Raw genomic sequence first — 55737 nt, 5'->3', positions numbered from 1 at the left:
TGCCGATGCCCAGCTTGACCGCCAGGTCGGTGAGGCGGATCTGGCCCGAGCGGCGCAGCCAGAGCAACAACCCGTAGGCGTTCGGCTCCAGGTTCGGGTGGACCTCGCGGGCGATCTCCCAGGACAGTGCACGACCCCGGCGCAGCAGCGCGGTCAACTCGTGTTCCACGGCGCGCAGCGTCTCGTCCACGGTCAGAGGATAGTCATGACTCGTCGCTGAGCTGCTGGCGCGCCACCGGCCGCAGCGTGCCGTCCTTGACGGTGCCCTCGATCACCACGGCGGCCGACCGGCCGCGGTGCGTCAGCGTCGCCACCGCGTTGCCGAAGTAGGGGCCGGCCAGCTTCCGCCACCGCACCAGCGGCCGACGCACCCCGGCCGAGCGGGCCAGCGCCCGGGTCGCCGTGGTCGGCCCGGGGTTCCAGCCCAGCGTCATCAGCGGGCGCATCCCGGCCGGCACCTGGTTGTGGATCGGCGAGCAGGTGAGCTGGTGCACCGGGGTCTTCACCGACCGGTCGGCGAACCGGGCCCGGGCCACGTACGAGTGGTGCACGTCGCCGGAGAGCACGCTGATCGAGGCCGGGCGCGGGTACGCCGGACCGGCGCCCACCCGGGCTCCGGTGCGCGCCGCGTCACCGCTGCCCAACCGGGCGAACAGCTCGCCCAGCGCCTCGAAGGACCGCCGGAACGCGGCCCAGTGCTCCAGGTCCCAGGCCCGGCGCATCCGCTCGGCCAGCGCGGCCACCCAGGGCCGGCCGGAGTCGGCCAGGCGCTCGTTCCACGACTCCACGTGGTGGATGCCCGGCGGCAGCAGCCACGGCAGCGAGGTGCCCACCACCAGGTGGTCGTACGCGCCGTGGGCCTGGTCGAGGAACCACGACCACTCGCCCGGCGGCAGCATCGCCCGACTGCCCGGCAGCAGCACCCGGCTGGACCGGTTGTCCAGCATGACCAGGCGGGTGCGCCCCAGGTCCAGCGCGTAGCTCCACTGGTACTGCACGGCCCGCCAGCGCTCGGTGTCGTGCGCCAGGTCGGCCTCGGTGTCCACCCGCTCGCCGAACTCGTGCAGCACGCCGGTGGCGTCCTCGGCGGCCACCACCTTCGCGTAGACCGGGTCGGCGGCGATCTCGTCCGGGCTGAGGTTGCCCAGGTGCTGGTAGACCCAGTAGGAGGCGAGGCCGCTGCGGATCCGCTCGGCCCACCACGGCTCCTCGCGCATGTCCGCCCGCCACGACTGCGAGGTGTTCCAGTCGTCGATCACCTCGTGGTCGTCGAAGATCATCACGCTCGGCACGGTGGAGAGCAGCCAGCGGATCTCCGGGTCCCGCCAGGACTCCAGGTAGAGCTTCGTGTACTCGTCGAAGCTGACCACCTGGGTCGACGGGGCGTCCTTCGGCCGCCGCCGGCGCCGCTTGAGCAGCTTGCGCACGGTCGGCGAGGTCTCGTCCGCGTAGACCTGGTCGCCGAGCAGCACCAGCAGGTCGGGCAGCGTGTTCTCCTCGGGCGCGGCCATCACCCGCCGGGCGTACGCGTCGAGCGCGTCCGGCGGCAGCTTGCGCGCGGTGGAGTGCTGGGTGGTCTCCCGGCAGGAGCCGAAGACCAGGCGCACCGGCTGGTCGCCGTCGTCGGCCGCGCGGGTGCGGATCACGCTCGGCGGGAACGCGTCGCCCGGCAGCGGCCAGGCCACCTCGTCGTCGATCAGCACCTCGTACTCGGTGGCGCTGTCCGGGGTGAGCCCGGTCACGACCACGAGCGCGTAGTGGTGGTCGTACGCGGAGAAGGTGGGCGAGCTGCCGGTGGCGCCGGCGGCCGTGCGGACGGTGACCACCGCGGGCGCGCTCGTCTCCACCCAGACGGTCGCCCGCGTGTCGACGACCCGGCGCAGCAATGGGCCGATGAGCAGGCGGGAACCGGGCACGACGACTACCTCCGACAAGATCGTTGGATCTTTCCTACCCGGCCGGCGGTTGCGGTACGCCTTCCAGCAGCGAGCGTACCCGCAGGTTGTTCGCGTGCCGAGGCCGTGAGTGGGACGCCGTCGCCGGCATCTGACAGGATTTCGGGCATGAAGGAATACCTCCTCGTCGCTCTCGCCCTGCTCGGCGTGCTCATCATCGGCGGCCTGAGCCTCGTGGTGCCCCGGCTGCGCCGGCGCCCGGAGCCCCCGTTGCCGCGCACGGAGGTCGACACCCGCACCGAGGAGGACCTGGCCGGCCCGCCGGTGGAGGCCCCGGAGGCGGAGCTGAGCACCGGCGTGGTGGTGGAGGCGCCACCGGTCGGCGTACCGCCGATCGAGGTGCCCGAGCCCACCGCCGGCCGCCTGGTCCGGCTGCGCTCCCGGCTCTCGCGCTCCCAGAACGCCTTCGGCAAGGGCCTGCTCGGCCTGCTCAGCCGGGACCGGCTGGACGAGGACACCTGGGAGGAGATCGAGGACAGCCTGATCACCGCCGACGTCGGCATCGACTCCACCCGGGAGATCGTCGACCGGCTGCGGGAGCGGACCCGGGTGCTCGGCACCCGCACCGGCGACGAGCTGCGGACGCTGCTCGCCACCGAGCTGGTCAACGCGCTCGATCCGAGCCTGGACCGGTCGCTGCGGACCGCGTCCACCGACGGCGTACCGGCGGTGGTGCTGGTGGTCGGCGTCAACGGCGCCGGCAAGACCACCACCTGCGGCAAGATCGCCCGGGTGCTGGTGGCGGACGGTCGCACCGTGCTGCTCGGCGCGGCCGACACGTTCCGGGCCGCCGCCGCCGACCAGTTGGAGACCTGGGGCGGCCGGGTGGGCGCGGAGACGGTCCGCGGGCCGGAGGCCGCCGACCCGGCCAGCGTCGCGTTCGACGCGGTGAAGCGCGGCATCGACGTCGGCGTCGACACCGTGCTCATCGACACCGCCGGCCGGCTGCAGAACAAGGTCGGCCTGATGGACGAGCTGGGCAAGGTCAAGCGGGTGGTGGAGAAGCACGGCCCGATCGACGAGACGCTGCTGGTGCTGGACGCCACCACCGGCCAGAACGGCCTGGAGCAGGCACGGGTGTTCACCGAGGCGGTCAACGTGACCGGTGTGGTGCTGACCAAGCTCGACGGCACGGCCAAGGGCGGCATCGTGATCGCCGTGCAGCGCAAGCTGGGCATCCCGGTCAAGCTGGTCGGCCTGGGCGAGGGCAAGGACGACCTGGCCCCGTTCGACCCGGCGCAGTTCGTCGACGCGCTGCTCGGCACCGAGCCGCTCGGCCGGGACGCGTAGCCTCTCCCGTGACGACTGACGATCGCGCCTACGCGGGGTGGCGCGACCCCAGCCACCCGTCGCCGCGCCTCGGGAGACCGTACGTGACTTCGCAGGAGATCCCGCTGCACGGCGGGAACGTGAGCACCGTGGTCCGGGTGGGCGACACGGTCCGGCGCAACGCCGGGCCGTGGACCCCCTCGGTGCACGCGTTGCTGCGCCACCTGGAATATGTCGGGTTCACCGGCGCTCCCCGCGCGCTCGGCATGGACGAGCGCAACCGGGAGGTCCTGTCTTACCTGGAGGGGGAGTGCGGGGAGTACCCGCTCGCCCCGCACTGGGTCACCGACGAGGCCCTGGTCACCGTGGCCACCATGCTGCGGATGTTCCACGACGCGCAGTACGGCTTCACCCCGCCGCCCGGCGCGGTCTGGCGCTCGTTCGGGCCGCCCCCGCCGGACACCGAGGTCATCTGCCACCACGACGCCGCCCCGCACAACGTCATCTGGCGTCCCGACGGCACGCTCGGGCTGATCGACTTCGACCTCGCCTCGCCGGGCGCCCGCATCTACGACGTGGCGTACGCGGCCTGGACCTGGGTGCCGATCTTCTCCGACCGGGACTCCGTCACGCTCGGCTGGAAGCGCCCCGACCGGCCCCGCCGGCTGCGCCTGTTCGCCGACGCGTACGGGCTGATCCCGCGCGACCGGCACCGGCTCATCCGCACCATCCGCAAGCGCATCGTCGACCACGTCGAGGGCATCCGGCGGATGGCCGCCGCGGGCGAGCCGGCGTTCGTCCGGATCGTGCACAAGGGCCACCTCCGCCGGCCGATGCGGGACCTGCGCCTGCTCGACTACGAGCGGCACCACCTGGAGTACGCGCTGCGCTGAGCAAGATCGGCGTTCTTCACACGCCGGAAACAACCCGTCACGTGTCGGAAATCGAGCGGTGTCGGTGCAGGAAACAGCGGCCGACCAAGCTTCCGCGCAACCGGCGTACGGGCGACGCTGCCCCGGAAGCCGCGAAGGAGGGAACTTCACCTTTAGGAGGCCAGCGTGCCTGAAGCACCGACGATCGACGGCGGCAACACCGTTTGGCTGCTGGTTTCGACCGCTCTCGTGCTGCTCATGACCCCCGGCCTGGCGCTGTTCTACGGCGGCCTCAACAGGTCCAAGGGCGTGCTCAACATGATGATGATGAGCTTCTCGGCCATCGGGCTCATCTCAGTTCTGTGGTGGTTCTACGGTTTCAGCGTCGCGTTCGGCAGCGACGTCAACGGGCTCTGGGGTGACCCGGGCGCCTACCTCGGCACCAAGACGTTCCTCGCCGAGACCGACCTCTGGGGCGCCACGGCGGAGAACCCCAGCGGCATCGGCATCCCGCTCTACGTGTTCATGGCGTTCCAGATGGTCTTCGCGGTGATCACCGTCGCGCTGATCAGCGGCGCCATCTCCGACCGGGCCAAGTTCTCCGGCTGGCTGCTGTTCGCCTTCGGCTGGGCCACCCTGGTCTACTTCCCGGTCGCGCACTGGGTGTGGGGCGGCGGCGTGATCGGCGCCAAGCTGCACGCGCTGGACTTTGCCGGCGGCACGGCGGTGCACATCAACGCCGGCGCGGCGGCGCTCGGCGTGGCGCTGGTGCTCGGCAAGCGGGTCGGCTGGCCACGCGAGGGCATGAAGCCGCACAACATCCCGCTGGTCGCGCTCGGCGCCGGTCTGCTCTGGTTCGGCTGGTTCGGCTTCAACGCCGGCTCCGAGCTGACCGTCGACTCGGTGGCCGGCCTGGCGTTCCTCAACACCCAGCTCGCCACCGCCGCGGCGGTGCTCGGCTGGCTGCTGGTCGAGCGGATCAAGGACGGCCGCCCGACCATGGTCGGCGCGTCCTCCGGCGCGGTCGCCGGTCTGGTCGCGATCACCCCGGCCTGCGGTTTCATCGCCCCCTGGGCGGCGGTCCTGCTCGGCGGCGTCGCCGGTGCGGTCTGCGCGCTCGCCATCAGCCTGAAGTACAAGCTCGGCTACGACGACTCGCTCGACGTGGTCGGCGTGCACTTCGTCGGCGGCTGGATCGGGTCGCTGTGGCTCGGCCTGTTCGCCACCAACTCCGTCAACGGCGCGATCGGCGACGTGGTCGGCGCCTCCGACGGCCTGCTCTACGGCGGTGGCCTGACCCAGCTCGGCCGGCAGGCGCTGGCCGGTCTGATCGTCACCGTCTGGTCGGGCGGCGTCGCCTGGCTGCTCGCCTTCGCGATCCAGAAGACGATCGGCTTCCGGGTGTCGGCCGAGGCCGAGGTCGACGGCATCGACGTCGCCGAGCACGCGGAGAGCGCCTACGACCTGTCGCCCACCACGGGCAGCAGCACGAGCGCGTTCGCCATGGCCGGGATCGGCGGCACCAGGCCGAGCCCGGAGCCCGCCGACGAGGCGGACGAGTCCGCGCCGGTCAGCGAGAAGGTCGCCGGTTAACGTTCCAGGGATGGAGGGGTTGGACATGAAGCTGGTGACCGCGGTCATCAAGCCGTACCAGTTGGACGCGGTGAAGGAGGCTCTGCACGCGCTCGGCGTGGCCGGGCTGACCGTCAGCGAGGTGCAGGGTTACGGCCGGCAGAAGGGGCACACCGAGGTCTACCGGGGTGCCGAGTACACGGTCGAGTTCCTGCCCAAGATCCGGGTCGAGGTGCTCACCGACGAGATCGACGTCGACAAGATCGTGGACGCGATCGTCGGCGCCGCCCGGACCGGCAAGATCGGCGACGGCAAGGTCTGGGTGACCGGCGTCGAGGAGGTCGTCCGGGTGCGTACCGGCGAGCGCGGGCTCGACGCCCTCTGACGACGGGACCCGCCGACGTGACCTCGTTGACCACGGCCACCGGCCCCACCGGGTCGGGCGTGCCCGTGGTCAACGAGGTCGTCGGCGCGCCGGGAGGCGTCGGCGAGGCGGCCCGGACCGCCCGCGCCGACGCGTTCGACGCCTGGCTGCGCCGGCTCCTCCCGGCCCGGCCCGGCGTCGCGCTGGTCGCGGTGGGCGGGCTCGGCCGCCGCCAGTGCGCCCCCTACGGCGACCTCGACCTGGTGCTGCTGCACGCCGGGGTGGCCGGCGTGGACGAACTGGCCGCCTCGCTCTGGTATCCGATCTGGGACGCCGGGCTGCGGCTCGACCACTCGGTGCGCACCGTCGCCGAGGCGCTCTCGGTGGCCCAGGACGACGTCAAGGTCGCCCTCGGGCTGCTCGACGCGCGCCACGTGGCCGGTGACCCGGCCCTGACCGACCAGCTCGCCCGCACCGCCACCGACCACTGGCGGCGCACCGCGATCCGCCAGCTCCCCGGCCTGCGCGAGATCACCGCCGCCCGCTGGGAGGCCCACGGCGAGCTGGCGTTCCTGCTGGAGGGCGACCTCAAGGAGGCCGCCGGCGGGCTGCGCGACGTCGGCATCCTGCGGGCCATCGCCACCGCCGGGGTCACCGACGCGCTCCGCCCGGCCGTGCACGCCGCGCACCGGCGCCTGCTGGACACCCGCGACGCCCTGCACCAGCAGGTCGGCCGCCGGGTCGACCGGCTGCTCGCGCAGGAACGCGACGGCGTGGCCGCGCAGCTCATGCTGGACGAGGGGGACGCGCTGCTGCGGCTGGTGGCCGGCGACGCGCGCACCGTCGGCCACGCCCTGGACGACGCCTGGCGGGCCGCCGACCGGCTCCGCTCCGGCCGGCACCGCGCCGCGCCCGGCCGGCCGCTGCGCCGCCCGGTCGCCAAGGACGTCGTCGAGCAGGACGGCGAGCTGGTGCTCGCCCGCACCGCGATCGGGGCCCGCCCCGACCCCAGCCTGTCGCTGCGGATCGCCGCCGCGGCGGCCACCACCCGGCTGCCCATCGCGCGGGCCACCTGCGAGTGGCTGGCCGCCTACTGCCCGCCGCTGCCGACGCCGTGGCCGCCGGCCGCCCGGGCCGCGCTGACCACCCTGCTCGGCGCCGGCCCCGGCCTGGTGCCGGCGTGGGAGACCTGCGACCGGTACGGGCTGATCGACGGCTGGCTGCCCGAGTGGACCCGGCTGCGCAGCCTGCCCCAGCACAACCCGGTGCACCGGTTCACCCTCGACCGCCACCTGGTGCAGACCGCGTACGAGGCGAGCCGGCACACCCGCGACGTGGACCGGCCGGACCTGCTGCTGCTCGGCGCGTTCCTGCACGACATCGGCAAGGGACTGCCCGGTGATCACTCCACGGTGGGCGCGCCGCTGGCCGAGGCGGTCGCCACCCGGATCGGGCTGCCCCCGGCCGAGGCGGCGCTGATCGGCACGCTGGTCCGGCTGCACCTGCTGCTGCCCGACGTGGCCACCCGACGGGACCTGTCCGACCCGAAGACGATCGCCGGGGTCGCCGAGCGGGTCGGCGACACCGCCACCCTGGAGCTGCTGCACGCCCTGGTGCGGGCCGACGCCGCCGCCACCGGCCCGGCCGCCTGGTCGAGCTGGAAGGGCCGGCTGATCGCCGACCTGGTCACCCGGGTGCGCACCACGCTGGACACCGGCGTGGTGCCCGCCCCGCCGGCCCCCGACCCGGCGCTGGTCGCCGGCCCGCTTCCGGTCGTACACCTGGGGGAGGACCGGGTGGCGGTGGCCGCCGCCGACCGGCGGGGGCTGCTCGCCACGGTGGCCGGCTGCCTGGCCCTGCACCGGCTGGAGGTGATCTCCGCGGACGCCGCCACGGTCGACGGCCGGGCCCTGGTCGAGTGCCGGGTGCAGCCGCGCTACGGGCTGGCCCCCGACCCGATCGCGCTCGGGGCCGACCTGCGGCGCGCGGTCGGCGGCGACGTCTCGGTGATCCAGCGGCTGCGGGGCCGGGCGCTGGCGGCGCGGAGCCAGGGCGCGGCCCCCCGGGTGGTCTGGCACCGGGAGGCGGCCACCGACGCGGTGCTGCTGGAGTTGCGGGCCGCCGACGCGGCCGGCCTGCTCTACCGGGTCACCTGCGCGCTGGACGAGGCCGGGGCGCAGGTGCGCGCCGCCCGGATCTCCACCCTCGGCGGTGACGTGGTCGACGCGTTCTACCTGGTCGGCGGCTGGCCTGCCGCCGAGCACCGTGCCCGCATCGAGGCCGCCGTCCTCGCGGCGGTGTAAGGAGGGGCCCCCGCTTAACGCATTCGGCAGAGCAGGGGCCCCCGCTTAACACCCGAGCTACGCCGGCTGACGTACGCGGGGAGCCGCTGACGGGCCGATGTGCGGGGCGGCCGGCGGCGGGACGCTCGACGGCATGAACCTGCCAGTGCAGACCGAAGGGCTCACCAAACGGTACGGCGGCCTGACCGCGGTACGGAATCTCGACCTGACCGTGCGGGCCGGCGAGGTGTACGGCTTCCTCGGCCCCAACGGCGCCGGCAAGACCACCACGCTGCGCATGCTGCTCGGCCTGATCCGCCCCAGCGCCGGGACGGTACGGCTGCTCGGCCGCACCCCCGGCGCCGGGCGGCTCACCGGCGTCGGCGCGCTGATCGAGGGGCCGGCGTTCTACCCCTACCTGTCCGGCCGGGACAACCTGCGGGTGATGGCCCGTTACGCCGGGGTCGGCGCGGACCGCGTCGCGGCGGTGCTCGACCTGGTCGACCTCGCCGACCGGGCGGGCGACCGGTACGCCGGCTACTCGTTGGGCATGAAGCAGCGCCTCGGGGTAGCCGCCGCGCTGCTGAAGGACCCGCGCCTGCTGATCCTGGACGAGCCCACCAACGGCCTCGACCCGGCCGGCATGGCGGACATGCGGACCCTGATCCGGCGGCTCGGCTCGGCCGGCTCGACCGTGCTGGTCTCCAGCCACCTGCTCGGCGAGGTCGAGCAGGTCTGCGACCGGGTCGGCGTGATCGCCCGCGGTGAGCTGGTGGCCGAGGGCAGCGTCGACGAGCTGCGCGGCGCGGCCGGGCTGCGGTTGCTGGCCGACCCGCTGGACGAGGCGGCGAGCCGGGCCCGGGAACTCGTCGGCGCGGACCGGGTTCGCGTCGTCGACGGTGGACTGGAACTGGCGGTCGAGCCGGAGCGGGCGGCCTGGCTGAACGCCGAACTGGTCGGCGCCGGGCTCGCCGTGCGCGAGCTGCGGCCCCGGGAGCGGGACCTGGAGCAGATCTTCTTCGACCTGGTGGAAAGAGGTACGGCCGATGTCGCGTAGTTTCCGCGCCGAACTGGTCAAGCTGGTCCGGCGGCCGGCCGTCTGGCTGCTGCTGGCCATCACCCTGGCACTGTCGCTGATCTTCACCTACCTCTTCCCGTACGCCGGGGTGGCCGGCGGCACGGACGGGCCGAACACCGACCGGGCGCTGCCCGCCATGCTCCCGGACCACCTGGTCGGCAACTCGCTCGGCGGCCTGCCGGTCTTCCTCGGCGCGATCCTGCTGATCCTCGGCGTGCTCACGGTCGGCGGCGAGTACGGCTGGGGCACCTGGAAGACCGTGCTCACCCAGGGGCCGACCCGCGTCGAGGTGTACGCCGGCAAGCTGTTCGCCCTCGCGCTGGCCGCGCTGGCCGTGGTGCTCGCCGTGTTCGCGGTCGGCGCGGTGGCCGCCGCGCTCATCGCGTCCGCCGAGGCCCAGCCGGTGCGCTGGCCGTCGGCCGGTGACCTGGTGGTCGGCGTCGGAGCGGGGTGGCTCATCGCGACGATGTGGGCCATGCTCGGTGCCGTGCTCGCGGTCGCGTTGCGCGCGGTGGCGCTGCCGGTCGGCCTGGGTCTGGTGTGGATGCTCGCGGTGCAGAACCTGCTCGCCGCCATCGCCGCCCCGCTCGTCGACTGGGTGGCGACCGCCCAGCAGGGGTTGCCGGGCCCGAACGCCGGCGCGCTGGCGGCGGCGCTGGGCGCGCCCGGGGACACCCCCGGCGTGGCGGCCACCGTCGGCGGTGGGCAGGCGGCCGTGGTGGTGTGCGCGTACCTGGTCGGTTTCGCGGTGGTCGGCGCGGCGCTGCTGCGCCGGCGGGACATCGGCTGAGTCGGGACGGGGGAGTGGACGTGGATCGCGGGCGCGGGGACCGGCGGCGCTGGCTGCTCGACGGCCTGCTCTGCGTCGCGCTGCTGGCGATCGGGCTGGCCGGCACCGCCCCGGCCGGGCTGAACCAGGGCGTGCACGCCGGTGCGGTCGCCTACCCGCCGGTGGTGGTGGCGGCGCTCGCGCCGGCGGTACGCCGACGCTGGCCGCTGCCCACCCTGGCGGTGGTGGTCGCGGCGACCACCGCGTACCTGATGCTCGGCCAGCCGTACGGCCCGATCCTGCTGTCGTTCTTCGTCGCGGTCTACACGGTGGCCGCGCACCGGCCGGTGCGGACCGCGGCGGTGGCCGGCGCGGTCGCGATGGCGGCGCTCGTCGGGTACGTCTTCGTCGGTGTGCGCCCGCCCGGCGCGGCCGGTCTGATGCCGATCGCCGCCTGGGTGGTGGTGCCGTTCGCGGTCGGGGTGTCGGTGCGGCTGAGCCGGGAGGCCGCCGCCCGGAGCCGGACCGACGTGGCGCGCCGGCTGGCCGACGCGGAGCGGCTGCGGGTGGCCCGGGAGGTGCACGACGTGGTGGGCCACGGGCTCGCCGCGATCCACCTCCAGGCCGAGGTCGCGCTGCACCTGCTGGCCCGCCGGCCCGAGCAGGCCGAGGCGGCGCTCACCGCGATCAGTCGGACCAGCAAGGAGGCGCTGGACGAGCTGCGGGTCACGCTCACCGTGGTGCGTCGCGAGGAGATGACCGACGAGCGCGCGCCGGTGCCGGGGCTGGCGCAGCTCGGGCACCTGCGGGAACGGCTGGCCGGCGCCGGGGTGCCGGTCACCGTCGGGACCGACGGCGAGCCGCGTCCGTTGCCGGTGGCGGTGGACCTGGCCGCCTACCGGGTGGCGCAGGAGGCGCTGACCAACGTGCTGCGTCACGCCGGCCCGGCCACCGCCGAGGTCCGCGTCGGCTACCCGCCGGGCGCGGTGACCGTCGAGGTCACCGACACCGGCCGGGGCCGGCCCGCCGCGGCGGACCGGTCCACCGGCTCCGGCCTGGCCGGCATGCGCGAGCGGGTCACCGCGCTCGGCGGTACGTTCGACGCCGGCCCGGCCGCGTCCGGCGGCTTCCGGGTGCACGCCACGCTGCCCACCGGGGAGGCCACATGATCCGGGTGCTGCTCGCCGACGACCAGGACCTGGTCCGGATCGGACTGCGGGCGCTGGTGGAGAGCGAGGACGACCTGACCGTCGTCGGGGAGGCCGCGGACGGGCTCGCGGCCGTCGAGGCGGCCCGCCGGAAACGCCCGGACGTGGTGCTGATGGACGTGCGGATGCCCGGTGTGGACGGCATCGAGGCGACCCGCCGGATCGTCGGCGACCCGGCGCTGGCCGGCACCCGGGTGGTGGTGCTGACGACGTTCGAGCTTGACGAGTACGTCTTCGACGCGCTCCGGCACGGCGCCAGCGGTTTCCTCACCAAGGACACCCGCCCGGTCGACCTGCTGCGGGCGATCCGCCTGGTCGCCGAGGGGGAGGCGTTGCTGTCCCCGTCGGTGACCCGCCGGGTGGTCCGGGAGTTCGCCACCCGGCCGGCCCGGGTGCCGCGCCCGCATCCCCGGCTGGACGCGCTGACCGACCGGGAGCGGGAGGTGGTGGGGCTGGTCGGCGAGGGGTTGAGCAACGCCGAGATCGCCGAGCGGCTGGTGGTCAGTCCGGCGACCGCGCGTACCCACGTCAGCCGGGCCATGGTGAAGCTCGGCGCCCGGGACCGGGCCCAACTGGTGGTCTTCGCGTACCAGTCGGGCCTGGTCGTCTCCTGAGGCTCCGGCCGGGTCGGAGCGGGGGTACGGGCGGCGGGCTACCCTAACGGTGGGCTGGACAGCCGGCCCGGCCGCTGTGCCCGCCGAAAACGACAAACGGGATGTTCGCGTGTTTGACACCTTGAGTGACCGCCTGTCCGGGATCTTCACCAAGCTCCGCGGCAAGGGTCGGCTCACCGACGCCGACATCGACGCCACCGCGCGCGAGATCCGGATGGCGCTGCTGGAGGCCGACGTCGCCCTGCCGGTGGTCAAGGGCTTCATCGCGAACGTCAAGGAGCGGGCCCGTGGGGCCGAGGTCTCCCAGGCGCTCAACCCGGCCCAGCAGATCGTCAAGATCGTCAACGAGGAGCTGATCAACATCCTCGGCGGCGAGGGGCGGCGGCTCCAGTTCGCCAAGAACCCGCCGACCGTGATCATGCTGGCCGGCCTCCAGGGCTCCGGCAAGACCACCCTCGCCGGCAAGCTGGCCCGCTGGCTCAAGGGCCAGGGGCACCAGCCGCTGCTGGTCGCCGCCGACCTCCAGCGCCCCAACGCCGTCGGGCAGCTCCAGGTGCTCGGTGGCCGCGCCGGCGTCGAGGTGTACGCCCCGGCGCCCGGCAACGGCGTCGGCGACCCGGTGCAGGTGGCGCGCGACTCGATCGAGCACGCCAAGCGGGCCGCCCGGGACATCGTCATCGTGGACACCGCCGGCCGCCTCGGCATCGACGCCGAGATGATGCAGCAGGCCGCGGACATCCGCGACGCGGTCCAGCCCGACGAGGTCGTCTTCGTCATCGACGCGATGGTCGGTCAGGACGCGGTCCGCACCGCCGAGGCGTTCCGCGACGGCGTCGGCATCACCGGCGTGGTCCTGTCCAAGCTCGACGGTGACGCGCGCGGTGGCGCCGCGCTGTCGGTCCGTGAGGTCACCGGCCAGCCGATCCTGTTCGCCTCCACCGGCGAGAAGCTGGAGGACTTCGACGTCTTCCACCCCGACCGGATGGCCAGCCGGATCCTCGGCATGGGCGACGTCCTCACCCTGATCGAGCAGGCCGAGGCGGCCTTCGACTCCGATCAGAAGGAGAAGATGACCGCCAAGCTGATGGGCGGGGAGACCTTCACGCTGGAGGACTTCCTCGATCAGCTCATCGCGGTCCGGCGGATGGGGCCGATCGCCAACGTGCTGGCCATGATGCCCGGCATGGGGCAGATGAAGGACCAGATCGCCGAGCTGGACGACAAGCACTTCGACCGGGTCACCGCGATCATCCGGTCGATGACGCCGGCCGAGCGCACCACCCCGAAGATCATCAACGGTTCCCGCCGGGCCCGCATCGCCAGCGGCTCCGGCGTCACCGTGATGGACGTCAACCAACTGCTCAACCGCTTCGCCGACGCGCAGAAGATGATGAAGCAGATGGGCGGCATGATGGGCCTGCCCGGCGGCGGCCGGCGCAAGGCGACCAAGTCGCCGAAGAACAAGCGCAAGGGCACCAAGGGTGGCAACCGGCCGCGCACCGGGGCCGGCGCGGCGGGCGGCTTCCCCGGCGGCATGCCGCAGCTCCCGCCGGGCCTGGACCCGGGCGACCTGGCCGGCGGTCAGGGCCTGCCGCCCGGCTTCAAGCTGCCGAAGATCGACTTCAACAAGCTCGGCAAGGGCGGCGACAAGGGCCCGCGCTGACGCGTGTCGGTGACGGTGGGCGACGTCGTTCTCTCGTAGGGTGACGTCGCCCATCGTGAGGGAGGCGTCGATGACCGCGGCCCCGATGCTGCCGGAGCGGCACGAGTGGACGGTCGACGACGTGGGCGACCTGCCCGAGGACCTTCCGTACGAACTGATCAACGGAAGGTTGATCGTGCCGTCGCCCGCGCTGCTGCACCAGGACCTGTGCGTTGAGCTGCTGCTCGCGCTTCGCGCGAACTGCCCCAAGGAGTTCCAGGTCGGGATCGACCTGTCGATGCGGGTCGACCATCGCAACGAGCCCCGGCCGGACGTCGTCGCGGTCGCGCGGGGCAACGCCGACCGGAGTCCGCTGCCGGGCGAGGACGCGGTGCTCGCCGTCGAGGTCGTCCCGCACGATTGGAACTTCGGCGACCTCTGGGACAAGGCCATTGTCTACGCGTGTGCCGGCGTCCAGACCTACTGGGTGGTGGATCCGACGCACGAGCGGATCACGCTCACCGAGTACGCGCTCGGCGCCCACCGCGTCTATGAAGAAACCAGCCACACCAGCGGCCTGTTCGTCACCGAGCGGCCGTGGAAGGTCTCGGTCGACCTGCCGGCCCTGACCGCGCGTCGCAACGACCTGCTGGCCGGCGAGGACGGGTGATCGGGTAGGACTGTGCACATGGCTCTGCATGTGCGCGGCGTGTTCCTCCCCGACGACGAGGTCCGGGACGTCTGGCTGGTCGGCGACCGGGTCACGTTCTCCCCGGTGCCGGGCGCCGAGACGGTGGCCGACGGCGGTTTCGTGCTGCCCGGCCTGACCGACGCGCACTGCCACCTCGGCATCGCCCGGGGCGGCGCCCCGATCACCTCGCTCGACCAGGCCCGGGAGCTGGCCCGGATCGACCGGGACGCCGGCGTGCTGGCGATCCGGGACGCCGGCTCGCCGTACCCGTACCCCGAGTTGGAGGACGAGCCGGACCTGCCGCGACTGGCCCGCGCGGGCCGGCACGTCGCGCCGCCCAAGCGCTACCTGCGCGACATCGGCGTGGAGGTCGGCGCGGCGGAGGTGGCCGCGACCGTGGCCGCGCAGGCCGCCGCCGGCAACGGCTGGGTCAAGCTGGTCGGCGACTGGATCGACCGGGGCGTGGGTGACCTGGCGCCGGCCTGGGACGCCGACACCATGACCGCGGCGGTCGCCGCCGCGCACGCCGCCGGGGTGCGCGCCGCGGTGCACACGTTCTCCGAGTCGGCCGTGGAGATCATGGTGCGGGCCGGGGTGGACTCGGTCGAGCACGGCACCGGGCTGAGCCTCGACCTGATCGACCTGATGGCCCGGCAGGGCACCGCGCTGGTCCCCACCATGATCAACATCCGGACCTTCGGCCACATCGCCGAGCAGGCCCGGGCGAAGTTCCCCGGGTACGCCGACCACATGCTCGCCCTGCGCGACCGCTTCCCCGAGGTGGTCCGGGCCGCCCACGAGGCGGGCGTGCCGATCTACGTCGGCACCGACGCGGGCGGCGGCATCGACCACGGGCTCGCGGCCGAGGAGATGCTGCTGCTGCACGAGCAGGCCGGGATGGCCGCCGAGGACGTGCTCGCCGCCGCCTCCTGGCGGGCCCGGGAGTGGCTCGGCTTCCCCGGCCTGGTCGAGGGCGGCCTCGCCGACCTGGTGGTCTATCCCGAGGACCCGCGCCGCGACCTGCGGGTGGTGCGGTCGCCCAGCCGGATCGTGCTGCGCGGCCGAGTGGTCCGCTGACCCATCCGCCGGGCCGCGCCCGGCGGCCCGCTCAGCGTGGCGCGGCGGCGGCCAGGAAGAGGTGCACGGCCAGGTCGGCCAGCCGGTCGGCGGTCTCGTCCACCGGCGCCTGGGGCAGCACGATGTGGCTCACCACCAGCCGGACGATGCTGTCCGCCGCGAACGCCAGCGCCGTCGGGTCGGCGGCGGGCAGGTGCCGCCCCGCCCACTCCCGCAGCGCCGCCGTCGACTCGGCGAGCACCAGGTCGGCGCGGGTGGTCAGGTAGGGCAGCAGCTCGTCCGAGCCGCCCCGGGCGCTGGTCAGGATCGCCTTGACCAGCGGATTGTCGGCGGCTGAGGCGAGCGTGCGGCGGATCGCCGCGTACGCGGCCGCGCGCACGTCGGGGCCGTGCTCGTCCAGCGCGGCCCGGACCTCGCCGACGAACCGGTCCACCTCGTGCCGGGCGAGCGCCTCGGCCAGGCCCGCCTTGGTGCCGAACTCGTTGTAGACCGTCTGCCGGCTCACCCGGGCGGCGGCGGCCACCACACCCATCCGGACGCCGTCCCAGCCGCCGGCCACCGCCTGCGCCCGGGCGGCCTCGACGATCGCGTTCCGTGCCTCACCCATCGCCGTCGAAGTCTACGGCCCGGCGGGGCGACACGGCGCGGCCCGACTCCCCGGCGCAGCGGCGGCCCGCGCGGCGCATAGGATGTGCGGTCATGGCACGCGTGCTCACTCCCCGTGCGGAGGACTTTCCCCGCTGGTACCAGGACCTGATCGCCAAGGCGAAGCTGGCCGACAACGGCCCGGTTCGGGGCACCATGGTCATCCGACCGGCCGGCTACGCCATCTGGGAGCGGATGCAGGCCGAGATGGACGCCCGGATCAAGGCGGCCGGCGCGGAGAACGCGTACTTCCCGCTGTTCATCCCGGAGAGCTACCTCAAGCGCGAGGCCGAGCACGTCGAGGGCTTCTCGCCGGAGCTGGCCGTGGTCACCCACGGCGGTGGCAAGCAACTCGCCGAGCCGGTGGTGGTCCGCCCCACCAGCGAGACGGTGATCGGCGAGTTCATGGCCAAGTGGATCGACTCCTACCGGGACCTGCCGCTGCTGCTCAACCAGTGGGCCAACGTGGTCCGCTGGGAGCTGCGCCCGCGGATCTTCCTGCGCACCAGCGAGTTCCTCTGGCAGGAGGGGCACACCGCGCACGCCACCCGCGACGACGCCCGCGCCTACGCCCGGCGGATCCTGCACGAGGCGTACGAGGACCTGATGGTCAACGTGCTGGGCATCCCGGTGGTGGTCGGCCTGAAGACCGCCCGGGAGCGCTTCGCCGGCGCCACCGCCACCTACACGTGCGAGGGCATGATGGGTGACGGCAAGGCGCTGCAGATGGGCACCAGCCACGAGCTGGGCCAGAACTTCGCCAAGGCGTTCGACATCAGCTACTCCTCGGCCGAGGGCGGCCGGGAGCACGCGTGGACCACCTCCTGGGGCACCTCCACCCGGATGCTCGGCGGTCTGATCATGTGCCACGGCGACGACAACGGGCTGCGGGTGCCGCCGAAGCTGGCGCCGGTCCAGGCGTACGTGATGGTCGTCAAGGACGGCGAGGGCACTGGCGGCCCTGCTGAGGCGGCCCGAAAACTTTGCGACGCGCTGCGCGACGCGGGCGTCCGGGTCGGGCTGGACGACCGGACCGACACCGCGTTCGGCCGCCGCGCCGTCGACGCCGAGCTGCGCGGCTACCCGGTCCGGGTCGAGGTCGGCCCGCGCGACCTGGCCGCCGGCAACGCGGTGGTGGTCCGGCGTACGGACGGCTCGAAGGCTCCGACGCCGGTCGCCGACGTGGTCGACGCGGTGCTGGCCGCGCTGGACGCCGACCAGCGGGCGCTGCACGACCAGGCGCTGGAGTTCCGCCGGTCCCGCACCGTCGAGGTGTCGACGCTGGCCGAGGCGATCGAGGCGTCCGCGACCGGCTGGGCGATGGTGCCGTGGTCGGCGGTCGGCGTCAAGGGTGAGGGCGAGGCGAACGCGCAGGGCGTGACCGTGCGCTGCCTGCTGCGCGCCGACGGCTCGGTGCCGGACACCGAGGACGAGCCCGACCTGGTGGCCATCCTCGCCCGCGCCTACTGAGGTGTAAGGAAGGGCCCCCGGTTAACGCCTCCGGTAGAGGAGGGGGCCCCTTTTAACCACTCGGGGAGGGTGAGCGTGCGGTTCGCACCAGGGCGGCCGGTCCTGCACCGCAACGTGCGGCACGGGCGGATCGGGTGGGTCCGGTCGGCCCGCGTCGTCTCCGACGACGAGCGTGGGCTGCTGCTCTGGGTGGCGCGGGGCGCGCCGGCGGCGCACGAGGTGACCGTGGCCGGGCTGGGCATGCGCGCGGTGCCGTTCGCCGAGTGGATCGTCTCCTCGTACGCCCTGGCGGTCGGCACCTGGAACGGGCCGCCGGTGCTCAAGTTCCTGCCCGTCGGCGCCGCCCACTCGGTGTGGTGGTTCTCCGACGAGCGGGGCCGGTTCAAGAACTGGTACGTGAACCTGGAGGAGCCCGGCGTCCGCTGGGACGACGGCGCGGTGGCCGGGGTCGACATCATCGACCAGGACCTCGACGTGGTGGTCCACCCGGACCTGACCTGGGAGTGGAAGGACGAGGACGAGTTCGCCGAGCGGCTCGCCTTCCCGGAGCACTACTGGGTGGCCGACGAGAAGGCGGTCCGCGCCGAGGGGGAGCGGGTGATCCGGCTCGCCGAGGCGGGCGCGTTCCCGTTCGACGGGACGTGGCGAGACTTCACCCCACCGGCGGAATGGGACGTACCGGACGCGCTGCCGCCGGGGTGGGACCGGCCGCCGGCACGCTGAACGGGTGTCGTCCGTCACGTACCGGGCCGCCTCCGGTGCGTGGTGCGGGTCCGGTGTGAGAGTTCCGGGCCGGATCTGGCAGAATGGACCGCTGGTATCCGGCGCGCGTCCGGCGCCCTCTAACCCGGGCGCGTCGCCAGTTCACCGAGCAGTCTCCGGCCCAAACCCCACTGTGCCGGTCGGCGCTCACCCGCCACACCGCCCGCCTGGGCCGGTGAGATCGCAACAGGAGCGAAACAACTGTGGCCGTAAAGATCCGGCTCCTGCGGATGGGCAAGATCCGCAACCCGCAGTACCGCATCGTCGTCGCCGACTCGCGCACCAAGCGTGACGGTCGCGCGATCGAGTTCGTCGGCGTGTACCAGCCGAAGGAAGACCCTTCGGTGATCGAGGTCAAGTCGGAGCGGGTCCAGTACTGGCTGTCCGTCGGCGCTCAGCCGAGCGAGGCCGTGCAGCGCCTGCTGGAGCTGACCGGTGACTGGCAGAAGTTCAAGGGCCTGCCGGCCCCGCCGCCGCTGAAGGTCGCCCCGGAGCGGGCCGACCGCAAGGCGGCGTACGAGGCCGAGGCGAAGGCCGCCGCCGGCGTGGCGGACACCCCCGCCAAGCCGGCCAAGAAGGCCGCCAAGTCGGAGGCCCCGAAGGCGGAGGCCGCCGAGGCGCCGAAGGCGGAGGAGCCCAAGGCCGAGGCGCAGACCGGCGCCGAGTCCGGTGAGCAGGCCTGACATGCCGCTGCGTCCCGCCCTGGAGCACCTGGTCAAGGGAATCGTCGACCACCCGGACGACGTCCGGGTGCGGATGGTCGATTCCCGTCGGGGCAAGCGGCTCGAGGTCCGCGTGCACCCGGAGGATCTCGGCACGGTGATCGGGCGGTCCGGCCGGACCGCCAAGGCGCTGCGCCAGGTGATCGGCTCCATCGGCGGACGTGGGGTACGCGTCGACATCGTCGACTCGTACTGATGCTTCTCGTCGTCGGCCGGATCGGCAAGCCGCACGGCATCCGCGGTGAGGTCACCGTGGAGGTGCGGACCGATGAGCCCGAAGCACGCTTCGCCCCCGGCTCGGTGCTGGTCACCGAGCCGGGGGTGGTGCCGGCCGAGCCGGGTGCCTGGCGGGTGCCGCCGACGCTGACCGTCGAGTCGGCGCGCTGGCACCAGGGCCGCCTGTTGGTCGTGTTCGCCGGCGTCCCGGGTCGCGACGTCGCCGAGGCGCTGCGCAACACGCTGGTCGGCGTGGACAGCGCGGACGTCGCCGAGCCGGACGACCCGGAGGAGTTCCACGACCACCAGTTGGTCGGGCTCGCCGTGGTCACCCGGGACGGGGATCGGCTCGGCGAGGTGGACCGCATCGACCACGCCCCCGCCTCCGACCTGCTGGTGGTGCGGCGTCCGGCGGGGAGTCCCGTGCTCGTTCCGTTCGTCAAGGCGATCGTGCCCGAGGTGGATCTCGCCGGCGGTCGCGTCGTCGTCGACCTGCCCGGCGGTTTGCTCGACCTCTAGCTGGAGCCACCGCATGCGCGTCGACATCGTGTCGATCTTCCCGGAGTACTTCGCCCCGCTGGACCTGTCGCTGATCGGCAAGGCCCGCGCGAACGGGCTGCTGCGGCTGGCCGTACACGATCTGCGGACCTGGACCCACGACGTGCACCGCACGGTCGACGACACGCCCTACGGCGGCGGCCCGGGCATGGTCATGCGGCCGGAGCCGTGGGGTGAGGCGCTGGACGCCCTCGCCCCCGACGAGCTGAGCCCGGACGGGCACACGCTGCCCCGGCTGGTCGTGCCGTCGCCGGCCGGCGTCCCGTTCACCCAGGCCATGGCGTACGAGCTGGCCGCCGAGTCGCACCTGCTCTTCGCCTGCGGCCGGTACGAGGGCATCGACCAGCGGGTGCTCGACCACGCGGCGACGCGGATGCCGGTGACCGAGGTCTCCCTCGGTGACTACGTGCTCTTCGGCGGCGAGGTGGCGGTGCTGGTCATCCTGGAGGCGGTCACCCGGCTGCTGCCCGGGGTGCTCGGCAACGCCGGCTCGCTGGACGAGGAGTCGCACGCGCACGGCCTGCTGGAGGCCCCGCTCTACACCAAGCCGGCGACCTGGCGCGGGCTGGAGGTGCCCGAGGTGCTCCGCTCCGGTGACCACGCCCGGATCGCCCGCTGGCGGCGTGACGAGTCGCTGCGGCGGACCGCGTCGTGCCGCCCCGACCTGGTCGGCGCGCTGCCCCCGGAGAGCCTGGACGCGCGGGATCGGGCGGCGCTGGACCGGGGCGGATTTTCCCCGCCGCCGGGGCATGTGGCAAAGTAGAGGGGTTGCCGCGTCCGCCCACGCCGTGGGGGGCCGCGAGGACCCTCGACCGGGGTCGGCGTCGCCGGCCACCACCCGGGGGTCAGAATCACCCGTTCGCGCACCGACTGACGGTGCGCCGTGAGCCTCACGAGGACACCGCGATGAACATCCTGGACGCCCTTGACGCCCAGTCGAAGCGCTCCGACCTGCCCGACTTCCGTGCCGGTGACACCGTCAAGGTGCACGCCCGGGTCGTCGAGGGCAGCCGGTCCCGGGTCCAGATCTTCCAGGGCGTCGTGATCCGCCGCCAGGGTGACGGCCTGCGCGAGACCTTCTCCGTCCGCAAGATCAGCTTCGGTGTCGGCGTGGAGCGGACCTACCCGCTGAACAGCCCGGGCATCGACCGGATCGAGATCGTGACCCGCGGTGACGTGCGGCGCGCCAAGCTCTACTACCTGCGCGAGCTGCGCGGCAAGAAGGCCAAGATCAAGGAGCTGCGGGAGAAGCAGCCGGCGAACTGACCTTCCGTTCGCCACACCGCCCGGCCTGCGCGGATGTCGTATCGACCGGATCGCATTACCCTGGTTGGTACGGGCGCAGCCGGACGGTGCGAAGCGGTCCACTGCCGCCCGTGGGGTCTCCGCGAGGAGACTCCCGGGCGGTAGTGTCGTTTCCGCGGACCGGAGAGTGGCATGGTGCAGATGCTTGACGAGGACGGCACCGCCGATCCCTGGCGCCGACGCGCTCGGCGCTCCCGCCGGCAGATGCCGCTCTGGCAGGAGTTGCCGCTGCTGCTCGTGGTGGCGTTCTGCCTGGCGGTGCTGATCCGCACGTTCCTGCTCCAGGCCTTCTTCATCCCCTCCGGGTCGATGGAGAACACGCTGCTCGTCGGCGACCGCGTGCTGGTCAACAAGGTCGTCTACGACATGCGCGACCCGATCCGCGGCGAGGTCGTGGTGTTCCGGGGCACCGACCGCTGGGTCGCCCAGGAGGCGCCGGCCCCGCCGACCAACCTGACCGGCAAGATCGGTCGCACGTTCGGCGACCTGGTCGGCGTCAGCCGCCCCGGCGAGAAGGACTTCATCAAGCGCGTCATCGGGGTGCCCGGCGACAAGGTCTGGTGCTGCGACAAGGGTCGGGTCGTGGTCAACGGCACGCCGCTGGAGGAGCAGGCGTACGTCTCCGAGGACTCGCCGGTCGACCTGCCGCCCAATCCGAAGGAGTGCCGGTCCCGGCAGTTCACCGAGGTGGTGGTGCCACCCGGGCAGATCTTCGTGATGGGTGACCACCGGCTGGTGTCGCAGGACGCCCGCTGTCAGGGGCCGGTGCCGATCGACAACGTGATCGGCCGCGCCTTCATGATCGTCTGGCCGTCCCAGCGGTGGACGAGTCTGCCCGTACCGAAGACCTTCACGGACCTGCCCCGCCCGGACGCCGCACCGGCGCGACCGGCCCCGGTCGACCCGGATCCGGTGGGAGGGGTCGTCCTGATTATCCCGGTCGCGTCGACGCTGACCGTTCTCGCGGGTTCGGGGCGACTGCGTCGCACCCGGGGACGTAGGCTCCTCCCGTGATTGACGAGCAGACCGAAAAGCCGCGCAGTTCCTTCTGGAAGGAACTGCCCATCCTCCTGGGTGTGGCGATCCTGGTCGCAGTGCTGGTTCGTGCCTTCGTGCTGCAGACCTTCTTCATCCCGTCGCCGTCCATGGAGAACACCCTCAAGATCGACGATCGGGTGCTGGTCAACAAGCTGGTCTACGACTTCCGCTCGCCGCACCGCGGCGAGGTGATCGTCTTCAAGGCGCCGACCGAGTGGAGCGGCAACCCCGACGGCGAGGACTTCATCAAGCGGGTGATCGGCGTCGGCGGCGACCACGTGGTCTGCTGCGACCGGACCGGCGGGCAGGAACGTCTGGTCATCAACGGCAAGCCGATCGACGAGCCGTTCATCTTCCCCGGCAACAAGCCGGCCGACCAGGACTTCGACATCACCGTGCCGGACGGCCGGCTGTGGGTGATGGGCGACCACCGGGAGGCCTCCGGCGACTCGTTGGAGCACTGGCAGCAGTCCGGCGAGGACATCAACGAGGCGACCATCCCGGAGGGCGAGGTCGTCGGCCGGGCCTTCACCATCTTCTGGCCGTTCGGCCGGGCCACCTGGCTCACCGTGCCCAAGCAGTTCGACGGCATCCCGAACCCCTGAACCGCCGGGACGGCGTGGTCGTCCGTCGGTGGCGTCTGGCAGGCTGGTGCGGTGACCGTCTACACCCCTCGACGCGCGGCCCGGGTGCTGCTGGTCGACGCGGCCGACCGGGTGCTGCTGTTCCACGGCAGTGATCCGGCCCGGCCGGGGCACCGCTACTGGTTCACCCCGGGCGGCGGGCTCGACCCGGGGGAGACCCCGGCCCAGGGCGCCGCGCGCGAGCTGGCCGAGGAGACCGGCCTGCGGCTGGCCCCGGCCGAGCTGGGCGCGCCGGTCTGGTCCGAGACGGTGGAGTTCCCGTTCGACGGCGTCTGGTACCGCCAGGAGCAGGAGTTCTTCCTCGCCCGGGTGCCCGGGTGGGAGGTCGACACCGCAGGCTTCGACGCGGTCGAGCGGGCCAGCGTGCACGGCCACCGCTGGTGGGCGGTGGCCGACCTGGCCGCCACCACCGAGCGCTACTACCCGCCGGACCTGCCCGCCCGGCTCGGCCGGGTGCTGACCGGGAGCGACACGTGCTGACCCCGCCCCGCACCGTGGTGCGCCGCGACGGCGGCCTCTACGCGCTGGAGCGGGCCCTGCAGCGCCGGGGCTTCCGGCAGGTGGCGGGCGCGGACGAGGCCGGCCGCGGCGCGTGCGCGGGGCCGCTGGTGGCCGCCGCCGCGATCCTGCCCGAGGGGCGGCGCGGCGAGATCGAGGAGCTGGCCGACTCCAAGCTGCTCACCCCGGCGGCCCGGGAGCGGGTCTACCGGGAGGTGGTGGCGCGCGCCCTGGCCTACGCCGTGGTGGTCGTCCCGGCCGAGGAGGTCGACGCGCGCGGTCTGCACGTCTGCAACCTGGCCGCGATGCGCCGGGCGCTCGCCTCGCTCGCCACGCGTCCCGACTACGTGCTGACCGACGGCTTCGGCGTGGACGGGCTCGACGTGCCCGGTCTGGCGGTCTGGAAGGGCGACCGGGTGGCCGCCTGTGTCGCCGCCGCGAGCGTGCTCGCCAAGGTCACCCGGGACCGGATCATGGTGGACCTGGACGGGCGCTATCCCGGTTACGGCTTCGCCGAGCACAAGGGCTACATCACCGCCGAGCACAGCGCCGCGCTGCGCGAGCGGGGCCCGTGCCGGGAGCACCGTTTCTCGTACGTGAACGTGGCCGCCGTCTCCGGGCGGGACGGGCGGCCGCCCCGCGCCCGCCGGCCGGTGGGGCGGGAGGCGGAGGCGGCGCTCTTCGGGCGTCCGGACGAGCCGATGGAGCACTCCGGCGCGCCAGGGGGTACCGTCGGCGTGGCGTTGGGCGAGCAGCCGCGACCTCCGGCGTCGGTGGGGGAAGATGTGGTCATGGAAGGCGGAGTGCGATGAGCGCGGAAGATCTCGAGAAGTACGAGACCGAGATGGAGCTGCAGCTCTACCGGGAGTACCGCGACATTGTCCGCCAGTTCTCCTACGTGGTGGAGACCGAGCGCCGTTTCTACCTGGCCAACCAGGTGGACCTGCACGTTCGCAACTCGGACGGCGAGGTCTACTTCGAGGTCGAGATGCACGACGCCTGGGTGTGGGACATGTACCGTCCCGCCCGTTTCGTGAAGAACGTCCGAGTGATGACGTTCAAGGACGTCAATGTGGAAGAGCTCGAAAAGCCCGACATCTCGCTTCCCGCAGATTCCGGCTTCGGCGGCTGAGCGCGGCGGGTCCGCACCGCCCGCCGCCGCGACGGCGGATCACTCCGCCGGCACCACCACCGCCACCCGCTGCACCAGGTTGTTCGCGAACCCGCCCCGGTTCCACGGCTGCTCGACCGGCTGGGTCCGCCCCGAGGCGTCCGTCGCCCGGGCCCCCAGCACGTACCGCCCCGGCTCCGCCGTCCACGCCATCGACCACCGGCGCCACCCCCACCCGTCGCCGGTGGGCTCGTCCAGGCCCGCCGGCGCCCACGTGCCGCCGCCGTCGACGGTCACCTCGACCAACGTCACCGGCCCGTAGCCGGACCACGCCCGACCGTCCACCGTGCACGGACCGGGCCGCAGCACCCGCGTCCGGGACATGAAGTCCGGGAAACCGGGCGGACGCACCAGGGCGCGCGGCTCGATCCGGGTCACCGGCACCCCGGGGTCGTCGGCGTCACGCCGCAGCCGGTAGGCCACCGCGTTCTGGTAGCCGTCGAACGGCGCGGTCGTCACGTGGATGTCCCGCAGCCACTTGACGTGCGCCATGCCGTACCACCCCGGCACGATCAGCCGCAGCGGTGCGCCGTGCTGCGGCAGCAGCGGAGCGCCGTTCATCTCGTACGCCAGCAGCACCTCCTCGCGCAGCGCGTCGGCCACCGGCAGCGCCCGCTGGTAGTCCTGCTCGACGCCGCGCTCCACCCCGTGGTCTGCGCCGGTGAACACCACGTCCACCGCGTCGTCGGCCAGACCGGCCTCGCGCAGCAGCGGGGCCAGCGGCGTGCCGGTCCACTCCGCGTTGCCCACCGCCTCCACCAACCAGGGCTGGCTGACCGGGCGTGGGTGCAGCAGCGCCCGACCGTTGCCGGCACACTCCAACGTGACCTGACGGGTCACCCGGGGCCGCGCCCGCAACGCCGACAGGTCCAGCCGGAGCGGACGCGCGACGGCCCCGGACACGGCGAGCGTGTGCGCGTCCGCGTCGACGTCCGGGATGTCGTAGTGGATGAGCAGGTAGTGCAGGCCCGCCGGGGTCACGTCGTAGCGCAACGCCTCCAGCGGGATGCCGTGGTTGCGCGTGGCGAGCTGAAGCTCCTCGGCGCTGATCGCCTCGTCCGGCCCGGCCACCCGGGAGGGCCGGCTGACGTCGTCCACGGTGGTCATCGTCGCTCCACCTCGTCGTAGCCCACGAACTCGAACATCCGCGCGCCCCTCGCCAGCGGCCGGGGCGGGCCGGTGAACCGGTGCGCGCCGACACCCACGCCGTCGGCCGGGCTGCTCACCGCGACCGGCTCGAAACCCTCCTCGGCGAACCAGTCGCAGATGGCGGGCACCAGGTCCGGCTCGCGGCGGTGCCGCGTCCACAGCACCGTGCCGCCGGTGGCGCAGAGCGACGCGCAGTGCCGCACCGTCGACCGGATGTCCTCGTCGGAGATGTTGCCGAAGACGCCGCACGCCAGCACCAGGTCCGCCGGCGCCAGGTCGGCGTACCGGTCGGTGACCGCCGCGTCGTCGGTCACCACCTCCACGCCGGTCAGCCCCGCCTCGGCGACCGCCCGGCGGGCCACCTCGGTGTTGCGCGGATCCAGCTCGACCAGCCGGGCGGTCACCTCGCCGCCACGCGGGTGGGCGGCCAGCACGGGGACCAGGTCGCGCCCCTGCCCGGCGCAGAGGCTGATCGCGCGCAGCGGGCCGGGCGGCGCGGTGTCCAGCGCCTCGACGATCAGCCGCCGCACCTCGACGAGCCGCCGGGACAGCGCGGAGTCGGGCCGGTCGTAGTCACGGTGCCAGTCGAGCCAGTCCTTCGTCACGCGGCCAGCATAGGCGTCGTGGCCTTAGCAGATCCGTCCCGATTTCGGGGAGCGTCCACATCCGGGCGTCGTCCACAGTGTTGCTCCGGCCGGGGCGCGCGGAACCGGCCCTGGCCGGCAGAGTGCGCGGCATGAGGATCCCGCTCGGCCCCGCGCTGCTGGTCCTGCTCCTCGTGCCCGGCCTGACCACCGGCCCCGGCGCGCCACCGGCCGACCCGGCACCGGCCGCGGCTCCGGCGCCGGCCGTGGGCCGGGCGCCGTCGTCGGCGGCTCCGGTGCCGGCCGACGCCCTGCCGCCGCCGGCCGACGCCCTGCCGCCGCTGGCCGACGCCCTGCCGCCGCCGGCCGGCGCCCGGTCGTCGTGGCCGTCCGCGGGTCCGACGCCGCGCGGGGCGTCACCGTCGGCGGCACGCTTCCGGTGGCCGCTGCCCGGCCCGCCCCGGCCCGGCCGGCGGTTCGACCCGCCACCGGAACCCTGGTTGCCCGGCCACCGGGGCGTCGACCTGCTGGCCGCGCCGGGCGCCGAGGTCCGCGCCGCGGGCGCCGGAACGGTGCTCTTCGCCGGCTCGGTGGCCGGCCGACCGGTGGTCACCGTCGGCCACGGCGACGGGCTGCGCACCACCTACGAGCCGGTCCGGCCCCGACTCGCGGCCGGCGACCGGGTCCACGCCGGCACGCCGATCGGCGACCTGCTCCCCGGGCACCCCGGCTGCGCCGACACCGCGTGCCTGCACTGGGGGCTGCGTCGCGGCGACGCCTACCTGGACCCGCTCGCCCTGCTCGGGTTGGGCCGGATCCGCCTGCTCCCGCTCGAAGAGGCTGATCCCGGAGCCGGCACGCGGATCGCTCAACGCCCGGCGAGCAGCGTCGGCAGCCGCACCGCCAACCGGTCGTACTCCTCGGGGGTGTTGTAGACCTGGCCGCACAACCGCAGGTAGCCGCGCCCGTTCCAGCCGGCGACCGACACCTCCGCGCCGAGCCGGTCCGCGATCTCGGCGCGCAGCGCCCGGGCGGCGTCCAGCGTCGTCGCGACACCCGGCGGCAGCGGCACCAGCCGCATGGCGACCGCCGGCCCGCCGGGCGCCGGCAGCCGCTCCGGCGCCACGCCCAGCGCGTCCCCGACGACCCGCTGCCCGTACGCGGCCAGCGCCGCGTTGTGCGCGCGGACCCGGTCCACGCCGAGGCTGCGCAGCGTGAACAGGCCGATCGGCGCGGCCAGCCAACCGGTGTAGTCGAGCGTGGCCTGCCACTCGACCCGGGTGGGGAACCCGCTGCCCTGCTCCCACGACACGACGAGTGGCTGGATCCGCTCCCGCCACGGCTCCGCCACCACCAGCGCGGCGGTGCCGCGCGGCGCGTACGCCCACTTGTGCAGGTTGCCGACCCAGAAGTCGGCGCCGACCGAGGTCACCGAGGCCGGCAGCATGCCCGGCGCGTGCGCCGCGTCCACCAGCACCGGCACGCCCCGCTCCCGGGCCACCGCGACCAGCGCCGCCGCCGGGAACAGCCGGGCGGTGGGCGAGGTGAGCTGGTCGACGATCAGCAGCCGGGTCCGCCCCGGGCGCAGCGCGGCCCGCACGATCTCGACCACCTCCTCGTCGGTGGCGCCCAACGGCACGGCCACGGTGCGGGACACCGCCTGGGTCCGCTCGCACTCCCGCGCCACCGACAGGGCGACCGCGCCGTAGCCGTGGTCGGTGGTCAGCACCTCGTCGCCCGGCCGCAGCGCCAGCGACTGCAACACCACGGCCGCGCCGGCGGTGACGTTGCCGACCAGGGCGGTGCCGTCCGGGTCGGCGCCGAGGAAGGTGGCCAGGTGCCGCCGGGCGTGGGTGATCCGGTCGACCAGACCCTGGGTGAAGAACCGCAGCGGGTTGGCCTCCATCTCGTCCCGCAGGCGCTGCTGGGCGCGCTGCACCGGGATCGGTACGGCGCCGAACGAGCCGTGGTTGAGGTGGCTGACGGACGGGTCGAGGGAGAAGAGCAGCCGAGCCCCGGGAATCGGCTCGGGCGGCTGCGGCACCGTCATCCGTCGATCCTAGCCCGCCGTGGATCATCCCCTCGCCGCTTCGGTCAGGCCCGCGGATGCGCCTGCCGGTAGGCCGCCCGCAGCCGCTCGACCGAGACGTGCGTGTAGATCTGGGTGCTGGCCAGCGACGAGTGCCCGAGCAGCTCCTGGACGGCACGCAGGTCCGCACCGCCTTCGAGCAGGTGGGTGGCGGCCGAGTGACGCAGCCCGTGCGGGGTCACCGGGGGCACCCCGGCCGCGTCGGCCCACCCGGCCACGATCCGGCGCGCGGTGGTCGGGTTGAGCCGCCCGCCCCGCGCGCCGAGCAGCAACGCCCGGCTTGAACCGGGCGCCACCAGCGTCGGGCGGCCGACGGCGAGCCACGCGTCCAGCGCCCGCTGCGCCGGCACCCCGTACGGCACCGCGCGCTCCCGCCCGCCCTTGCCCAGCACGCGTACCACCCGGCGGGCCTGGTCGACGTCCGCGACGTCGAGCCCGCAGGCCTCGCTGATCCGCACCCCGGTGCCGTAGAGCAGTTCGAGCAGCAGCCGGTCCCGCAGCAGCACCGCGTCCGGCGGCCCGTCGCCGGCCGGCGCGTCGGCGTCCGTCGCCCGGCCGGCTCGCGTCGGGGCGTCCATCAGGGTGGCCGCCTGGTCGGCGCGCAGCACGGTGGGCAGCTCCCGGTGGGCCCGCGGGCTGGCCAGCGGCGCGGCGACGTCGGCCGGGAGCAGGCCGGCCCGGTGCGCCCACGCGCTGAACGTGCGCGCGGCGGCGGCCCGCCGGGCCATGGTGGACCGGGCGGTTCCCGTCGTCCGCTGCTTCGCCAGCCAACTGCGCAGCACCCCGAGATCCAGCTCGGGCAGGTCGGCGCAGCCCATCCGCACGGCGTGGTCCAGCAGCGAGACGAGGTCCGTGACGTAGGCCCGGACGGTGTGCGCGGACCGGTTGCGCACCCGGGACAGATGGTCGGCGAAGTCGTCCACCGCCTCGCGCATCGGCGTCGGCAGCTCCTCGTGCGCGGCCCGGGTGCCACGCCGCCGCTCAGCCACCGGACGGCTCCGCGCGCGTTCGGCACGTGTGGTGGCGCCGACCAAGGCGGGTGCGGTCGTCGGACACCGGTCCAGACTACGGCCGGCCCGGCCGGACGGGGTCGCTCGGCGGGCGTCGGCCGGGCCGGGCACCGCCGGCCGGATTCGTGTCACGGCTCCGGGTGCGCCTGTTGCGGCCCGGGCGACCACGGACGCACCCGAGCCCGGGAGCCCGGTCGCGTCGACGGGGTGGTCGGAAGGGTTCTGGACAGGGAAAATCCTGGTGGGAAGGGGTCGGTGCCGGTGACCTGGCGTCGGCCGGCCGGGGCGTCGCCGCGACGGTGACGCCGGCGCGAGGAGGGACCGGAGCGTGGGAGTGGATGCCGTGCTCTACCGGCGGGTGCGCGCCGGCACCGACCGCCGCCGGTCGTCGTACGTGTCGATCGAGGTGGTGGCGGACCGGCAGGACGTGCTGCTCGACCTGCTCACCCGGGTGCGGGGCGGCGGGCGGACCCCGATGTTGGACCGCGTCGCGCCCCTCGGCGAGCTGACCGTGGACGCCACACAGGTCCCGCACCTGCTCACCGAGCTGCGCTGCCTGCTGGAGGCGGCCCGCGCGCCGCAGGAGGTCGACCAGATCCGCCGGCTCGCCCGGCTCGCCCACCGCTGTCGGGAGGGGCGCGACGTCGAGCTGCGGTTCGAGGGCGACTGACCCGCTCACCGCTCGGGCCGGTCGGGCGGCGCGAGCGCGTACCCGCCGTCGCGGCGCACCACCAGGGCCAGCTCCTCCAGCATGGACAGTTTCCGCATCGCGGTGCGCAGGTCCACCCCGGCGCGCGTCGCGACGCCCTCAAGGTCGAGCGTCCGGCGGCGGGGCAGCGCCTCCAGCACCTGGGTCGCGTCGTCGTCGAGCCGGTCCCGCGGGCGCTCCGGGGCCCGCGCGAGCGGCGCCAGGTCGTCCCCGATCCGGCCGACCTCCTCCAGCACGTGCGCGACGCCGGTGACCAGCCGGGCGGAAGACCTTTCCCGGAGCACCTGATGCCCGCCCACGGACATGGCCGAGGTCACCGGGCCGGGCACCACCATCGCCGGGCGTGCCAGGCCGAGCGCCCGGTTGAGGGTCTGGGTGGCGCCGCTGCGGGCGGCCGCCTCGACCAGCACCGTGCCCCGGGTCGCCGCCGCGATGACCCGGTTGCGGACGAGGAACCGTGGCCGAAGCGGCTCGGCGCCCGGCATCCACTCGCTCACCAGCAGGCCGGTCTCCGCGATCCGGTCGAACAGCGCGGCGTTGCCCATCGGGTAGGGGCGGTCCAGGCCGCAGGCCAGCACCGCGACCGTGCGCCCGCCCGCGGCCAGCGCCCCGCGGTGCGCCGCCGAGTCGATGCCGAACGCCCCGCCGGAGACCACCGTCCACTCCCGGTCGGCGAGCCCGTAACCCAGTTCGGTGGCGACGTGCGAGCCGTAGGGGGTGGCCGCCCGGGCACCGACCACGGCCACCGAGCGGTCCAGCGCGTCGCCGAGCGGCCAGGCGCCGCGTACCCAGAAGCAGAGCGGCGGGTCGGTCTCCACGTCGACCCGCCGGACGGCCTCGGGCAGGACCAGGTTGCGCAGCTCGGCGACCTGTGGCGGCCACTCGTCGTCCTCCGGGGTGACCAGCCGCGCGCCGAGCCGCTCCCCGCGCGCCAGCGCCTCCGCCGCGACCGCCCGGGCGTCGCCGGTGGCGGTGCGCGCCGCCACCGCCGCCCGGAGCGTCCGGTCCGGTGCGCCGCCGGCCAGCAGCCGGTCGAGCGCGTCCACCGGCCCGAGCCGCTGGACGAGTCGGTGCACCGACCGGGTGCCCGGCTCGGCGAGCCAGGTCAGCGCCACCCGGGCAAATCTGCGGTCCTCGGCGCCCGTCACGTGCCCTCTCCCGTCCTGAAGTGGATGGCCTCCTCGATGTCCTGCTTCTCGGGTCGGTCCCGCCCGTCCAGGTCGGCGACGGTCCAGGAGAGCCGGAGCACCCGGTCGTATCCGCGCGCCGACAGCGAGCCGGTGTCGAGGCGGCGGCGTAGCTCCCGGGTGATCCGGGCCGGCAGGTGCCACGGCGGCCGGCGCAGGTGCGGGCCGGGGACGTCGGCGTTCACCCGGTGCCCGGTGGGGGCCCAGCGGTCGGCCGCGGCCCGGCGCGCCTCGGCGACGCGGGCGGCCACGGCGGCGGAGGACTCGTGCGGGGCGCCGGTCTGCAGCAGCTCGGCCGCCCGCACCGGCATCAGCCGGACCTGCACGTCGACCCGGTCGAGCAGCGGCCCGGACAGCCGCCCCAGGTAGCGCCGCCGGGCCTGCGGGGTGCACTCGCAGTCGACGTCGCCGGACGGCTTGGCGCAGGGGCAGGGGTTGGCGGCCAGCACGAGCTGGCTGCGGGCCGGGTATTCGGTCGCGCCCCGGGTGCGGGCGACCCGGACCCGGCCGCTCTCCAGCGGTTGACGCAACGCCTCCAGCGCGCCCTTGGCGAACTCGGGCGCCTCGTCGAGGAAGAGCACGCCGCGGTGGGCCAGTGACACCGCGCCGGGGCGGGCCAGCCCGGAACCGCCGCCGACAAGCGCCGGCACCGTGGCGGTGTGGTGCGGCGCCTGGAACGGGGGACGGCGCAGCAGGCCACCGCCGGGCGGGAGCAGGCCGGCGATCGAGTGCAGCGCGGTCACCTCCAGGGCGGCCTCGTCGTCCAGTTCGGGCAGGATCGACGGCAGGCGCTCGGCGAGCATCGTCTTGCCGGCGCCGGGCGGGCCGAGCAGCGCGAGGTGGTGGCCGCCGGCGGCGGCGATCTCGAGGGCCCGGCGACCGAGCGGCTGCCCGGCGACGTCGCTGAGGTCGGGGCCGGCGGTCGCGTCGGCCGGTGACCTCTCGGGCGGGACGAGCAGGGGTGTGCCGTCGCGGACGTGGGCGACGAGCCGGTGCAGGGTGTCGACGGCGCGTATCCGCACGCCGGGGATGACGGCGGCCTCGGCGGCGTTGCCGGCGGGCACCACGACGCTCGGGTATCCGGCCCGGGCGGCGGCGGCGACCATCGGCAGGGTGCCGCGGACCGGCCGGACGGTGCCGTCGAGGCCGAGTTCGCCGAGGATCACGGTGGCGTCCAGGGCGACCGGGGGTAGTTCGCCGGAGCCGGCGAGCACGGCCACCGCGATGGCGAGGTCGAACGCGGAGCCGTACTTGGGCAGGGTGGCCGGGAGCAGGTTGAGGGTGATCCGCCGGTTGGGCCACTTCTGGCCGGAGTTGACGATGGCGGCGCGGACCCGGTCGCGGGCCTCGTGCAGCGCCGTGTCGGGTAGGCCGGAGATGACGACGGCGGGCAGGCCGGGGGCGAGGTCGGCCTCGACCTCGACCACGTGCCCGGCCACGCCGGCCAGGCCGACGCTGAGAACCTTGGCGTAGCCCATGTCAGAACGCGCCGCGGAGGTGTTCGACCCGGGCCCGCCCGGTTGCCGGCAGCCGCACCGAGAGCACGTCGAAGCGGACCTCGTCGGCGGTGGTGCCGGTCTCGGCGAGCCAGCGGGCGGCCAGGCCGCGCAGCCGGCGCGCCTTGGTCCGGACCACCGCCTCGGCGGGGGAGCCGTATCGCTCGGTGCGTCGGGTCTTCACCTCGCAGAAGGCGAGGACCGGGCCCTCCCAGGCGATGATGTCGATCTCCCCGTCGGGGCAGCGCCAGTTGCGGGCGATCGGCCGCAGCCCGGTGTCGATCAGGTGCCGCAGCGCGCACCGTTCGCCGTACGCGCCGACGGCCTGGTTCCGGTTCGTCATGCCGGCCAGGATGCGGGCGGCGGGCCGCCGGCCGGTGTCCCGCCGCCACCGGCCTGTGGACAAGGGTGCGGTTGTGGACGGGCTCACGATCTTCATCTCGTTCTGCTAGCGGCCCGGTGCCGAGACGGTCACCCGGCGTCACCTGACCACCACCGGCCGGAGCGGCGCTGAGCTGCGGCGACGTCACGGCCGATCCGAATGGCGCGGCTGGTGCCGGTCGCATACCGTGCCGGTCGTGGACGGACGACGCAGCTACCCCGAGGATCAGCAGGAACCGCGGTGGGGCGACCGCGGGTACGAGTCGAACTGGCGCGCCGCAGGTGAGCCGCGCTACCGCGACGACGACTACCGCGCCCCGGAGCAGCGCGCCGGTGAGAGCCGCTACGGGGGATACCCCGCCGCCGATCCGCTGGTCGACGACACGAGCGGTTGGCGGTCGCAGCGACCGGACGACCCGGAGGTCTCCGGTGAGCTGCCCGGCCGAGCCGGTCGCCGGGCGGCCCGCGAGGCGGCCGGCACGCCCGGCGAGGACCCGCTCGGCGCGGTGTCCCGCAGCGGCGTGGACGCGCTCGGCACCGGTGCGCGCGGCGCGAACCCGCTCGGCGCCCGAGGCGCGGACGCGCTCGCCGGCAGCCCCGACCCGGCCCGTCCCGGCCCGCTGGGCGGCTACCCGATCGTGGACACCGGCCGGTCGGCCGAGCCCGCCACGGCCGGCGGGACGCAGATCTCCCTCGGCGGCCGGACGGGTCCCGGCGCGGCCACCCCGTTGACGGTGGGCGAGCGGCCGGCCGGCGCGGCGGACCCGGCCGCGCCGCCGGTGAACCCGCTGGAGATGCCGACCGGCCCGATGCCGGCGGTGGTGCCCCGGACGGAGGGGCCGCCGCCCGGTGACGGCGTCTACCGGACCCGTCGTCCGGCGCTCGCGGTGCTGCTGGCGGCGTTGGTGGTGGTGCTGGAGGTGCCGGCGTTGCGGGTGCTGCTGCACGGGCTGGTGGGCGACCCGGTGTCGGCGTCGCACGTCGTGGTGGGCACGTTCCTGGTGGTCGGGCTGCCGATCTTCGGCGCCGGGCTGTACGGGCTGCGCACCGGTGGGCTGGCGCTCGCCGACGGCAGCCGCGGCTGGCTGCGCCCGCCGACCGCCTACCTGACCGTCGGCCTGGTGCTCTTCGTCGCGGCGGCCCTCGCGGCCCGCTGACCGTCGGCGGCGGCGCACGTCGGGGCCGCCCGCCGACCGCAAGATCAGGCAGGACTCCGCACCCCGGGGCCGGGGTGCGGAGCGGGCGCGTACACTTGGCAACGGCGACCGCCTCGCGCGGTCGACCTCGCGTGCCCTCTCCACGGTCTCCCGTGGGGCGACGGCCTCCCTGGTCCCGGTTCTTCCACCCGGGCCCACCCTGGCCGGCGACCGGGCGCCAGGCGTCCGGCCGCCGGCCGGACGGACAACCAGGGACACAGTAGGAGTACCCACCATGGCCGTCGTGACCATGCGTCAGCTGCTGGAGAGCGGTGTGCACTTCGGGCACCAGACCCGCCGCTGGAACCCGAAGATGAAGCGCTTCATCTTCACCGAGCGCAACGGTATCTACATCATCGACCTGCGCCAGACCCTCGACTACATCGAGAAGGCGTACGAGTTCATCCGCACCACCGTCGCGGGCGGCGGCAGCATCCTGTTCGTCGGCACCAAGAAGCAGGCCCAGGAGGCCATCGCCGAGCAGGCGACCCGGGTCGGCCAGCCGTACGTCAACCACCGCTGGCTCGGTGGCATGCTGACCAACTTCCAGACCGTGTACAAGCGGCTGCAGCGGATGAAGGAGCTCGAGGCCCTGGGTGACCTGAGCGGCACCGCCGCCGGTTACACCAAGAAGGAGACCCTCCAGCTCTCCCGCGAGAAGATCAAGCTGACCCGCACCCTCGGTGGCCTGCGGGACATGCAGAAGCTGCCGGCCGCGGTCTGGATCGTCGACACCAAGAAGGAGCACATCGCCGTCGACGAGGCCCGCAAGCTGGGCATCCCGGTGATCGCCGTGCTCGACACCAACTGCGACCCGGACGAGGTCGACTTCCCGATCCCGGGCAACGACGACGCCATCCGCTCGGCCGAGCTGCTGACCAAGGTCGTCGCCGCCGCCGTCGCCGACGGTCTGATCGCCCGCTCCGGCCGTAACCGGGGTGGCGACGAGAAGCCCGAGGCGGGCCAGGTCGGCGCCGACGAGCCGCTGGCCGAGTGGGAGCGCGAGCTGCTCGAGGAGCCGAAGAAGGCCGACGAGCAGCCCGCCGCCGCCGCCGAGCAGCCCGCCGCCGCCGCCGAGCAGCCGGCCGCCGAGGAGCCGAAGAAGGCCACCGAGCAGCCGGCGACCGCCGCCGCGGAGTGATCTCGCCGTCGCGTCCCCACCGTCGGCTGTTCCCGGCGGTGGGGCGCGACGGGTACGCCGGGCAGCACCGGCCCGGAACGGGTAACCAGCTCCCCAGACCACCTCACTGACACCGAAGAGAGAGTCATGTCCAACTTCACCGCCGCGGACGTCAAGAAGCTCCGGGACCTCACCGGCGCCGGCATGATGGACTCCAAGAAGGCGCTGACCGAGGCCGAGGGCGACTTCGACAAGGCCGTCGAGATCCTGCGCGTCAAGGGTGCCAAGGATGTCGGCAAGCGGGCCGGCCGCACCGCGGCCAACGGCCTCGTCGCCCACTCCGGCCAGGCGCTGCTCGAGCTCAACTGCGAGACCGACTTCGTCGCCAAGAACGACGCCTTCATCGCGCTGGCCCAGCAGCTCGTCGAGCACGGCGTGACCAGCGGCGCCACCACCGCCGAGGAGCTGCTCGCGAGCAGCATCGACGGCAAGACCGTGGCCGACCTGATCCAGGAGCAGTCCGCCAAGATCGGCGAGAAGCTGGTGCTCAACCGCTTCGCCAAGCTCGACGGCACCACCGCGGTCTACCTGCACCGCAAGAGCCAGGACCTGCCCCCGGCGGTCGGCGTGCTGGTGCAGTTCACCGGCAAGACCGACGAGGCGGCCGACGCGGACGCGCGCGGCGTGGCGATGCAGATCGCCGCGATGCGGCCGAAGTACCTCACCCGCGACGAGGTGCCCGCCGAGACGGTCGAGTCGGAGCGGCGCATCGCCGAGCAGACCGCCCGCGAGGAGAAGAAGCCCGAGGCGGCGCTGCCGAAGATCGTCGAGGGTCGGGTCAACTCCTTCTTCAAGGACTTCGTCCTGCTGGAGCAGGCCGCGGTCGCCGACAACAAGAAGACCGTCAAGCAGGTGCTGGCCGAGGCCGGCATCGAGGTGACCCGCTTCGTGCGGTTCGAGGTCGGCCAGGCCTGAGCCGCCGCCCGGGGCCGTGTCCCGGGCGCAGGGGAAACGTCGACGAGGAGGCCGCCGGTGTACGCGACAGGCACCGCGGCCTCCTCGTCACATAGGGTCGGCAGGGGCAGTTACGCGACGCCCGCGCGCTGCGCGGGGAGAAGGGGCGGGGCGGATGACGCAGGTTGTGAGTGACCGGAGCCTGGCGGAGGACGACCCGACCGCCCCGCCGCCCGGTCGGTCCCGTCGGGTGGTGCTGAAGCTCTCCGGTGAGGTCTTCGGCGGCGGCGCGATCGGCGTCGACCCGGACGTCGTGCAGGGCATCGCCCGGCAGATCGCCACCGTGGTGCGCCGCGGCGTGCAGGTCTCGGTGGTGGTCGGCGGCGGCAACTTCTTCCGCGGCGCGGAGCTGCAGAAGCGGGGCATGGACCGGGCCCGCGCCGACTACATGGGCATGCTGGGCACGGTGATGAACTGCCTGGCGTTGCAGGACTTCCTGGAGAAGGAGGGCATCGAGACCCGGGTGCAGAGCGCCATCACCATGGCCCAGGTCGCCGAGCCCTACATCCCGCTGCGCGCGATCCGGCACCTGGAGAAGGGCCGTGTGGTGATCTTCGGTGCGGGCGCCGGGATGCCCTACTTCTCCACCGACACGGTGGCCGCCCAGCGCGCGCTGGAGATCCGCGCGGACGTGGTGCTGATGAGCAAGAACGGCGTGGACGCGGTCTACACCGCCGACCCCCGGATCGACCCCACCGCGAGCAAGCTCGACTCGATCACCTTCTCCGAGGTGCTGCGCCGCAACCTCCGGGTGGCCGACGCCGCCGCGTTCAGCCTCTGCATGGAGAACGGCCTGCCGATGCTGGTCTTCGGCGCCCAGGGCGACGACACCATCGTCCGGGCCGTCGGCGGTGAGAAGATCGGCACGCTGATCACCGCCTGATCCGGTCCCACCGGACCGGCCGCGGTCCTCTGCCACAGCCTGAGAGCACAGCCCACGACGAGCGACAGAAGGAGGCGAGGAGACCGGTGATCGACGACACCCTCCTCGAGGCGGAGGAGAAGATGGAGCGTGCCATCGAGCACGCCAGGGAGGAATTCGGCGGGATCCGCACCGGTCGCGCCAACGCCGCCATGTTCTCCCGGATCCTCATCGACTACTACGGCAGCCCGACCCCGCTGCCGCAGATGGCGTCCATCGCGGTGCCCGAGCCGCGCATGGTGATCATCAAGCCGTACGACAACTCGCAGACCAATGCGATGGAGAAGGCGATCCGCGACTCGGACCTCGGGGTCAACCCGAACAACGAGGGCAACCAGTTGCGCATCGTGCTGCCGCAGATGACCGAGGAGCGGCGGCGCGAGATGATCAAGGTCGCCCGGCAGAAGGGCGAGGAGGCGAAGGTCGCCGTCCGCAACATCCGCCGCAAGGCCAAGGAAGAGCTGGACCGCCTGGTCAAGGACGGCGAGGTCGGCGAGGACGAGGGCCGCCGCGCGGAGAAGGACCTGGACGACCTGACCCAGCGTTTCGTCGCCACGGTGGACGAGATGATCAAGCACAAGGAGACCGAGCTGCTCGAGGTCTGAGCGGCACGCGTACTCCGTCACGGCACCGCGCCGCCGCCGCCCGGCATCCCGGGCGGCGGCCCGGTGCCGTCGTCGTGCCCGGACGGCGTCCACCCTCGCCGCCTCCCGGGTGCAGTAGGCTCGGCACGATTCGGCGACCACCAGCGGGTGAACGACGGGAGTCGCCCGGCCGTCGGTCCGTCAACAGGAAGTCTCACGCCGGTAGGGGATGGTCTTGGTCTTGCGTCATGTGGTGGCTTTCGTACCGTCTGCCGGTGCGTGATGTCCCACCCCGACCCCTACGGCAGCACCGAGCCGCGCGGCTGGGACCGGCCGGCCCCGGCCCTGCCCTGGCCGGAGACCGACCTGGAGCCCGGCCCGTGGCAGCGGCCCGCCCCCGGCCCGGACGCGTTCGGAGCCGACGCCGGCGCGTACGCCCGGCAAGCCGAGCGGGAAACCTACGCCGACCCGTACCCGGGCGGTCCCTGGCCCGCCGGCGGCCCGCCGCCCGGCGGTCGCGGTCCGCGCGGTGACGACCGGCCGGACGACGAGTTCCCCACCGCCCAGATCGCGCCGGTGCGGGACGAGCCGACCGGCCACCTTCCGGAGGTACGCGACGAGCCGGCGCCCGAGCCGCCGTCCGGTCGCCGGTCGAAGGGCCGCCGCCGGGCGAGCGCCGAGCGCCCGCCGACCACCGCGCCCCGGGCGTCGAAGGCGGGGCGCAACCTGCCGGCGGCGATCGGCGTCGGCGTGGGCCTCGGCGCGGCGATCGTGGTGCCGCTCTTCTTCTTCCTCCCGGCGTTCCTCGCCGTGCTCGCCGCCGCGGTGGCGATCGGCATCTGGGAGATGGCCCGGGCGGTACGCCGCAGCGGCGCCCACCCGCCGCTGGTGCCGCTGGTCGCCGGCGGGGTGATCATGATCGGGCTGGCCTGGTTCGCCGGCCCGGACGCGCTCTGCCTCGGGCTGCTGGTCACCGTGCTGGGCACGATGATCTGGCGGCTGGGCGACGGTCCCGGCAACTACCAGCGGGACCTGACCGCGGCGACGCTGATCGTGGTCTACGTGCCCTTCCTGGCCGGATTCGCGGCCCTGCTCGCGGCCGCGCCCGACGACGGTCACCTGCGGGTGCTGGTCACGCTGGTGGCCGTGGTGCTCTCCGACACCGGCGGGTACGCCGCCGGGGTGGCGTTCGGCAAGCGCCCGATGGCCCCGAAGATCAGCCCGAAGAAGTCCTGGGAGGGCTTCGCCGGTTCGGTCACCGCCGCCGCGGTGGGCAGCGCGCTGCTGCTGTGGCTGCTGTTCGACGTGGCCCCGTGGTGGGGCGCGCTGTTCGGGGTGGCGATCTCCTGCGCCGCGGTGCTGGGCGACCTCGCCGAGTCGATGATCAAGCGGGATCTCGGCGTCAAGGACATGAGCAACCTGCTTCCCGGCCACGGCGGCCTGATGGACCGGCTCGACTCCATCCTGTTCGCGGTGCCGACGGCGTACCTGCTGCTCGCGGTGTTCGTGCCGGTGGTGGGCTGAGGGATGGATCACCTCCGCGAAGCGGGGCCAACCGGCCGGTCGGGGGCGATTCGGCACCCGCGGACGGGTGCGTCCGGCCCGGCCCGTGTCAGACTGGACGCGCCATGACGAGCCTCCCGCTGATCTCCGTAGACCCCGACGCCCGCGGCCGCCGGCCCGCGATGCCTCCCCGTCACCTCGCCGACCTGGACCTGCCGGGTCGGCAGGCGCTCGTCACCGAGCTGGGCGAACCGGCCTTCCGCGCCAAACAGGTCTCGAACCACTACTTCGGCCGGCTGGTGCGCGACCCGGAGCGGATGACCGACCTGCCGGCGGCGACCCGGGCGAAGCTGGCCGGCACGCTGCTGCCCACCCTGCTCAACCCGGTGCGCGAGCTGGCCTGCGACGACGGCGCGACCCGCAAGGCGCTCTGGCGGCTGCACGACGGCTCGCTGGTGGAGAGCGTGCTGATGGGCTACCCGGACCGGGTCACCGTCTGCATCTCCAGCCAGGCCGGCTGCGGCATGGCCTGCCCGTTCTGCGCCACCGGCCAGGCCGGGCTTACCCGCAACCTCTCCACCGCCGAGATCGTCGACCAGGCGGTCTACCTGGCCGGGGTGGCCGCCTCCGGGGCGGTGGCCGGCTCGCCGCCGCGGCTGTCGCACGTGGTGTTCATGGGCATGGGTGAGCCGCTGGCCAACTACGCGCGGGTGGTGGCGGCGATCCGCCGGCTGGTCGCGCCGGCGCCGGAGGGACTCGGCCTGTCCCAACGTCACATCACCGTTTCCACGGTCGGGCTGGTCCCGGCCATCCGCCGACTGGCCAGCGAAGACCTCTCGGTGACCCTTGCGTTGTCGCTGCACGCCCCCGATGATGAGCTGCGCGACGAACTCGTCCCGGTCAACCAGCGCTGGAAGGTGTCCGAGGTGCTGGACGCGGCGTGGGACTACGCGGCCACGACGGGACGTCGCGTGTCCATCGAATACGCGATGATCAAGGACGTGAACGACCAGCCGTGGAGAGCCGATCTGCTCGGGCGGCTGCTGGCCGGCAAGTTGGCCCACGTGAACCTGATCCCGCTCAACCCGACTCCGGGCAGCCGTTGGGACGCCAGCCCGAAGCCGGTCGAGCGGGAGTTCGTCCGGCGGTTGCGCGACGCCGGGGTGTCCACCACGGTGCGGGACACCCGGGGCCGCGAGATCGACGGGGCGTGTGGGCAGCTCGCCGCGGCCGAGGACACGGACAGCGACCCCCGCGCGGCAACGGCGTAGCGGTACGAGACCAGGAGACATAGTGGCGAGTCAGGGTCAGCGTTTCCGGCGGAAGGCGCTCCGCCGGGGATACAAGGTCGACGAGGTGGACGCCTTCCTGGACCGGGTCGAGGCGACCCTCGACGGTCAGCCGGTCGGCGCGCCCGTCGCCTCCCAGGAGGTCCACGACGTCGTCTTCCGGGTCCGGTTCAACGGCTACGACGAGTGGCAGGTCGACCTGCACCTCGACCGGGTCGAGCGGCAGCTCGCCGAGCTGGAGGAGCGCTCCGGCGGTCCCGGCGGGCGGGCCGGCGATCCCCGGATGGCCGACCGGCTCGGCCCGCCGATGCGCGACGACCGTGGCCTGTCCCCGGTGCCCCAGCCGCCGATGCCGCCCCGGCAGATGCCGGCCCAGGCCGGCCCGCCCGCCGACCGCTACGGCAACCGCTACGACGAGCCGACCGGCGCGTTCGCCGGTGGGTACGACGGCCCGCGCGGTGGCTACGACTCGCCTCGTGGCCCGGCCGGTCCGGGCCCGATGGGCCCGGGTCCGGGTGCGCCGCTCGGGCACGGCGGCCCGCCGCAGCGTGGCCTGCCGCCCGGCCCGGGTGGTTACGGTCCGCCGGACCAGGGTCCGGGTGGCTATGGCCCGCCGGACCAGGGCCCGGGCGGCTACGGCCCGCCGGACCAGGGCCCGGGCGGCTACGGCCCGGAGCCCGGCCAGGGTGGCTACGGCGGCCCCGGCGACCGCTTCGACGGCTTCGAGGCCGGCCGGCACGGTCGCGCCGACATGACCGCCGAGATCCGGATGCCCGAGCGGGAGCTTCGTGAGCTGCGCGGGCGCGGCCCGGCCGGCCCGCCGGCGCTGCCCCAGCAGGGCTACGGCCCGCCGGACCCGGGTTACGGCCCGCCGGAGCCCAGCTATGGCGGCGGCCCGTCGATGACCGGCCCGCCGCTGGTCGGCCCGCCGGCCGCCGGCCCGCCGATGGTGGGTCCGCCGATGGCCGGCCCGCCCGGCAGCGACCTGCACCGGGTCGACCAGATCCGGCGCAGCTTCCAGGTCCGCCGGTTCGGCAGCGGGTACGACCCGGACCAGGTCGACCGGTTCTTCGAGACGCTGCTCGGCGGCATGCAGGGGCGCAACGCGATGCCGGTGAACCCGAAGGACCTCGACACGCTGCGCTTCGGGCTGGTGCCTGGCGGCTACTTCGAGGCGGAGGTCGACGCCGCGCTCAAGGACGTCCAGGACATCCTGCTCGGCCGCTGAGCCGCCTACGACGCGGAAAGGGCCCGCACCCGTGAGGGTGCGGGCCCTTCGCGCGTACCGCTGGCGCCGTGCGTCAGGACCGCAGGCCGTTGCGGCGCAGCACGGCGTCGCCGATGACGATGGCGAGCAGCAGCGCGGCGATCCCGAACAGCCAGATGTGCTCCACCCGGCCTTCCTCGGTGCCGCAGAGCGCCATCAACACCAGGGCCACCGCCGACACCACCGCCCCGATCCGCCCGGACTTGCGGTGCCCCGGCTTGTGCTGATCTGGCGCGGTTACCGGCTCGTCTCCTGCCACTGTCGGTCCTTCCCTCGCGATCGGATCTCCGGCTAGTCTGGCACGCCCCCCGGCGGCCCCGGCGCAGGGTCCGGCCGGACGGGACGCGGATGACCCGGGCGGGCGACCGCGGGCGGGCGCGACGGCGGGCGCATCGGCCCGGGCCGTTGGACCCGTCCCGGCCGGGTCGACGGGCACTACGGGCGTCGCGGGACGGTGGCCAGACTGTCTCCGGTAGCGTCGGGGCGTACGCCTGATGCCTTTTCCGAGGGGGACTACGGTGCGAGTGACCGGTACGGGCCACGCCAGCATGCGGATCGACACGCCCGCGGGCAGCATCCTGTGCGACCCGTGGGTCAACCCCGCCTACTTCGCCTCGTGGTTCCCCTTCCCGGACAACTCCCTGCTCGACTGGGCGACGCTGGGCCAGGTCGACTACCTGTACGTGTCGCACCTGCACCGGGACCACTTCGACGCCAAGCACCTGCGCGACGTGATCTCGAAGGACGCGACCGTCCTGCTGCCCGAGTTCCCCACCTCCGAGATGGAGGACGAGCTGCGCGAGCTGGGCTTCACGAAGTTCCTGAAGGCTCCGAACGAGCAGGTCGTGGAGCTGCCCGGCGGGCTGAAGATCATGATCCAGGCGTTGACCAGCCCGACCGACGGCCCGATCGGCGACTCGTCGCTCTGGGTGGAGTACGACGGCGTCCGCCTGCTCAACCAGAACGACGCCCGACCCACCGACCTGACCGTCTTCGCCGAGTTGGGCCACGTGCACGCGCACATGCTCCAGTTCTCCGGCGCGATCTGGTACCCGATGGTCTACGAGCTGCCGCAGTCGGCGAAGACCGCGTTCGGCAAGCAGAAGCGGGACCGGCAGTTCGACCGCACCTGGCGCTACATCGACGACCTGAAGGCCGACAACGTCTTCCCGATCGCCGGCCCGCCGTGTTTCCTCGACGACGAGCTGTGGCAGTTCAACGACATCTTCGGCGACGAGGGCAACATCTTCCCCGACCAGTCGGTCTTCCTGTCGGAGTACGCGAAGGTCGGCGGCACCAACGGCATCGTGCTGCTGCCGGGCAGCGTCGCCGAGGTCACCACGTCCGGTGCGACCACCACCCATCCCCAGCCGGTCGAGGAGTTCTTCGCGAACAAGGTCGCCCACCTGGAGGAGATGCGGGAGCGCAAGCGCGGCGTCATCGAGGCCGAGAAGGCGTCCTGGCGGCACCCCGAGGTCGACGTGCTGGGCGAGATGAAGCGCCGGATCGAGCCGCTGCTGGACGAGTCGATCTACCTGGCCAAGGGCGTCGGCGGGCCGGTCCGCTTCGACCTGGTCTCCTACGACGGCAACGACGTCGAGTCGATCGTGGTGGACTTCCCCGGCAAGGAGGTCCGGCCGTACGCGGACGAGAAGGTCCGCTACCGGTTCCGGACCGAGCGGGCGTTGGTCGAGCACCTGCTGCACATCGGTGAGGTCGACTGGGTCAACTCGCTCTTCCTGTCCTGCCGGTTCTCCGCGGCCCGCATCGGCCAGTACAACGAGTTCGTCTACGCGTTCTTCAAGTGCCTCTCCGAGGAGCGTCTCCAGTACGCCGAGGGCTGGTACGACGAGCACGAGCGGGCGGTCGACGCGGAGGACATCACGCTCGACGGCTGGGTGGTGCAGCGGCGCTGCCCGCACCTGAAGGCGGACCTGAGCCGGTTCGGCATCGTCGACGGCGACCAGCTCACCTGCCAGTTGCACGGCTGGAAGTTCGACCTGGCCAGCGGCCGTTGCCTGACCAGCGTCGGGCACAAGATCCGCGCCCACCGGGCCGACGAGGAGACCCCGGCGCCGGCCGGGGACGCGATCATCTGACGCTTTCGCCCCGCCCGCCGCCTGAGGCGCGCGACCATCGTGGTGAGGGGGCGGCGGGTGACGGGTGCGGACAGGGAGCCGGGTTACCGGTTCGGGCGCAGCAGCGAGATGGCGCGCGACGCCTCCCGGGTGGAGGCGTTCAGCGACGCGGTGATCGCCATCGTGCTCACGCTGATGGCGGTCGAGCTGCTCCAGTTCGGCCCGGACGCGCCCGACGGCAAGGGGTTGCCGGCCGCGCTGGCGCACGAGTGGCGGGCCTACCTGGCGTACGTGATCACCTTCGCCGTGGTGGGCCAGGTCTGGCTGACCCACCACAACATGTGGCGGTACGTCTGCCGGGTCGACCAGATGCTGCTGGTGCTGAACCTGCTGCTGCTGATGTTCGTGGCGGCCATCCCGTTCACCGCGAACCTGCTCGCGGACAACCTGCGCGGGACGCCCGGTGAGCAGCGGCTGACTGCCGCGCTCTACGTCGGCACGGTGCTCGGCGAGGCGATCTTCTTCAACCTGAGCTGGTGGTGGGCGCGCCGCCGTGGCCTGCTGCACCCGGATCTCGACCCGAGCCTGGCCCGGGCGGTGGCCCGCCGGTTCCGGCTCGGCCCGCTGCTCTACCTGGTCGCGTTCGCGGTGGTGTTCGTCGACCCGATCCTCAGCCTGCTGGCGTACCTGCTGCTGGTCGGCCTCTACGTGATCCGCGGCCCCGGCGACCTCCCACGCGCCGGCCAGGAGGCCGCTTCGCCGTGACGGTGTTAGGCGGGGGCCCCGCCTATACCGAAAGCGTTAACCGGGGCCCCCGCCTTACATGTCGGCGAGGATGCGGCGGGCGGCGTTGTGGCCGGCGGCGCCGATCACGCTGCCCGCCGGGTGGCAGCCGGCGCTGCCGGCGTAGACGCCGGGAACGCCTGTCGCGTACGGCATCCGGTCGGTGAACGACACCGTGTTGTCGACGTGGTGGATGTGCCCGCCGGTGATGCCGAAGTGCGCCTCGATGCCGGGCGGGGGCAGCGGCACCGCGTCCGCGATCAGGTCGCCGGTGCCCGGCGCGTACCGCTCGCAGATCGCGACCAGCCGCTCCACGTACCCGGGCAGCGCCGCGTCCCAGGTGGTGCCGGCCAGCTCGTAGGGGACCGACTGGACGAACAGCGCCGACGAGTGGTGCCCGGCGTCGTCGGACAGCGACGGGTCGACCGTGGTGTGCAGGTACCACTCGATCGTCGGCTCCTCCGGCAGCCGTCCGGCCTGCACGTCGGCCCACATGCCGCGCAGCGCGGCCATCGGCGACGACCCGCCGCCCCCGACCAGCGAGTCGGAGCCGGGGAGCAGGTGGATGGTGGAGCCGAACGGGCTCGGCGCGTCGGCCGGCAGGCAGGAGAAGCGGGGCAGCCCGGTGAGCGCCAGGTTGAGCTTGAGCGTGGTGCCGGGCCGGCGGGCCGCCGTCATCCGCGCGCCCAGCTCCGCCGGGAGCGCGCCGTCGGGCAGCAGCTCCATCAGCCGGTACGGGTCGCACGCGCCCAGCACCACCCGGGCGGCCACCTCGCGGCCGTCGGCCAGCACCACGCCCGACGCGGCGCCGCCGTCCAGCGTGATCGCGCTGACCGGGACGCCGGTGACGATCCGGGCACCGGCGGACCGGGCGGCGTCGGCGAACGTGCCCGACACGGTGCCCATGCCGCCCCGGGCGATCATCCAGGTGCCGCCTGAATCCGGCAATCTACACATATTGTGAACGAGGAAGTTGTGCCCGGTGCCCGGGTCGTCCGGGCCGGCGTTGAGCCCGGACAGCCCGTCGGTCACCGCGTACATGCTGACCAGCAGCTCGGAGCGGAAGTCGAAGCGGGCCAGGTGGTCGGCGACCGAGCCGCGCACCAGGTCCACGAAGACCTGTCGCAGGGCCGGCCGGACGTAGCGCTCGGCGGTCTCCTCGACCGGCAGCGGCTCGGCCAGCCAGGCCGGCGCCAGGTCGTCGCGGAGCTGCGCCAGCTCGGCCTGGAGCGCGTCGTCGGCGGCCACGTCGGCCGCCGAGAACATCTCGGTGAGCTGCCGCCGGGTGGCCGCGGTGTCGCGGCCGAACAGCAGGTACGGCGAGCCCTGCCCGCCCGGCGTGGGCAGGAAGTAGTGCGGGTCGCGGCGCACCACCGGGATGGTCACGTCGAGCGTGGCGAGCAGTTCCGGCGGCATCAGCCCGAGCAGGTACGACCCGGTGGAGTGCCGCAGCCCGGGCACCTTGGGGAACGGGTTCTCGGTGCGGGTGGCCCCGCCGATCACCTCGGCCGCCTCCAGCACCAGCACGTCGAGGCCGGCGCGGGCCAGCAGGATCGCCGAGACCAGGCCGTTGTGCCCGGAGCCGACCACGACGACGTCGGCGCGTGCCGGCAGCTCACTCCCGTCATTCATGGGACCGGAGCCTACTGGCGGGCGGACCGTGGCGGGAGGGTTCGCGGCCGGGCGTTACCGTGGCGCGCATGCCCGAGGGTCCCCAGTTCGTGCTCCTGGCCGTGATCGTCATGCTTCTGCTGCTCCTGTTCGTGTTCCGGCGCCCCGCCGGCCGTCCCCGGGACCTGGTGGCCCCGGACCCGGCCACCCGGGGCGGGCAGGGGGAGGTGCTCCGGCTGGCGCGTGCGGGGCGGACGGTCGAGGCGGTCAAGCTGCTCCGCGAGCAGACCGGGTTGCCGTTGCTGGAGGCGAAACAGGCGGTCGACGCGTTGCGCGCGGGTGGCGTGCCGCCGGCCCGACCCGCCGGCCCGGCCGACCTCGACGACGGGGTGCGCGCCGAGGCGACCCGGCTCACCCACCGCGGGAAGAAGATCCACGCGGTCAAGCTGGTCCGGGACCACACCGGCTGGTCGCTGGCGGAGGCGAAACGGTACGTGGACCGCCTCTGAGGTCACCCCGCGTTCACCGGGCAGAGGCAGCGGTCGATGCGGCGGCGGGTCTACCGTCGGGGGAGAGTCACCGTCTCGGGGAGGTCAACCGATGGACCGTCGCACCGTCCTGCGCGCCGTCACCGTCGCCGGTGGCACCGCCTTCGCGGGCAGCCTGTGGGCCGCCGCCGCCCCGGCCGCGCCCGCCCAGCCCGGCCCCGGCCCCTACGGCGACCTGCTGGCCGCCGACGCCGACGGCCTCCAGTTGCCGGCCGGCTTCACCGGCCGGGTGGTGGCCCGCTCCGGCCAGCGGGTGCCCGGCACCTCGTACGTCTGGCACTGGGCGCCCGACGGCGGCGCCTGCTTCCCGGCCGGCGACGGCTGGATCTACGTCTCCAACTCGGAGGTCCCGCTGGTCGGCGGCGCCTCGGCGCTGCGCTTCGCGGCCGACGGGTCGGTCACCGACGCGTACCGGATCCTCAGCGGCACCAGCACCAACTGCGCCGGCGGGCCCACCCCGTGGGGGACCTGGCTCTCCTGCGAGGAGGTGCCGTTGGGTCGGGTCTTCGAGACCTGGCCGGCCGGCGGCCGGTCCGGTGCGGAGCGGACCCGGATGGGCCGCTTCAAGCACGAGGCGGCGGCCTGCGACCCGGCCCGGCAGGTGGTCTACCTGACCGAGGACGAGCCGGACGGCTGCTTCTACCGTTTCGTCCCGGACACCTGGGGCGACCTGCGCACCGGCCGGCTCCAGGTGCTGTGCGCCCGGGACGGCCAGGTGACCGGGCCGGTCACCTGGCGGGACGTGCCGGACCGGGACGGCTTCCCGGTCCCCACCCGCTTCCAGGTGCGCGACGCGCAGGTGTTCGACGGCGGGGAGGGCTGCTGGTACGCGGACGACACCTGCTGGTTCACCACGAAGGGCGACAACCGGGTGTGGGCGTACGACCCGGTGGGGCAGCGGCTCGACCTGGCGTACGACGACTCGCTGGTGGAGGCCGGCGCGGCGCCGCTGACCGGGGTGGACAACATCACCGGCACCGCCGGCGGCGACCTCTACGTGGCCGAGGACGGCGGCGACATGGAGATCAACATGATCACGCCCGAGGGTGTGGTGACGCCGTTCGCGCGGCTGCTCGGGCAGCCCGCGTCGGAACTCACCGGCCCGGCGTTCACGCCGGACGGCAGCCGGCTCTACTTCTCCTCGCAGCGCGGCACCAGCGGCGCGAAGGCTGGCAGCGGCGGCATCACCTACGAGGTGCGCGGCCCGTTCCGACGCTGAGGCGCACCGGCTCAGGCGCGGGCCGCCTCCCGGGCGGCCCGCCACCGGCTGAGCGCCAGCGTGGCCGAGTAGCCGGCCAGCACGATCACGTGGAACAGGTAGAGCCAGAGCAGCACGGCCACCCCGCCGCCGATCTCGTCGAACCCGCCGAACGGCACGCCCAGGTTCAGCGGCAGCGAGCAGAACAGCACGAAGCCGTGCAGGAAGCCGGAGAGGTTCGCGGCGGTGAACGAGCCCATGCCGAGCGTGGCGAGCCAGTCCGGCGAGGCCGGGCCGACCACCCGGAACACCCACACCAGCACCGGCGTGAGCACCAGCCAGACCGCCAGGAATGACAGCACCACGCCGAGCGCGCCGATCCAGCCGCCCTGCCGGACCAGCCGGGTGGTCAGCGGCAACGCGAGCAGGATCGACAGCAGCAGCGCCGGGGCCGGGGCGAGCAGCGGGAGCAGCAGCAGCCGGCCGCGCCAGCCGACCAGCGCGCCGGACTCGGCACGCGGCTCGGCCACCGAGACGAACGCCCGGCGCAGCCCCTCGCCGTAGAGCGAGGCCGGCAGCAGCGAGGCCAGCGCCAGCAACGGGGTCAACCCCAACCCGGCCTCGACCAGCGCGGCCACCGCCCGGTGCGCGCCGATCTCGGTGGGCAGCGTCTCGATCGCGTACCCGGTCAGCCGGCGCACCCGGTCGTCGCCGGCGAGCAGCCCGGTGAGCCAGATCGCCAGCAGCGCCACCGGCACCACGGCGATCGCACCGTAGAACGTGATCGCGGCGGCGTGCAGGGAGAGGTCCCGCCCCCGGACCGGCCGGAACGCCGCCGAGGTGATCCGCTTCGTACGCTGCCAGCCGTCGCCCATCGCCCTCTCGTTCCCGGTGCGCCGGTCCGTCACGCATTACGATCCGGCGTCATGATGATCGCCTCGACCGAGCGGCTCGTGGTCCGGGACTGGACCGAGTCACCCGACGACCTCGCCCGGGTCTACGACATCTACTCCCGCGAGGAGGTCATGCGCTGGCTGGGCGGCGGCAAGGGGCGGATGACCCAGCCCGGCGAGGCGCGGGAGCGGGTGCGCACCTGGCGCGAGCGCAACGCCCCGTCCCACGGTCGCTGGGGCCTGTGGGCGATCGAGCCCCGCGCGGCGGGCTGCGCGGCCGGCAGCGTGCTGCTCAAGCCGTTGCCCGGCCGCGACGGTGTCACCCCGACCGACGACATCGAGGTCGGCTGGCACCTGCACCCGGACGCCCAGGGCCACGGCTACGCCACCGAGGCGGCCCGCGCGGTGCTGGAGCGGGAGTTCGCCACCGGCACCGAGCGGGTGTACGCGGTGGTGATGGCGGGCAACGAGCCGTCGATGGCGGTGGCCCGGCGGCTCGGGATGACCCACCTCGGGGTCCGCACCGACTGGTACGGCGGCGCCGAGTTGGAGACCTTCGTCCTGGATCGCCCCGTCTAGCTCGTTGGCGGTTTGCCGCCGGCCTCCCTACGGTGGTGGGGACATGGGGAGGTGCGGTGTGGTCGACGGCGGCGACGCGGCGCGTTGGCTGCAACTCAACGCCCCCCGGGGCGGGCCGGACGAGCTGTCGCTCCTGGTCAGCCGGGCCGCGCCGGCGGTGGGCGCCACCGAGATGGTGGTCTACCTGGCCGACTACACGCAGTCCTCGCTCGTACCCCTGCTCGGCCCCGGCCTGACCCGCGACGAGCTGGTGATCGAGACGACCCTGGCCGGTCGGGCGTTCACCAGCCTGGAGGTGCAGCGCGCCCCCGACCGCCCGGACCGGCTCTGGGTGCCCCTGCTGCTCGGCTGTGAACGGCTGGGCGTGCTGGAGGTCGTGTCGCCGGAGGCCGGCGGCTCCGCGCTGGAGCGGCCGGCCTGGGAGGTGGCGGTCAACGTCGCCCAGCTCCTGGTGAACCGCCGGCTCTACGGCGACGTGGTGGAACGGATCCGCCGCCGCCTTCCGATGCAGGTCGCCGCCGAGATCGTGTGGGGGCTGCTGCCGCCGCTGACGTTCGCCACCGACGACCTGGTGATCACCGCCATCCTCGAACCCTGCTACGACGTCGGCGGGGACATCTTCGACTACGCGCTCAACGGCGACGTGCTCAGCGTCGGGCTGTTCGACACCTGCGGGCACGGCATCAAGGCGAGCGCGATGGCCTCGCTCGTGGTCAGCGCCTACCGCAACGCCCGGCGCACCGGTCTGGACCTGGTCGACACGGCGACCAGCATCGACAGGTGGGTGCGCTCCGAGCACCCCGGCACGTTCGCGACCGCGCTGCTCGCCGAGCTGGACCGGCGGACCGGCCTGCTCAGGATCATCAACGCCGGCCACCCCGGCGCGATGCTGCTGCGTGACGGCAAGGCCATCCGGGCGCTGCCGGGGCCGACCATGCTGCCGCTCGGGCTGGGCAACCTGTCGGAGCGGCGTCCCCGGGTGCACGAGGAGGCGCTGCATCCGGGCGACCGCATCCTCGCCTACACCGACGGCATCACCGACGCGCGTGGCGACAACGGGGAACGGTTCGGCCTCGACCGGCTGGTCGACTTCGTCGAGCGGGCCCTCAACGACCGGCTGCCCAGCCCGGAGACGATGCGCCGCCTGGTGCGCGCGGTCCTCGCGTACCAGCAGGACCAGCTCGACGACGACGCCACCGCCCTGTTCCTGGAGTGGCAGCCGCCGCACCTGCCGCTGAGTCACCTGGAGCGCCTCACCGGGTCGGATGGTCGCGAGCGCCCCGGCCCGGTGGCCGCGTCCGGGGTCTGACGGTCGCGGGCCGGCCACGGCCGGGTCCAGCCGAGGAACCGGGCGAAGTACGCGGCCGGGTCGATCTCGCCCGACCGCACCCGTGGTGCGTCGGCGGAGGTCGGCAGCGAAACGTCGACCTGCCGGCGGTCGGCCGCTCTCCTGGCGGAACTCGGCGCTGGACGCGGCGCACCGGATGTGCGAGTTCAGGCCGTCGGAGTGCGAGAAGATGGCCGCGAGTCGGCCGAGTCGGCCGATTCGGCTGTCGCCAGGTGGAAGAATGGGGCATCCCGTGAGGTGGAGAAGGCGAGAGCCGTCATGTCGACCGATGCGCAATTTCGCCGAACATGATCTTCTCCGGATCCTTGACCTGGCCTGACAACGTCGTCAGCGGGTCGCTGGATCTGCTGGCGTGTCGGGACCAGCGGTGGACGGCACGGGACGCGCTCGAACTCCTGCCGGAGAACAACGGGCCGCGGATCGAGGTGGTACGCGGCTGTGTGGTCGTCACGCCCGGTGGCTGCATCGACCGACGCGCGGCACAGCTTCAGCTCGCGTACCGGATGCGGGTGGCGGCGCGAGCCGCCGGTCAGTGGGTCTACCGGTCGGTCAACCTGGTCTCCGGCGACGACCTGTTCATTCCGGACGTGGTCGCGCTGCGGAAGCCTGCCGGAGGTCGGCGATCCGTCGAGGTCACAACCGCCCTGCTGCTCGGTGAGATCACCGGGTTCGGGGTGATCGACCGGCCGCGGGAGTACGCCGCTGCCGGCGTGCCGTACTTCCTCCGGGTCGACCTGCGCAACCGGGTACCCACCATCGCTCTGTTCGAGCTGGTCGACGGCGACTACCGACCGTTGGCCGCGGCGGCGGCAGGAACTCCCTTCGTGATGCGGCAACCATTCGAGTTCACCGTCGACCCCGGCGATCTTCTGGGCGAGGAAGCGCCGGAACAGGCCGGGTGAGGCGGCGGGCGGCGCTGGGGAACAATGGGCGGGTGACCACTCCCCGAGACCTCGTGCTGCTCGGCTCGACCGGTTCCATCGGCACCCAGGCCATCGACATCGTCAAGCGCAACCCGGACCGGTTCCGGGTGGTCGCCCTCGGCGCCGGCGGCGGCAACGTGGAGCTGCTCGCCGCGCAGGCGCTGGAGCTGGGCGTGGACGCGGTCGGGGTGGCCCGGGCGTCCGCCGCGCAGGACCTCCAGCTCGCGTTCTACGCCGAGGCGAGCCGGCGCGGCTGGGCCACCGGCGACTTCAAGCTTCCCAAGATCGTGGCCGGCCCGGACGCGATGACCGAGCTGGCCCAGTGGCCGTGCGACGTGGTGCTCAACGGGGTGGTCGGCTCGCTGGGCCTGCCGCCGACGCTGGCCGCGCTGCGCGCCGGGCGTACCCTCGCGCTCGCCAACAAGGAGTCGCTGGTGGCCGGCGGCCCGCTGGTCAAGGCCGAGGTGACCCGACCGGGGCAGATCGTTCCCGTCGATTCCGAGCACTCGGCGTTGGCGCAGTGCCTGCGCGGCGGCACCCGGGGCGAGGTGCGCCGGCTCGTGGTCACCGCCAGCGGCGGCCCGTTCCGGGGCCGGCGACGCGACGAGTTGACCGCCGTCACACCGGAGCAGGCGCTGGCGCACCCGACCTGGAACATGGGGCCGGTCGTCACGATCAACTCGGCCACCATGGTCAACAAGGCGCTCGAGGTGATCGAGGCGCACGAGCTGTTCGACGTGCCCTACGCCGACATCGAGGTGATGGTCCACCCGCAGTCGGTGATCCACTCGATGGTCGAGTTCGTCGACGGCTCCACCCTCGCCCAGGCCAGCCCGCCGGACATGCGACTGCCCATCGCGCTCGGCATCGGCTGGCCGGACCGGGTGCCCGAGGCAGCCACCGCGGTCGACTGGACCGCGGCGCACACCTGGGAGTTCGCCCCGCTCGACGACGCCGCGTTCCCGGCCGTGGCGCTGGCCAAGGCGGCCGGCGAGGCCGGACGCTGCCGCCCGGCGATCTACAACGCGGCGAACGAGGAGTGCGTGGCCGCGTTCGTGGCGGGCCGGCTGCCGTTCCTCGGCATCGTCGACACCCTCCAGCGGGTGCTGGAGGACGCTCCGGACTTCGACGAACCAGGTACCGTCGAGGACGTGCTCGCCGCCGAGTCGTGGGCACGGGCGCACGCCCAGGAGATCATCGTCGGGTCGGTGGAAGGAGCTCGATGAGCTATCTGCTCGGGGTGGTGCTGTTCGCCCTGGCGATCCTCATCTCGGTGAGCCTGCACGAGGCGGGGCACATGCTGACCGCCAAGGCGTTCGGGATGAAGGTCACCCGCTACTTCGTCGGCTTCGGGCCGACGCTCTGGTCGTTCAAGCGGGGCGAGACCGAGTACGGCGTCAAGGGCATCCCGCTCGGCGGCTTCTGCAAGATCGTCGGCATGACGCCGCAGGACGACGACGTCGAGCCGGGGGACGAGAAGCGCGCCATGTGGCGCTACCCGGTGTGGAAGCGGACGATCGTGATGTCCGCCGGCTCCGCCATGCACTTCGCCATCGCGCTGGTGGCGCTCTGGATCATCGCGGTCAGCGCCGGCCTGCCGAACCCGAAGTTCCCCACCACCGAGGCCGGGTTCCGGGCCGAGCCGGCGGTGATCGCGCTCACCCCGTGCGTGGTGGTGGAGAACGCCCCCCGCGCCTGCACCGCCTCCGACCCGGCCAGCCCGGCCGGCAAGGCCCAGCTCAAGGACGGCGACCGGATCACCGCGGTGAACGGCCGGGCCGTCTCCACCTGGGGCGACATGCTCGACGTGGTGCGGGGCACGAAGCCCGGCCCGGCCACCGTCGCCTACCTGCGCGACGGCACCCCCGCCACCGCCACCGTCGACCTGGCGTCGGTGCAGCGCCCGCCGCTGAACGACCCGAAGGGCGCGACCTCCGCGGTCTCCGCGCTCGGCGTGGCGCTCCAGCCCAGCACGCCCACCCGGGTGGAGTACGGCCCGGTCGCCGCGTTCGGCGCCACCGCCGACTTCACCGGCAACATGGCGGTGCAGACGGCGCACGCCATGCAGCGCATCCCGCAGAAGGTGCCGGCGCTGTGGAACGCGATCACCGGCGCCGAGCGCGACGTGGACACCCCGATCAGCGTGGTCGGCGCCAGCCGGCTCGGCGGCGAGGCCGTGGAGAACAACGCCTGGCTGGTGTTCTTCATGCTCTTCGTGTCGCTGAACTTCTTCATCGGCGTGTTCAACCTGCTGCCGCTGCTGCCGCTGGACGGCGGTCACATCGCCATCGCCTGGTTCGAGCGCGCCCGGTCCTGGCTCTACGCCCGGATCGGCCGCACCGACCCGGGTCGCGTCGACTATCTGAAGCTCATGCCCCTCACGTACGCGGTGATCCTGGTCGGTGGCGTGTTCACGCTGCTGACCGTCACCGCGGACGTGGTCAACCCGATCACGCTCTTCTCAAGGTGAGTGCCTGAAGTGACCGCTGTCAGTCTCGGTATGCCCCCCGTACCGCCGCCGCCGCTGGCCCCCCGCCGGGCCAGCCGCCAGATCATGGTCGGCTCGGTGCCGGTCGGTGGTGGCGCGCCGGTGTCGGTGCAGTCCATGACCACCACCCTCACCGCCGACGTCAACGCCACGCTCCAGCAGATCGCCGAGCTGACCGCCTCCGGCTGCCAGATCGTGCGGGTGGCCGTGCCGTCGCAGGACGACGTCGAGGCGCTGCCGGCGATCGCGCGCAAGTCGCAGATCCCGGTGATCGCCGACATCCACTTCCAGCCGAAGTACGTGTTCGCCGCGATCGACGCCGGCTGCGCGGCGGTGCGGGTGAACCCGGGCAACATCCGGCAGTTCGACGACAAGGTCAAGGAGATCGCCCGCGCCGCCGGCGACGCGGGCACGCCGATCCGGATCGGCGTCAACGCCGGCTCGCTGGACAAGCGCCTGCTGGCCAAGTACGGCCGGGCCACCGCCGAGGCGCTCGTCGAGTCGGCGCTGTGGGAGTGCTCGCTGTTCGAGGAGCACGGCTTCCGGGACATCAAGATCTCGGTCAAGCACAACGACCCGGTGGTGATGATCCGCGCCTACCGGCTGCTCGCCGAGAAGTGCGACTACCCGCTGCACCTGGGCGTCACCGAGGCCGGCCCGGCGTTCCAGGGCACGATCAAGTCGGCGGTCGCGTTCGGCGCGCTGCTGGCCGAGGGGATCGGCGACACGATCCGGGTCTCGCTCTCCGCCCCGCCGGTGGAGGAGATCAAGGTCGGCAACGCGATCCTGGAGTCGCTGGGCCTGCGCGAGCGCGGCCTGGAGATCGTCTCCTGCCCGTCCTGCGGCCGGGCCCAGGTCGACGTCTACAAGCTGGCCGAGGAGGTCACCGCCGGCCTGGAAGGGCTGCCGGTGCCGCTGCGCGTCGCGGTCATGGGCTGCGTGGTGAACGGTCCGGGTGAGGCCCGCGAGGCCGACCTGGGCGTCGCGTCCGGCAACGGCAAGGGCCAGATCTTCGTCAAGGGCAAGGTCGTCAAGACCGTGCCCGAGGCGCAGATCGTGGAGACGCTGATCGAGGAGGCGCTGCGGATCGCCGACGAGATGGGCGCCGAGATCCCCGAGGAGCTGCGCGAGCTGGTGCCGGGCGGCGCCACCGTCACCGTGCACTGACCGTTCTCCGTATCGCCGTGCGGCCGTCCCCTCGTCGGGTCGGCCGCACGCGCCGTCTCCGGACCGAGGCGCCCGCAGGTGGCGTCTCGGGACCGAGGCGTTCGCAGGCGGCGTCTCCGGACCGAGGCGCCCGCAGGCGGCGTCTCGGGAGCGAGGCGTTCGCAGGCGGCGTCTCCGTGCCGGGGCGCCGCGGCGAAAC

The 55737-nt window shown here is 73.7% G+C and carries 57 protein-coding genes (1 of these 57 only partly in view); 44 read left to right on the top strand and 13 right to left on the bottom strand.

What is annotated here, in order from left to right; all coding sequences use genetic code 11:
• Both H1D33_RS17305 and H1D33_RS17300 read right to left on the bottom strand, forming a co-directional pair.
• On the bottom strand, positions 1 to 190 hold the 5' portion of the coding sequence (locus H1D33_RS17305) for a MarR family winged helix-turn-helix transcriptional regulator (protein ID WP_181572156.1). 236 nt of this gene lie to the left of the window's left edge; only the first 190 of its 426 coding nucleotides appear in the window; its start codon is at positions 188 to 190; the stop codon falls past the left edge of the window.
• Positions 191 to 203: 13 nt separating this feature from the next.
• Positions 204 to 1916, bottom strand: a complete 1713-nt coding sequence (locus H1D33_RS17300) for an alkaline phosphatase D family protein (RefSeq protein WP_181572157.1) — start codon at positions 1914 to 1916, stop codon at positions 204 to 206.
• 147 nt (positions 1917 to 2063) lie between these two features.
• Between H1D33_RS17300 and ftsY the strand changes: the two genes are divergently transcribed.
• The 12 genes from ftsY to H1D33_RS17240 all read left to right on the top strand — a co-directional run bounded on the left by ftsY (position 2064) and on the right by H1D33_RS17240 (position 15393).
• Positions 2064 to 3245, top strand: a complete 1182-nt coding sequence (gene ftsY / locus H1D33_RS17295; protein ID WP_181572158.1) for a signal recognition particle-docking protein FtsY — start codon at positions 2064 to 2066, stop codon at positions 3243 to 3245.
• An 8-nt stretch (positions 3246 to 3253) separates the two neighbouring features.
• Entirely contained in the window at positions 3254 to 4117 is an 864-nt protein-coding gene (locus tag H1D33_RS17290; protein ID WP_175441361.1) for an aminoglycoside phosphotransferase family protein, read from the top strand.
• Between the two features lie 165 nt (positions 4118 to 4282).
• Entirely contained in the window at positions 4283 to 5689 is a 1407-nt protein-coding gene (locus tag H1D33_RS17285) for an ammonium transporter (RefSeq protein ID WP_181572159.1), read from the top strand.
• A gap of 25 nt (positions 5690 to 5714) precedes the next feature.
• Complete coding sequence (locus tag H1D33_RS17280) at positions 5715 to 6053, top strand: P-II family nitrogen regulator (protein ID WP_174537509.1); 339 nt, start codon at positions 5715 to 5717, stop codon at positions 6051 to 6053.
• A 17-nt stretch (positions 6054 to 6070) separates the two neighbouring features.
• Complete coding sequence (locus tag H1D33_RS17275) at positions 6071 to 8335, top strand: [protein-PII] uridylyltransferase (RefSeq protein ID WP_181572160.1); 2265 nt, start codon at positions 6071 to 6073, stop codon at positions 8333 to 8335.
• Positions 8336 to 8468: 133 nt separating this feature from the next.
• Positions 8469 to 9371, top strand: coding sequence for an ABC transporter ATP-binding protein (locus tag H1D33_RS17270; RefSeq protein WP_181572161.1), 903 nt, complete (start codon positions 8469 to 8471; stop codon positions 9369 to 9371).
• Positions 9361 to 10182, top strand: a complete 822-nt coding sequence (locus tag H1D33_RS17265) for an ABC transporter permease (protein WP_181572162.1) — start codon at positions 9361 to 9363, stop codon at positions 10180 to 10182. Before H1D33_RS17270 ends, H1D33_RS17265 begins: the two co-directional genes overlap by 11 nt.
• Positions 10183 to 10202: 20 nt before the next feature.
• Positions 10203 to 11330 (top strand): sensor histidine kinase, encoded by a 1128-nt coding sequence (locus H1D33_RS17260; RefSeq protein WP_246412047.1) that lies wholly within the window; start codon positions 10203 to 10205, stop codon positions 11328 to 11330.
• Positions 11327 to 11983, top strand: coding sequence for a response regulator transcription factor (locus H1D33_RS17255; protein ID WP_181572163.1), 657 nt, complete (start codon positions 11327 to 11329; stop codon positions 11981 to 11983). The genes H1D33_RS17260 and H1D33_RS17255 overlap by 4 nt, the downstream gene beginning before the upstream one ends.
• A gap of 109 nt (positions 11984 to 12092) precedes the next feature.
• Positions 12093 to 13646, top strand: coding sequence for a signal recognition particle protein (gene ffh, locus H1D33_RS17250; RefSeq protein WP_181572164.1), 1554 nt, complete (start codon positions 12093 to 12095; stop codon positions 13644 to 13646).
• Between the two features lie 70 nt (positions 13647 to 13716).
• A complete protein-coding gene (locus H1D33_RS17245) occupies positions 13717 to 14295 on the top strand; it encodes a Uma2 family endonuclease (RefSeq protein ID WP_181572165.1) in 579 nt (192 codons plus the stop codon).
• Positions 14296 to 14313: 18 nt separating this feature from the next.
• Complete coding sequence (locus H1D33_RS17240) at positions 14314 to 15393, top strand: amidohydrolase family protein (RefSeq protein ID WP_181572166.1); 1080 nt, start codon at positions 14314 to 14316, stop codon at positions 15391 to 15393.
• Between the two features lie 31 nt (positions 15394 to 15424).
• Here H1D33_RS17240 and H1D33_RS17235 read toward each other — a convergent pair whose 3' ends face one another.
• Positions 15425 to 16000 carry a TetR/AcrR family transcriptional regulator gene (locus H1D33_RS17235; protein WP_181572167.1) on the bottom strand — a complete coding sequence of 192 codons (576 nt, stop codon included), beginning with the start codon at positions 15998 to 16000 and terminating at the stop codon, positions 15425 to 15427.
• A 92-nt stretch (positions 16001 to 16092) separates the two neighbouring features.
• Here H1D33_RS17235 and proS point away from each other — a divergent pair, with 92 nt between their 5' ends.
• From proS to H1D33_RS17175, 12 genes are all read left to right on the top strand, one after another.
• Positions 16093 to 17508: a proline--tRNA ligase gene (gene proS, locus H1D33_RS17230; protein WP_181572168.1), complete on the top strand. Its 1416-nt coding sequence runs from the start codon at positions 16093 to 16095 to the stop codon at positions 17506 to 17508.
• Between the two features lie 75 nt (positions 17509 to 17583).
• Positions 17584 to 18231 carry a ribonuclease FAU-1 family protein gene (locus H1D33_RS17225; protein ID WP_181572169.1) on the top strand — a complete coding sequence of 216 codons (648 nt, stop codon included), beginning with the start codon at positions 17584 to 17586 and terminating at the stop codon, positions 18229 to 18231.
• A gap of 242 nt (positions 18232 to 18473) precedes the next feature.
• Positions 18474 to 18953 (top strand): 30S ribosomal protein S16, encoded by a 480-nt coding sequence (rpsP, locus tag H1D33_RS17220; RefSeq protein ID WP_181572170.1) that lies wholly within the window; start codon positions 18474 to 18476, stop codon positions 18951 to 18953.
• A gap of 1 nt (position 18954) precedes the next feature.
• Entirely contained in the window at positions 18955 to 19188 is a 234-nt protein-coding gene (locus H1D33_RS17215) for an RNA-binding protein (RefSeq protein WP_013284588.1), read from the top strand.
• The gene (gene rimM / locus H1D33_RS17210) at positions 19188 to 19727 is read left to right on the top strand and encodes a ribosome maturation factor RimM (RefSeq protein ID WP_181572171.1); all 540 of its coding nucleotides are present in this window, start codon (positions 19188 to 19190) and stop codon (positions 19725 to 19727) included. The genes H1D33_RS17215 and rimM overlap by 1 nt, the downstream gene beginning before the upstream one ends.
• A gap of 13 nt (positions 19728 to 19740) precedes the next feature.
• Entirely contained in the window at positions 19741 to 20529 is a 789-nt protein-coding gene (gene trmD / locus H1D33_RS17205) for a tRNA (guanosine(37)-N1)-methyltransferase TrmD (RefSeq protein ID WP_181572172.1), read from the top strand.
• Between the two features lie 143 nt (positions 20530 to 20672).
• Positions 20673 to 21032 (top strand): 50S ribosomal protein L19, encoded by a 360-nt coding sequence (gene rplS, locus H1D33_RS17200; protein WP_181572173.1) that lies wholly within the window; start codon positions 20673 to 20675, stop codon positions 21030 to 21032.
• A gap of 171 nt (positions 21033 to 21203) precedes the next feature.
• Positions 21204 to 22085: a signal peptidase I gene (gene lepB, locus H1D33_RS17195; protein ID WP_181572174.1), complete on the top strand. Its 882-nt coding sequence runs from the start codon at positions 21204 to 21206 to the stop codon at positions 22083 to 22085.
• Entirely contained in the window at positions 22082 to 22714 is a 633-nt protein-coding gene (gene lepB, locus H1D33_RS17190; RefSeq protein ID WP_181572175.1) for a signal peptidase I, read from the top strand. Before lepB (H1D33_RS17195) ends, lepB (H1D33_RS17190) begins: the two co-directional genes overlap by 4 nt.
• 51 nt (positions 22715 to 22765) lie before the next feature.
• Complete coding sequence (locus H1D33_RS17185) at positions 22766 to 23233, top strand: NUDIX hydrolase (RefSeq protein ID WP_181572176.1); 468 nt, start codon at positions 22766 to 22768, stop codon at positions 23231 to 23233.
• Entirely contained in the window at positions 23227 to 24063 is an 837-nt protein-coding gene (locus H1D33_RS17180) for a ribonuclease HII (RefSeq protein WP_181572177.1), read from the top strand. The genes H1D33_RS17185 and H1D33_RS17180 overlap by 7 nt, the downstream gene beginning before the upstream one ends.
• A complete protein-coding gene (locus H1D33_RS17175; protein WP_007075222.1) occupies positions 24060 to 24383 on the top strand; it encodes a DUF2469 domain-containing protein in 324 nt (107 codons plus the stop codon). The genes H1D33_RS17180 and H1D33_RS17175 overlap by 4 nt, the downstream gene beginning before the upstream one ends.
• Before the next feature lie 39 nt (positions 24384 to 24422).
• Here H1D33_RS17175 and H1D33_RS17170 read toward each other — a convergent pair whose 3' ends face one another.
• The gene (locus H1D33_RS17170; protein WP_181572178.1) at positions 24423 to 25529 is read right to left on the bottom strand and encodes a sulfite oxidase; all 1107 of its coding nucleotides are present in this window, start codon (positions 25527 to 25529) and stop codon (positions 24423 to 24425) included.
• Positions 25526 to 26176: a class I SAM-dependent methyltransferase gene (locus H1D33_RS17165; RefSeq protein ID WP_181572179.1), complete on the bottom strand. Its 651-nt coding sequence runs from the start codon at positions 26174 to 26176 to the stop codon at positions 25526 to 25528. The genes H1D33_RS17170 and H1D33_RS17165 overlap by 4 nt, the downstream gene beginning before the upstream one ends.
• 131 nt (positions 26177 to 26307) lie before the next feature.
• On the opposite strand from H1D33_RS17165, the gene H1D33_RS17160 reads away from it, so the two are divergent.
• A complete protein-coding gene (locus H1D33_RS17160) occupies positions 26308 to 27090 on the top strand; it encodes a M23 family metallopeptidase (RefSeq protein ID WP_246412048.1) in 783 nt (260 codons plus the stop codon).
• Here H1D33_RS17160 and H1D33_RS17155 read toward each other — a convergent pair.
• Both H1D33_RS17155 and H1D33_RS17150 read right to left on the bottom strand, forming a co-directional pair.
• Positions 27024 to 28205 carry an aminotransferase class V-fold PLP-dependent enzyme gene (locus tag H1D33_RS17155; RefSeq protein ID WP_181572180.1) on the bottom strand — a complete coding sequence of 394 codons (1182 nt, stop codon included), beginning with the start codon at positions 28203 to 28205 and terminating at the stop codon, positions 27024 to 27026. The two genes, H1D33_RS17160 and H1D33_RS17155, sit on opposite strands and share 67 nt — an antisense overlap.
• Positions 28206 to 28249: 44 nt before the next feature.
• A complete protein-coding gene (locus H1D33_RS17150) occupies positions 28250 to 29179 on the bottom strand; it encodes a tyrosine recombinase XerC (protein WP_181572694.1) in 930 nt (309 codons plus the stop codon).
• Between the two features lie 403 nt (positions 29180 to 29582).
• Here H1D33_RS17150 and H1D33_RS17145 point away from each other — a divergent pair, with 403 nt between their 5' ends.
• Positions 29583 to 29924 carry a hypothetical protein gene (locus tag H1D33_RS17145; protein WP_181572181.1) on the top strand — a complete coding sequence of 114 codons (342 nt, stop codon included), beginning with the start codon at positions 29583 to 29585 and terminating at the stop codon, positions 29922 to 29924.
• Between the two features lie 5 nt (positions 29925 to 29929).
• On the opposite strand, the gene H1D33_RS17140 is transcribed toward H1D33_RS17145, so the two are convergent.
• The 3 genes from H1D33_RS17140 to H1D33_RS17130 are packed head-to-tail and all read right to left on the bottom strand — an operon-like array spanning position 29930 to position 32989.
• Complete coding sequence (locus H1D33_RS17140) at positions 29930 to 31111, bottom strand: DNA-processing protein DprA (protein ID WP_181572182.1); 1182 nt, start codon at positions 31109 to 31111, stop codon at positions 29930 to 29932.
• Positions 31108 to 32628 (bottom strand): YifB family Mg chelatase-like AAA ATPase, encoded by a 1521-nt coding sequence (locus H1D33_RS17135; protein ID WP_181572183.1) that lies wholly within the window; start codon positions 32626 to 32628, stop codon positions 31108 to 31110. The genes H1D33_RS17140 and H1D33_RS17135 overlap by 4 nt, the downstream gene beginning before the upstream one ends.
• A gap of 1 nt (position 32629) precedes the next feature.
• The gene (locus H1D33_RS17130) at positions 32630 to 32989 is read right to left on the bottom strand and encodes a YraN family protein (protein WP_181572184.1); all 360 of its coding nucleotides are present in this window, start codon (positions 32987 to 32989) and stop codon (positions 32630 to 32632) included.
• Positions 32990 to 33215: 226 nt separating this feature from the next.
• Here H1D33_RS17130 and H1D33_RS17125 point away from each other — a divergent pair, with 226 nt between their 5' ends.
• The 8 genes from H1D33_RS17125 to H1D33_RS17090 all read left to right on the top strand — a co-directional run bounded on the left by H1D33_RS17125 (position 33216) and on the right by H1D33_RS17090 (position 41883).
• Positions 33216 to 34184, top strand: coding sequence for a hypothetical protein (locus H1D33_RS17125; protein WP_181572185.1), 969 nt, complete (start codon positions 33216 to 33218; stop codon positions 34182 to 34184).
• 274 nt (positions 34185 to 34458) lie between these two features.
• A complete protein-coding gene (gene rpsB / locus H1D33_RS17120; protein ID WP_181572186.1) occupies positions 34459 to 35364 on the top strand; it encodes a 30S ribosomal protein S2 in 906 nt (301 codons plus the stop codon).
• Between the two features lie 126 nt (positions 35365 to 35490).
• Positions 35491 to 36318 (top strand): translation elongation factor Ts, encoded by an 828-nt coding sequence (tsf, locus tag H1D33_RS17115; RefSeq protein WP_181572187.1) that lies wholly within the window; start codon positions 35491 to 35493, stop codon positions 36316 to 36318.
• A gap of 154 nt (positions 36319 to 36472) precedes the next feature.
• Complete coding sequence (gene pyrH / locus H1D33_RS17110) at positions 36473 to 37240, top strand: UMP kinase (protein WP_091064271.1); 768 nt, start codon at positions 36473 to 36475, stop codon at positions 37238 to 37240.
• A gap of 86 nt (positions 37241 to 37326) precedes the next feature.
• The gene (frr, locus tag H1D33_RS17105; RefSeq protein WP_181572188.1) at positions 37327 to 37884 is read left to right on the top strand and encodes a ribosome recycling factor; all 558 of its coding nucleotides are present in this window, start codon (positions 37327 to 37329) and stop codon (positions 37882 to 37884) included.
• A gap of 261 nt (positions 37885 to 38145) precedes the next feature.
• Complete coding sequence (locus H1D33_RS17100; RefSeq protein ID WP_181572189.1) at positions 38146 to 39387, top strand: phosphatidate cytidylyltransferase; 1242 nt, start codon at positions 38146 to 38148, stop codon at positions 39385 to 39387.
• A gap of 104 nt (positions 39388 to 39491) precedes the next feature.
• Positions 39492 to 40637, top strand: a complete 1146-nt coding sequence (gene rlmN / locus H1D33_RS17095) for a dual-specificity RNA methyltransferase RlmN (RefSeq protein ID WP_181572190.1) — start codon at positions 39492 to 39494, stop codon at positions 40635 to 40637.
• Between the two features lie 22 nt (positions 40638 to 40659).
• Positions 40660 to 41883, top strand: coding sequence for a DivIVA domain-containing protein (locus H1D33_RS17090; protein WP_181572191.1), 1224 nt, complete (start codon positions 40660 to 40662; stop codon positions 41881 to 41883).
• A 73-nt stretch (positions 41884 to 41956) separates the two neighbouring features.
• On the opposite strand, the gene H1D33_RS17085 is transcribed toward H1D33_RS17090, so the two are convergent.
• Complete coding sequence (locus H1D33_RS17085) at positions 41957 to 42181, bottom strand: DUF2631 domain-containing protein (protein WP_181572192.1); 225 nt, start codon at positions 42179 to 42181, stop codon at positions 41957 to 41959.
• Between the two features lie 259 nt (positions 42182 to 42440).
• On the opposite strand from H1D33_RS17085, the gene H1D33_RS17080 reads away from it, so the two are divergent.
• The gene (locus H1D33_RS17080) at positions 42441 to 44021 is read left to right on the top strand and encodes a Rieske 2Fe-2S domain-containing protein (protein ID WP_181572193.1); all 1581 of its coding nucleotides are present in this window, start codon (positions 42441 to 42443) and stop codon (positions 44019 to 44021) included.
• Between the two features lie 108 nt (positions 44022 to 44129).
• On the top strand, positions 44130 to 44765 hold the full coding sequence (locus tag H1D33_RS17075; protein WP_181572695.1) for a TMEM175 family protein: 636 nt from the start codon (positions 44130 to 44132) through the stop codon (positions 44763 to 44765).
• 54 nt (positions 44766 to 44819) lie between these two features.
• Here the strand turns inward: H1D33_RS17075 and H1D33_RS17070 are convergent, their stop codons facing one another.
• The gene (locus H1D33_RS17070) at positions 44820 to 46415 is read right to left on the bottom strand and encodes a phytoene desaturase family protein (RefSeq protein ID WP_181572194.1); all 1596 of its coding nucleotides are present in this window, start codon (positions 46413 to 46415) and stop codon (positions 44820 to 44822) included.
• 68 nt (positions 46416 to 46483) lie between these two features.
• Between H1D33_RS17070 and H1D33_RS17065 the strand changes: the two genes are divergently transcribed.
• On the top strand, positions 46484 to 46903 hold the full coding sequence (locus H1D33_RS17065) for a 50S ribosomal protein L7/L12 (RefSeq protein ID WP_181572195.1): 420 nt from the start codon (positions 46484 to 46486) through the stop codon (positions 46901 to 46903).
• Between the two features lie 91 nt (positions 46904 to 46994).
• Entirely contained in the window at positions 46995 to 48161 is a 1167-nt protein-coding gene (locus H1D33_RS17060; protein WP_181572196.1) for an alkaline phosphatase PhoX, read from the top strand.
• A gap of 11 nt (positions 48162 to 48172) precedes the next feature.
• Here H1D33_RS17060 and H1D33_RS17055 read toward each other — a convergent pair whose 3' ends face one another.
• Positions 48173 to 49015, bottom strand: coding sequence for a YhjD/YihY/BrkB family envelope integrity protein (locus H1D33_RS17055; protein ID WP_181572197.1), 843 nt, complete (start codon positions 49013 to 49015; stop codon positions 48173 to 48175).
• Between the two features lie 51 nt (positions 49016 to 49066).
• On the opposite strand from H1D33_RS17055, the gene H1D33_RS17050 reads away from it, so the two are divergent.
• The 6 genes from H1D33_RS17050 (at position 49067) to ispG (ending at position 55538) form a co-directional block, all read left to right on the top strand.
• Positions 49067 to 49612, top strand: coding sequence for a GNAT family N-acetyltransferase (locus H1D33_RS17050; RefSeq protein WP_181572198.1), 546 nt, complete (start codon positions 49067 to 49069; stop codon positions 49610 to 49612).
• 43 nt (positions 49613 to 49655) lie between these two features.
• The gene (locus H1D33_RS17045) at positions 49656 to 50921 is read left to right on the top strand and encodes a PP2C family protein-serine/threonine phosphatase (RefSeq protein ID WP_181572199.1); all 1266 of its coding nucleotides are present in this window, start codon (positions 49656 to 49658) and stop codon (positions 50919 to 50921) included.
• Positions 50922 to 51265: 344 nt separating this feature from the next.
• Positions 51266 to 51862 carry a Uma2 family endonuclease gene (locus tag H1D33_RS17040; protein ID WP_181572200.1) on the top strand — a complete coding sequence of 199 codons (597 nt, stop codon included), beginning with the start codon at positions 51266 to 51268 and terminating at the stop codon, positions 51860 to 51862.
• A gap of 32 nt (positions 51863 to 51894) precedes the next feature.
• Positions 51895 to 53109, top strand: coding sequence for a 1-deoxy-D-xylulose-5-phosphate reductoisomerase (gene dxr, locus H1D33_RS17035; protein WP_181572201.1), 1215 nt, complete (start codon positions 51895 to 51897; stop codon positions 53107 to 53109).
• Positions 53106 to 54353, top strand: a complete 1248-nt coding sequence (locus H1D33_RS17030) for a M50 family metallopeptidase (protein ID WP_181572202.1) — start codon at positions 53106 to 53108, stop codon at positions 54351 to 54353. The genes dxr and H1D33_RS17030 overlap by 4 nt, the downstream gene beginning before the upstream one ends.
• A gap of 9 nt (positions 54354 to 54362) precedes the next feature.
• Positions 54363 to 55538 (top strand): flavodoxin-dependent (E)-4-hydroxy-3-methylbut-2-enyl-diphosphate synthase, encoded by a 1176-nt coding sequence (gene ispG / locus H1D33_RS17025; RefSeq protein WP_181572203.1) that lies wholly within the window; start codon positions 54363 to 54365, stop codon positions 55536 to 55538.
• Positions 55539 to 55737 lie beyond the last annotated feature (199 nt).

It is taken from the genome of Micromonospora ferruginea, assembly GCF_013694245.2.
GTDB classification, from domain to species: Bacteria; Actinomycetota; Actinomycetes; order Mycobacteriales; family Micromonosporaceae; genus Micromonospora; species Micromonospora robiginosa.
The sequence above is the reverse complement of the archived record's forward strand: the minus strand, read 5'-3'. Positions and strand labels throughout refer to the sequence as shown.

Excerpts from the sequence above, each read along its gene's own strand:
- ftsY (WP_181572158.1), top strand. The coding sequence starts at position 2,064 with ATGAAGGAATACCTCCTCGTCGCTCTCGCCCTGCTCGGCGTGCTCATC.
- H1D33_RS17280 (WP_174537509.1), top strand. The coding sequence starts at position 5,715 with ATGAAGCTGGTGACCGCGGTCATCAAGCCGTACCAGTTGGACGCGGTG.
- H1D33_RS17270 (WP_181572161.1), top strand. The coding sequence starts at position 8,469 with ATGAACCTGCCAGTGCAGACCGAAGGGCTCACCAAACGGTACGGCGGC.
- H1D33_RS17265 (WP_181572162.1), top strand. The coding sequence starts at position 9,361 with ATGTCGCGTAGTTTCCGCGCCGAACTGGTCAAGCTGGTCCGGCGGCCG.
- H1D33_RS17255 (WP_181572163.1), top strand. The coding sequence starts at position 11,327 with ATGATCCGGGTGCTGCTCGCCGACGACCAGGACCTGGTCCGGATCGGA.
- H1D33_RS17245 (WP_181572165.1), top strand. The coding sequence starts at position 13,717 with ATGACCGCGGCCCCGATGCTGCCGGAGCGGCACGAGTGGACGGTCGAC.
- H1D33_RS17240 (WP_181572166.1), top strand. The coding sequence starts at position 14,314 with ATGGCTCTGCATGTGCGCGGCGTGTTCCTCCCCGACGACGAGGTCCGG.
- H1D33_RS17235 (WP_181572167.1), bottom strand. The coding sequence starts at position 16,000 with ATGGGTGAGGCACGGAACGCGATCGTCGAGGCCGCCCGGGCGCAGGCG.
- proS (WP_181572168.1), top strand. The coding sequence starts at position 16,093 with ATGGCACGCGTGCTCACTCCCCGTGCGGAGGACTTTCCCCGCTGGTAC.
- H1D33_RS17215 (WP_013284588.1), top strand. The coding sequence starts at position 18,955 with ATGCCGCTGCGTCCCGCCCTGGAGCACCTGGTCAAGGGAATCGTCGAC.
- rimM (WP_181572171.1), top strand. The coding sequence starts at position 19,188 with ATGCTTCTCGTCGTCGGCCGGATCGGCAAGCCGCACGGCATCCGCGGT.
- trmD (WP_181572172.1), top strand. The coding sequence starts at position 19,741 with ATGCGCGTCGACATCGTGTCGATCTTCCCGGAGTACTTCGCCCCGCTG.
- rplS (WP_181572173.1), top strand. The coding sequence starts at position 20,673 with ATGAACATCCTGGACGCCCTTGACGCCCAGTCGAAGCGCTCCGACCTG.
- lepB (WP_181572174.1), top strand. The coding sequence starts at position 21,204 with ATGGTGCAGATGCTTGACGAGGACGGCACCGCCGATCCCTGGCGCCGA.
- H1D33_RS17175 (WP_007075222.1), top strand. The coding sequence starts at position 24,060 with ATGAGCGCGGAAGATCTCGAGAAGTACGAGACCGAGATGGAGCTGCAG.
- H1D33_RS17170 (WP_181572178.1), bottom strand. The coding sequence starts at position 25,529 with ATGACCACCGTGGACGACGTCAGCCGGCCCTCCCGGGTGGCCGGGCCG.
- H1D33_RS17160 (WP_246412048.1), top strand. The coding sequence starts at position 26,308 with ATGAGGATCCCGCTCGGCCCCGCGCTGCTGGTCCTGCTCCTCGTGCCC.
- H1D33_RS17155 (WP_181572180.1), bottom strand. The coding sequence starts at position 28,205 with ATGACGGTGCCGCAGCCGCCCGAGCCGATTCCCGGGGCTCGGCTGCTC.
- H1D33_RS17150 (WP_181572694.1), bottom strand. The coding sequence starts at position 29,179 with ATGCGCGAGGCGGTGGACGACTTCGCCGACCATCTGTCCCGGGTGCGC.
- H1D33_RS17135 (WP_181572183.1), bottom strand. The coding sequence starts at position 32,628 with ATGGGCTACGCCAAGGTTCTCAGCGTCGGCCTGGCCGGCGTGGCCGGG.
- H1D33_RS17130 (WP_181572184.1), bottom strand. The coding sequence starts at position 32,989 with ATGACGAACCGGAACCAGGCCGTCGGCGCGTACGGCGAACGGTGCGCG.
- rpsB (WP_181572186.1), top strand. The coding sequence starts at position 34,459 with ATGGCCGTCGTGACCATGCGTCAGCTGCTGGAGAGCGGTGTGCACTTC.
- tsf (WP_181572187.1), top strand. The coding sequence starts at position 35,491 with ATGTCCAACTTCACCGCCGCGGACGTCAAGAAGCTCCGGGACCTCACC.
- pyrH (WP_091064271.1), top strand. The coding sequence starts at position 36,473 with ATGACGCAGGTTGTGAGTGACCGGAGCCTGGCGGAGGACGACCCGACC.
- H1D33_RS17100 (WP_181572189.1), top strand. The coding sequence starts at position 38,146 with ATGTCCCACCCCGACCCCTACGGCAGCACCGAGCCGCGCGGCTGGGAC.
- rlmN (WP_181572190.1), top strand. The coding sequence starts at position 39,492 with ATGACGAGCCTCCCGCTGATCTCCGTAGACCCCGACGCCCGCGGCCGC.
- H1D33_RS17075 (WP_181572695.1), top strand. The coding sequence starts at position 44,130 with ATGGCGCGCGACGCCTCCCGGGTGGAGGCGTTCAGCGACGCGGTGATC.
- H1D33_RS17070 (WP_181572194.1), bottom strand. The coding sequence starts at position 46,415 with ATGAATGACGGGAGTGAGCTGCCGGCACGCGCCGACGTCGTCGTGGTC.
- H1D33_RS17065 (WP_181572195.1), top strand. The coding sequence starts at position 46,484 with ATGCCCGAGGGTCCCCAGTTCGTGCTCCTGGCCGTGATCGTCATGCTT.
- H1D33_RS17060 (WP_181572196.1), top strand. The coding sequence starts at position 46,995 with ATGGACCGTCGCACCGTCCTGCGCGCCGTCACCGTCGCCGGTGGCACC.
- H1D33_RS17055 (WP_181572197.1), bottom strand. The coding sequence starts at position 49,015 with ATGGGCGACGGCTGGCAGCGTACGAAGCGGATCACCTCGGCGGCGTTC.
- H1D33_RS17050 (WP_181572198.1), top strand. The coding sequence starts at position 49,067 with ATGATGATCGCCTCGACCGAGCGGCTCGTGGTCCGGGACTGGACCGAG.
- H1D33_RS17045 (WP_181572199.1), top strand. The coding sequence starts at position 49,656 with ATGGGGAGGTGCGGTGTGGTCGACGGCGGCGACGCGGCGCGTTGGCTG.
- H1D33_RS17030 (WP_181572202.1), top strand. The coding sequence starts at position 53,106 with ATGAGCTATCTGCTCGGGGTGGTGCTGTTCGCCCTGGCGATCCTCATC.